Origin of the sequence: Bacteroides sp. 1_1_30 (genome assembly GCF_020982715.1) — a bacterium.
In the GTDB taxonomy this organism is placed as follows: Bacteria; Bacteroidota; Bacteroidia; order Bacteroidales; family Bacteroidaceae; genus Bacteroides; species Bacteroides xylanisolvens.
The window spans coordinates 1-57671 of record NZ_JAJKHN010000012.1; the positions used below are offsets into that span (position 1 = coordinate 1).

Annotated in this window: 55 protein-coding genes and 5 pseudogenes (1 of these 60 running past the window's edge); 53 read left to right on the plus strand and 7 right to left on the minus strand. The window is 48.0% G+C overall.

All coding sequences use genetic code 11. From position 1 onward, the window contains the following. Nucleotides 1–60 precede the first annotated feature (60 nt). The 25 genes and pseudogenes from LPH68_RS04660 to LPH68_RS04780 form a co-directional block, all read left to right on the plus strand. Complete coding sequence (locus tag LPH68_RS04660) at nt 61–591, plus strand: conjugal transfer protein (RefSeq protein ID WP_117722843.1); 531 nt, start codon at nt 61–63, stop codon at nt 589–591. A 220-nt stretch (nt 592–811) separates the two neighbouring features. After that, entirely contained in the window at nt 812–3352 is a 2541-nt protein-coding gene (locus LPH68_RS04665) for a hypothetical protein (protein WP_005816117.1), read from the plus strand. A 14-nt stretch (nt 3353–3366) separates the two neighbouring features. Further along, the gene (locus LPH68_RS04670) at nt 3367–4092 is read left to right on the plus strand and encodes a hypothetical protein (protein WP_005816118.1); all 726 of its coding nucleotides are present in this window, start codon (nt 3367–3369) and stop codon (nt 4090–4092) included. Between the two features lie 27 nt (nt 4093–4119). Then, the gene (locus LPH68_RS04675; protein ID WP_005816119.1) at nt 4120–4884 is read left to right on the plus strand and encodes a DUF5045 domain-containing protein; all 765 of its coding nucleotides are present in this window, start codon (nt 4120–4122) and stop codon (nt 4882–4884) included. 43 nt (nt 4885–4927) lie between these two features. Beyond that, on the plus strand, nt 4928–5758 hold the full coding sequence (locus tag LPH68_RS04680) for a phage antirepressor (protein WP_005816120.1): 831 nt from the start codon (nt 4928–4930) through the stop codon (nt 5756–5758). Nucleotides 5759–5773: 15 nt separating this feature from the next. Further along, nucleotides 5774–6175 carry a hypothetical protein gene (locus tag LPH68_RS04685; RefSeq protein WP_005816121.1) on the plus strand — a complete coding sequence of 134 codons (402 nt, stop codon included), beginning with the start codon at nt 5774–5776 and terminating at the stop codon, nt 6173–6175. Next, entirely contained in the window at nt 6175–7305 is a 1131-nt protein-coding gene (locus LPH68_RS04690) for a hypothetical protein (protein ID WP_005816122.1), read from the plus strand. The genes LPH68_RS04685 and LPH68_RS04690 overlap by 1 nt, the downstream gene beginning before the upstream one ends. Before the next feature lie 65 nt (nt 7306–7370). After that, nucleotides 7371–7772: a hypothetical protein gene (locus tag LPH68_RS04695; protein ID WP_005816123.1), complete on the plus strand. Its 402-nt coding sequence runs from the start codon at nt 7371–7373 to the stop codon at nt 7770–7772. A 3-nt stretch (nt 7773–7775) separates the two neighbouring features. Next, nucleotides 7776–8390: a conjugative transposon protein TraK gene (gene traK / locus LPH68_RS04700; protein ID WP_005816126.1), complete on the plus strand. Its 615-nt coding sequence runs from the start codon at nt 7776–7778 to the stop codon at nt 8388–8390. A 12-nt stretch (nt 8391–8402) separates the two neighbouring features. Then, on the plus strand, nt 8403–8822 hold the full coding sequence (locus LPH68_RS04705) for a hypothetical protein (RefSeq protein ID WP_005816127.1): 420 nt from the start codon (nt 8403–8405) through the stop codon (nt 8820–8822). Then, nucleotides 8806–9948 carry a conjugative transposon protein TraM gene (gene traM, locus LPH68_RS04710; protein ID WP_005816128.1) on the plus strand — a complete coding sequence of 381 codons (1143 nt, stop codon included), beginning with the start codon at nt 8806–8808 and terminating at the stop codon, nt 9946–9948. Before LPH68_RS04705 ends, traM begins: the two co-directional genes overlap by 17 nt. Before the next feature lie 69 nt (nt 9949–10017). Beyond that, nucleotides 10018–10863, plus strand: coding sequence for a conjugative transposon protein TraN (gene traN / locus LPH68_RS04715; protein ID WP_005816133.1), 846 nt, complete (start codon nt 10018–10020; stop codon nt 10861–10863). Then, on the plus strand, nt 10863–11408 hold the full coding sequence (locus LPH68_RS04720) for a hypothetical protein (protein ID WP_005816135.1): 546 nt from the start codon (nt 10863–10865) through the stop codon (nt 11406–11408). Before traN ends, LPH68_RS04720 begins: the two co-directional genes overlap by 1 nt. An 8-nt stretch (nt 11409–11416) precedes the next feature. Beyond that, a complete protein-coding gene (locus LPH68_RS04725; RefSeq protein WP_005816136.1) occupies nt 11417–12070 on the plus strand; it encodes a hypothetical protein in 654 nt (217 codons plus the stop codon). 66 nt (nt 12071–12136) lie between these two features. Beyond that, entirely contained in the window at nt 12137–13045 is a 909-nt protein-coding gene (locus tag LPH68_RS04730; protein ID WP_005816138.1) for a fimbrillin family protein, read from the plus strand. Between the two features lie 80 nt (nt 13046–13125). Further along, on the plus strand, nt 13126–15315 hold the full coding sequence (locus tag LPH68_RS04735; RefSeq protein WP_005816140.1) for a type IV secretory system conjugative DNA transfer family protein: 2190 nt from the start codon (nt 13126–13128) through the stop codon (nt 15313–15315). Nucleotides 15316–15368: 53 nt separating this feature from the next. Then, nucleotides 15369–15866, plus strand: coding sequence for a hypothetical protein (locus tag LPH68_RS04740; protein WP_005816141.1), 498 nt, complete (start codon nt 15369–15371; stop codon nt 15864–15866). A gap of 88 nt (nt 15867–15954) precedes the next feature. Beyond that, nucleotides 15955–17163, plus strand: a complete 1209-nt coding sequence (locus LPH68_RS04745; protein WP_005816149.1) for a putative resistance-associated DNA invertase — start codon at nt 15955–15957, stop codon at nt 17161–17163. Nucleotides 17164–17668: 505 nt separating this feature from the next. Further along, nucleotides 17669–18241, plus strand: a complete 573-nt coding sequence (locus LPH68_RS04750; RefSeq protein ID WP_008021340.1) for a UpxY family transcription antiterminator — start codon at nt 17669–17671, stop codon at nt 18239–18241. Nucleotides 18242–18341: 100 nt separating this feature from the next. Continuing rightward, nucleotides 18342–19544 (plus strand): GNAT family N-acetyltransferase, encoded by a 1203-nt coding sequence (locus LPH68_RS04755; protein ID WP_008021343.1) that lies wholly within the window; start codon nt 18342–18344, stop codon nt 19542–19544. A 43-nt stretch (nt 19545–19587) separates the two neighbouring features. Continuing rightward, a complete protein-coding gene (locus LPH68_RS04760; RefSeq protein ID WP_005809248.1) occupies nt 19588–20709 on the plus strand; it encodes an efflux RND transporter periplasmic adaptor subunit in 1122 nt (373 codons plus the stop codon). Then, a complete protein-coding gene (locus LPH68_RS04765) occupies nt 20706–23819 on the plus strand; it encodes an efflux RND transporter permease subunit (RefSeq protein ID WP_009126928.1) in 3114 nt (1037 codons plus the stop codon). Before LPH68_RS04760 ends, LPH68_RS04765 begins: the two co-directional genes overlap by 4 nt. Then, nucleotides 23820–25178: an efflux transporter outer membrane subunit gene (locus LPH68_RS04770; protein WP_005816221.1), complete on the plus strand. Its 1359-nt coding sequence runs from the start codon at nt 23820–23822 to the stop codon at nt 25176–25178. A gap of 137 nt (nt 25179–25315) precedes the next feature. Continuing rightward, nucleotides 25316–25630, plus strand: a pseudogene (locus LPH68_RS04775) (hypothetical protein); the annotation flags it as partial. After that, nucleotides 25627–25965 (plus strand): annotated as a pseudogene (locus LPH68_RS04780) (SIS domain-containing protein); the annotation flags it as partial. The pseudogenes LPH68_RS04775 and LPH68_RS04780, both read left to right, overlap by 4 nt. 100 nt (nt 25966–26065) lie before the next feature. Here the strand turns inward: LPH68_RS04780 and LPH68_RS04785 are convergent. Next, nucleotides 26066–27296 (minus strand): annotated as a pseudogene (locus LPH68_RS04785) (IS1380-like element IS612 family transposase). Between the two features lie 210 nt (nt 27297–27506). Between LPH68_RS04785 and mef(A) the strand changes: the two are divergent. From mef(A) to LPH68_RS04820, 7 genes and pseudogenes are all read left to right on the plus strand, one after another. Beyond that, the gene (gene mef(A) / locus LPH68_RS04790; protein WP_008665090.1) at nt 27507–28733 is read left to right on the plus strand and encodes a macrolide efflux MFS transporter Mef(A); all 1227 of its coding nucleotides are present in this window, start codon (nt 27507–27509) and stop codon (nt 28731–28733) included. A 113-nt stretch (nt 28734–28846) separates the two neighbouring features. Continuing rightward, the gene (gene msr(D), locus LPH68_RS04795) at nt 28847–30310 is read left to right on the plus strand and encodes an ABC-F type ribosomal protection protein Msr(D) (protein WP_008665088.1); all 1464 of its coding nucleotides are present in this window, start codon (nt 28847–28849) and stop codon (nt 30308–30310) included. Between the two features lie 117 nt (nt 30311–30427). Then, nucleotides 30428–30961: a GrpB family protein gene (locus tag LPH68_RS04800; protein ID WP_008665086.1), complete on the plus strand. Its 534-nt coding sequence runs from the start codon at nt 30428–30430 to the stop codon at nt 30959–30961. A gap of 120 nt (nt 30962–31081) precedes the next feature. Beyond that, a complete protein-coding gene (gene erm(G), locus LPH68_RS04805) occupies nt 31082–31816 on the plus strand; it encodes a 23S rRNA (adenine(2058)-N(6))-methyltransferase Erm(G) (protein WP_008021360.1) in 735 nt (244 codons plus the stop codon). 397 nt (nt 31817–32213) lie between these two features. After that, a pseudogene (locus tag LPH68_RS04810) lies at nt 32214–32428 on the plus strand (nucleotidyltransferase domain-containing protein); the annotation flags it as partial. Beyond that, entirely contained in the window at nt 32409–33149 is a 741-nt protein-coding gene (locus tag LPH68_RS04815; protein ID WP_005816203.1) for a class I SAM-dependent methyltransferase, read from the plus strand. The pseudogene LPH68_RS04810 and the gene LPH68_RS04815, both read left to right, overlap by 20 nt. A 37-nt stretch (nt 33150–33186) precedes the next feature. Then, complete coding sequence (locus LPH68_RS04820; protein ID WP_008021362.1) at nt 33187–33681, plus strand: HD domain-containing protein; 495 nt, start codon at nt 33187–33189, stop codon at nt 33679–33681. A 159-nt stretch (nt 33682–33840) separates the two neighbouring features. On the opposite strand, the gene LPH68_RS04825 is transcribed toward LPH68_RS04820, so the two are convergent. After that, on the minus strand, nt 33841–34293 hold the full coding sequence (locus tag LPH68_RS04825; protein ID WP_007664626.1) for a hypothetical protein: 453 nt from the start codon (nt 34291–34293) through the stop codon (nt 33841–33843). A gap of 40 nt (nt 34294–34333) precedes the next feature. After that, nucleotides 34334–34636: a hypothetical protein gene (locus LPH68_RS04830; protein ID WP_007664625.1), complete on the minus strand. Its 303-nt coding sequence runs from the start codon at nt 34634–34636 to the stop codon at nt 34334–34336. Between the two features lie 665 nt (nt 34637–35301). Here LPH68_RS04830 and LPH68_RS04835 point away from each other — a divergent pair. Next, a complete protein-coding gene (locus LPH68_RS04835) occupies nt 35302–35502 on the plus strand; it encodes a hypothetical protein (protein WP_007837439.1) in 201 nt (66 codons plus the stop codon). A gap of 153 nt (nt 35503–35655) precedes the next feature. Here the strand turns inward: LPH68_RS04835 and LPH68_RS04840 are convergent, their stop codons facing one another. After that, a complete protein-coding gene (locus tag LPH68_RS04840; protein ID WP_007664617.1) occupies nt 35656–36942 on the minus strand; it encodes an IS1380-like element ISBaov1 family transposase in 1287 nt (428 codons plus the stop codon). Between the two features lie 139 nt (nt 36943–37081). Here LPH68_RS04840 and LPH68_RS04845 point away from each other — a divergent pair. From LPH68_RS04845 to LPH68_RS04860, 4 genes and pseudogenes are all read left to right on the plus strand, one after another. Further along, nucleotides 37082–37579 (plus strand): annotated as a pseudogene (locus tag LPH68_RS04845) (SIS domain-containing protein); the annotation flags it as partial. Beyond that, a complete protein-coding gene (locus LPH68_RS04850) occupies nt 37576–37764 on the plus strand; it encodes a hypothetical protein (RefSeq protein ID WP_005816226.1) in 189 nt (62 codons plus the stop codon). The pseudogene LPH68_RS04845 and the gene LPH68_RS04850, both read left to right, overlap by 4 nt. A 234-nt stretch (nt 37765–37998) precedes the next feature. Continuing rightward, complete coding sequence (locus LPH68_RS04855; RefSeq protein WP_007897423.1) at nt 37999–39141, plus strand: ImmA/IrrE family metallo-endopeptidase; 1143 nt, start codon at nt 37999–38001, stop codon at nt 39139–39141. After that, on the plus strand, nt 39132–39689 hold the full coding sequence (locus LPH68_RS04860) for a DUF4411 family protein (RefSeq protein ID WP_005816230.1): 558 nt from the start codon (nt 39132–39134) through the stop codon (nt 39687–39689). Before LPH68_RS04855 ends, LPH68_RS04860 begins: the two co-directional genes overlap by 10 nt. Before the next feature lie 162 nt (nt 39690–39851). On the opposite strand, the gene LPH68_RS26810 is transcribed toward LPH68_RS04860, so the two are convergent. Further along, nucleotides 39852–40481: a M23 family metallopeptidase gene (locus tag LPH68_RS26810; RefSeq protein ID WP_007837448.1), complete on the minus strand. Its 630-nt coding sequence runs from the start codon at nt 40479–40481 to the stop codon at nt 39852–39854. Between the two features lie 220 nt (nt 40482–40701). On the opposite strand from LPH68_RS26810, the gene LPH68_RS04870 reads away from it, so the two are divergent. The 16 genes from LPH68_RS04870 to LPH68_RS04945 all read left to right on the plus strand — a co-directional run bounded on the left by LPH68_RS04870 (nt 40702) and on the right by LPH68_RS04945 (nt 56975). Continuing rightward, entirely contained in the window at nt 40702–41463 is a 762-nt protein-coding gene (locus LPH68_RS04870; protein WP_005816235.1) for a DUF4099 domain-containing protein, read from the plus strand. 23 nt (nt 41464–41486) lie between these two features. Then, entirely contained in the window at nt 41487–41711 is a 225-nt protein-coding gene (locus LPH68_RS04875; protein ID WP_005816237.1) for a hypothetical protein, read from the plus strand. A 37-nt stretch (nt 41712–41748) separates the two neighbouring features. Next, on the plus strand, nt 41749–43344 hold the full coding sequence (locus LPH68_RS04880) for a hypothetical protein (protein WP_005816239.1): 1596 nt from the start codon (nt 41749–41751) through the stop codon (nt 43342–43344). Nucleotides 43345–43374: 30 nt separating this feature from the next. Then, nucleotides 43375–44517, plus strand: a complete 1143-nt coding sequence (locus LPH68_RS04885) for a toprim domain-containing protein (RefSeq protein WP_005816242.1) — start codon at nt 43375–43377, stop codon at nt 44515–44517. Beyond that, nucleotides 44514–44999: a PH domain-containing protein gene (locus LPH68_RS04890; RefSeq protein ID WP_005816244.1), complete on the plus strand. Its 486-nt coding sequence runs from the start codon at nt 44514–44516 to the stop codon at nt 44997–44999. Before LPH68_RS04885 ends, LPH68_RS04890 begins: the two co-directional genes overlap by 4 nt. Continuing rightward, nucleotides 44980–45681 carry a hypothetical protein gene (locus LPH68_RS04895; protein ID WP_005816246.1) on the plus strand — a complete coding sequence of 234 codons (702 nt, stop codon included), beginning with the start codon at nt 44980–44982 and terminating at the stop codon, nt 45679–45681. Before LPH68_RS04890 ends, LPH68_RS04895 begins: the two co-directional genes overlap by 20 nt. A 17-nt stretch (nt 45682–45698) precedes the next feature. Next, entirely contained in the window at nt 45699–46382 is a 684-nt protein-coding gene (locus LPH68_RS04900; protein WP_146265012.1) for a hypothetical protein, read from the plus strand. Nucleotides 46383–46475: 93 nt separating this feature from the next. Beyond that, a complete protein-coding gene (locus tag LPH68_RS04905) occupies nt 46476–47138 on the plus strand; it encodes a hypothetical protein (RefSeq protein ID WP_005816251.1) in 663 nt (220 codons plus the stop codon). A gap of 15 nt (nt 47139–47153) precedes the next feature. Next, entirely contained in the window at nt 47154–47975 is an 822-nt protein-coding gene (locus LPH68_RS04910) for a M23 family metallopeptidase (protein WP_005816253.1), read from the plus strand. 32 nt (nt 47976–48007) lie between these two features. Continuing rightward, on the plus strand, nt 48008–48280 hold the full coding sequence (locus LPH68_RS04915; protein WP_007897422.1) for a hypothetical protein: 273 nt from the start codon (nt 48008–48010) through the stop codon (nt 48278–48280). A 9-nt stretch (nt 48281–48289) separates the two neighbouring features. Further along, nucleotides 48290–50089: a hypothetical protein gene (locus LPH68_RS04920; RefSeq protein WP_005816255.1), complete on the plus strand. Its 1800-nt coding sequence runs from the start codon at nt 48290–48292 to the stop codon at nt 50087–50089. 82 nt (nt 50090–50171) lie between these two features. Continuing rightward, the gene (locus tag LPH68_RS04925) at nt 50172–52628 is read left to right on the plus strand and encodes a zincin-like metallopeptidase domain-containing protein (protein WP_005816257.1); all 2457 of its coding nucleotides are present in this window, start codon (nt 50172–50174) and stop codon (nt 52626–52628) included. A 4-nt stretch (nt 52629–52632) separates the two neighbouring features. Continuing rightward, on the plus strand, nt 52633–54189 hold the full coding sequence (locus LPH68_RS04930; RefSeq protein WP_005816260.1) for a glucosaminidase domain-containing protein: 1557 nt from the start codon (nt 52633–52635) through the stop codon (nt 54187–54189). After that, entirely contained in the window at nt 54186–54368 is a 183-nt protein-coding gene (locus LPH68_RS04935) for a hypothetical protein (RefSeq protein WP_005816263.1), read from the plus strand. Before LPH68_RS04930 ends, LPH68_RS04935 begins: the two co-directional genes overlap by 4 nt. A 72-nt stretch (nt 54369–54440) precedes the next feature. Further along, nucleotides 54441–55046 carry a hypothetical protein gene (locus LPH68_RS04940; RefSeq protein WP_005816265.1) on the plus strand — a complete coding sequence of 202 codons (606 nt, stop codon included), beginning with the start codon at nt 54441–54443 and terminating at the stop codon, nt 55044–55046. A 6-nt stretch (nt 55047–55052) separates the two neighbouring features. After that, on the plus strand, nt 55053–56975 hold the full coding sequence (locus LPH68_RS04945; protein ID WP_005816267.1) for a zincin-like metallopeptidase domain-containing protein: 1923 nt from the start codon (nt 55053–55055) through the stop codon (nt 56973–56975). A 106-nt stretch (nt 56976–57081) separates the two neighbouring features. On the opposite strand, the gene LPH68_RS04950 is transcribed toward LPH68_RS04945, so the two are convergent. Continuing rightward, nucleotides 57082–57447 carry a DUF2958 domain-containing protein gene (locus LPH68_RS04950; RefSeq protein ID WP_005816269.1) on the minus strand — a complete coding sequence of 122 codons (366 nt, stop codon included), beginning with the start codon at nt 57445–57447 and terminating at the stop codon, nt 57082–57084. Nucleotides 57448–57449: 2 nt separating this feature from the next. Further along, on the minus strand, nt 57450–57671 hold the 3' portion of the coding sequence (locus LPH68_RS04955) for a hypothetical protein (protein WP_005816271.1). It continues 72 nt past the right edge of the window; the window shows 222 of its 294 coding nt (coding positions 73–294); the start codon falls outside the window, past its right edge; the stop codon is at nt 57450–57452.

Below are 57671 nucleotides of genomic sequence, written 5' to 3' on the forward strand. Positions count from 1 at the left end.
TAAGTCCGGTTCGGGGGCGAGCATTTGGAAACCTACCATAGAAATATGATAAGGCGCTGGGTGCTTAGCCTACACAAGACAGCCCGAAAGTTCTGGGCGAGCGTGGGCGTAGTGACACAGGAGATACAGGACATCATCGGCAGTCCCATCGTGAAGGAAGCCATCATCAACAACTCCGACGTGGTGATGCTGCTCGACCAAAGCAAATTTCGTGAGCGATTCGACGAGATCAAGGCGATATTAGGATTGACGGATGTGGATTGCAAGAAGATATTCACTGTCAACCGCTTGGATAACAAGGAGGGAAGAAGTTTCTTCCGTGAGGTGTTTATCCGACGTGGATCGACGAGCGGAGTGTATGGTGTGGAGGAGCCGCACGAGTGCTATATGACCTACACCACCGAGCGAGCTGAGAAGGAGGCATTGAAACTCTATAAGCATGAACTGAAGTGCAGACATCAGGAGGCTATCGAGCGGTATTGCAGAGATTGGGATGCCAGTGGCATCGGGAAGTCGTTGGCATTTGCGCAGAAGGTCAATGAGGCGGGGCATGTGCTCAATTTGACGGACGATGGAGCCACTCGCCGCTGACACGGCGAGCACGGGGGCTGATTGATGGAAACGGAAATCCCGGAATAGACGTAAAGCCCAGATGCCCGAAAGCAAAACTTTCGGGAACGGTGGCTGGGTAGTATTTACGATTAGTAGTAAATACGATTAGTAGTGAATACTACCAATAGTAAATACTACAAGTAGTAAAGTAGTGGAATAGTAGAAACTGAAAGTAGTAAAAACGTAAAGTAGTGAAGCAATGAGACGTTTATACCTTATTATAATATATATGTGTCTTACACTTGTCGTGGGAAGGGTTCATGCGCAGTATTACAGCGTGAACTACGACAAGCAGATCGTTGCCGCCATGGCTGCCGCATTCGGTGCTGGAGCTATGGCAGAGAGCTATTATAACGAGCAGGTGGGCGAAATCTTGAAGCACTACAATGCCGCAGAGGTTGCCACTGCCGGCATCTTCGCTGCCAAGTTCTTGGAGCGCAAGGCATTCACCGACCTCGGCATTTGGAGCAGTAGCACGGAGAACTACTATTACCGCCGCATCCACAATATGGTGGCGAACAAGATTATGCCCAAGATATGGACGGTGGCAGGAATGATGCTGAAAAGTCCGCAGACCGCCCTCTACTGGGGCAGTTACCTGATGAAGATATGCGCCGACACAAAGTCGCTGTGTATGCAGTTTGAGAGTGTCGTGACCAACAGTAGCTTGACCTTTGCCGACATTCAGTTCTTGGAAATCAACCAAGAGATAGCCGCCATCCTCAAACTCTCGGAGATAGGCAATGTAGATTGGCAGCAGCTGTTGGATGACATCGCCAGTGTGCCCGGCAACTTCACCGTGGAGAACCTCACCGCCGACATCGAGACGCTTTACAATATGGGAGCATCGTTGGCGACGGCAGGTATCAACGGGGCATCAGGCGCACTCTTGCAGCAGAGTGCCTTCAACGACCTTTTCAATGGCAAGGTGAGTAAAATCATCGACATCTATGACAACTACCATGACCTCTATGAACAGGCAGAGAACGGCATCGGCAGCACACTCCTTAGTCTGGTGGGTGGCGAGGACAACGTGGCAGCCCTCTTCGACCTCTCCAACTACAACATCACCTCGTGGATGACAGACTATCTGAGCGAGACGCAGGGCAACTACTATACACAGCGTTGGTACATTGCCCGACGAGACCAAGGCAGCGTAAGCCTCTGTGACTACTATCCGCCGACCGATGACAACAGTATTCTGAACGGTGACCATTGGTATCGTATCAACACCTCCGACCCCAACTTCTACCCTAACAGCACGCAGCGAGAGCAGATACTGGCCAACTCGGAGAACCATGCCGGATGGAGCCGCAGCCGTGTGCAGCAGCTCAACGCCCAGAGCGACGGCTTCACCTATACGATGAACTATTGGATGTCGTCGTACATCATCAGCCGTGGCGGCAAGCAGACCAAGAAGGCCTACGCCTACGAGATACACGTTACCAAGAGCTGGAACAACGTGGAAGAGGTGTATGAGGATGTCTTCGACTCCTACAGCATGGACTTGAATACCTTCAAGCGTCAGTTGCAGGCACGTCTCTCGGAGTATAACGACAACGAGGAGGGCTATGTCTATTACATCGGCAGTGACGCACGCCGTTACTATCAAGCCACCGATGCCGCCAAACTGAAGGGCGTGGAGAGCGTGACCATCAGCGTCACCTGTTCGGACGGTGTCACCCTCGGACAGGGCAGCACGCAGTACAAGTGCCGTGAGTGCGGCGGTTCGCTCAATGCCCACAGCAAGGAATGCGCCATGAGGACAAGCGTATCAGAAAATAATCTCGACCTATCGGAACTGGACGAGAAGGAACGTGAGGCGAATAGCAAGATAGCCCTGTTGGAGGCGCAGATAAGCCAGTTGGAGACAGAGAACAGGAACCTGCTCACGCAGATAGCCAATGCCTCTGTGGAGGAAGCCCCTGCCTTGCGGCAGCAACATAATGTCAACAAGACGAAGATAGACAACCTGAAGAAGGAATTGGCGACATGGCAGCAGCAGTTGGCAGACATACAGAATGCCAAGAGCGAGGCGGCTAACGACAATGCCACCTCCACCGATGACTACTACCGCATCCCTGCCATCATGCAGGATGTGAAGTCAGCCTACAATCTCACGTGGCAAGGTGCCGGTTCGTGGAACGGCTACACCTACGTCCGAACTGCCACCATGCCCAACATCAACGGCATTATCACCTTCAAGGCGACACTGTCCATTGCAAGGAAGCCCAAGTACTTCCTTGGCATCAAGATACACCGTGCGATACTGCAAATATCGTGGGAGCTGACCTCGGAATACACCGACACACAGGTGGTGGATGTGCTGACCCTTGACCCGAATGCCTCTGACGAGGAGAAGACGAGGCAGGTGAACAGCCGTATCTCGGAGATAGCCCAGGAGTTCCCGTCGTGCAGCATCACCACAGAATATGCCAAGAGCGAGGCAACCCAGACCGCCGACAATGACGATGTAATACACCTGCTCTGGTCGAGCGACCGTCTGGAGATAGCCCGTGAAGTAGATAGCCGTATCACCAAGATTTACGCCGACTTGGTATCATTAGAAAAAATGATGCACTACAAGCGCAGCATCATTGACGTGCTGAAGGACATTCTTCCTTCAATCGACGCAGACCAAGGTCGCAGAAGGACACTCATTGAAGAGTGCTACGAGCGATGGAGAGAGAATGCAGACCCTAACAGAGGGAATGGTGAAGATAACGAGAACGAAAACTGAGGGAGGAACGGAGAATGAGACATACCATCATCATAGCTCTCCTGCTGATTACCCTCTTCCCCAATACAGCCTTGGCGCAATGGGGATTCGATGCGGTATCGGTGGAAGCATACATCAACGACCACAAGAAGCAGCGCAGCCTCTTGCTGGCACGCAGCACTTTGGAGTACAGCAATCAACTGCTGCATGAATACAGCAGTGAAGAGGTGGGCAAATACAAGGAACTGAATGTGGATTTGGACAAATACACCCGGGCCTTCGACATCATCGATGTGATGTACCAGTCGTTGCGCACGGTGCTGAACGTGAAGAGCACCTACCAGACGGTGAGCGACCGCATCAGTGACTACAAGAACCTGTTGGAGGACTTCAATGATAAGGTCATCAAGCGGAAACACATCGAACTGGCTGACACGATGCTCATCAGCATCAACAAGAAAGCCATCGACAACATATACAACGAAGGAAGCCAACTCTACCATAGCGTCAACGACCTCGTGTTGTATGCCACAGGAGCGGCAGCCTGTTCAACTTCCGACCTGCTGATGGTGTTGGACAATATCAACAATTCGTTGGACCTGATAGAAAAACATCTGAACCAAGCCTACTTCCAGACATGGCGGTATGTGCAGCTGCGCATGGGCTATTGGAAGGAGAAGGTGTATCGGACGAGGACGAAGGAAGAGATACTGGAAGATGCCTTCAGCCGATGGAAAGTGGCAGGAAAACTTGACTATTGACGGATTGTAAACAAAAGAAGAACGGACATGAAGAAGACAATGATACTCATCATGGCGGTAGCAACCACCATCAAAGCCACAGCCCAGAGCGTGACCTACAACCACGACTCCTCCAAGCAGAACCAGATAACGGTGATGGAGACAGGTGGCGGTTCTCTCACCCCTGAGTTCTATTATTGGCTGTTACATAACAACTATAAGAAGACAGCGGCAGAGAAGAACAAGTTAGGTTTCCGCACTCTTGCCGGCATCAACCTCTACAACCAAGTAGATGATGCGGAGAAGATAGACTCTGCCCTCACCAAGCGTGCTGAGGTGGAAGCCTTGAACGTAGCCGACCGACAGATAGACCTCGCCTGGCTTGCCGAAAGCAGCAAGATCAACGGTCAGTTGGACAAGATGAAGGCGAACATAGACCATATCATCCCTACAGGAGGCACCATCAACGACAAGCGTCGGTGGGAGGAACTGTACAATATGTACCAGTGTGCCGTGAAAGCCACCAAGGATGCCTATATGCCCAATGCACAGAGAAAGCGGCAGTATCTTAGCATCTATGCCGACCTGACGACACAGAACGAGACACTACTGAAATACCTTGTGCAGCTCAACACCCAAAGCCAGACTACCGCCCTCTTGGCAGCCACCAACGACCGTGTAGTACATAAAGGCAGCATCATCAGCGATGCCAAGAGCCGTTGGCAGGAAAACATGAAGGGCGTGAGGAGCTCGACAGGCACTGACGGCGATGATGCCAACAGCGGTGAGGGTGAAGAAAGTGTGAACAGATAGAAATAAGGGAAGAGAAGAAATAATCACAAAACAGCATAGAGATATGAACGATATTCAGATTTTCAACAACGAGGAATTTGGAGCAGTCCGAACCACAGGAACACCAGAGCAACCCTTGTTCTGTTTGGCTGATGTGGCAAGAGTTCTTGGACTAAAAACCAGCAAGTTGGTACAACGACTTTCGGATGATGTACTTTCAAAGTACCCCATCTCGGATAGTCTTGGAAGAGAACAGGTTACAAACTTTATCAATGAAGACGGACTGTATGATGTCATCCTTGACAGTCGCAAACCCGAAGCCAAACGTTTCCGCAAGTGGGTGACATCGGAGGTGCTCCCCTCTATCCGCAAGCATGGTGCCTATATGACACAGCAGACCATCGAGAAGGCATTGGCAGAGCCAGACTTCCTGATACGGTTAGCAGTCAATCTGAAGGAAGAACGACAAAAGCGTCTGCTTGTCGAACAGGAGTGTGAACACCAAAGGACACGCATCGTTGAGTTGGGATCCAAGGTGGATGACCTGCAACAGGAGGTGACGGAGATGAAGGACAAGGTGAGTTACCTTGACATCATCCTTGCCACGAAGAGCAGTGTCCTGGTCACACAGATAGCACAGGACTATGGCGAGTCGTCCATCCGCTTCAACCGACGTCTGAAGGAGATGAACATCCAGTATCAGCGTGGCAAGCAGTGGATTCTGTATGCCGACTACAAGGACTGCGGTTATGTGACCAGCGAGACCTACCTCATTAAACACAAGGACGGTACGGAGGATGTGCGCATGAACACCAAATGGACACAGAAAGGTCGCCGCTTCCTCTATGAGAAACTGAAGAGCGTGGGAGTCATTCCTGTTATCGAAAGAACATAAAATAAAGAAATAGCTATGGAATCAATATCAAAAATACAGTTACGTCTCTATGCCGCCAAGAGGAAAAACGGCAAGTGGCAGTTGGAGATGTCAAGGATGCCGAAGCGAATCAGCGTTATCGGCAGGACACCCATCGTTGATGAGCATTATATGCCATCTGATTTAGAGGTAGTTTCAATGTCAAAGCTTCACAAATATGTCGGAAGTTACTACGGCAAGATTGTGAAGACCCTCAAAGAGGAAGGCATCATCACCAAGGAATATGGAATGTGGAAACTGCGTGAAGACCTTCAGGACAAGGGCATTGCGGTATATGTCACAGGCAGGATGCGCTGCTTCTACCACTTCTATCTGTCATGGACACCGAAAGGCATAGAGTTTATCAAAGAGATTATCAACAATAGAACCAGGCACTGATGGCAGACAACATACTCAGCGATTTCGGCATCAACATCCTCGAAGAGGAGATTGACGATGTGATATTCCAGACCAACGAGTTCCTGACCGATGCCACCTTCACAGGCTCACAAGGGCCGTTCTGGTGGATCCTCCAAATGTGTATGGCATTGGCGGCACTGTTCTCTATCATCGTGGCGGCAAGCATGGCCTACAAGATGATGGTGAAGAACGAACCGTTGGACGTGATGAAACTGTTCAAGCCCTTGGTGGTGAGCATCATCCTCTGTTGGTGGTACCCACCTGCTGACACAGGCATGACCAACAGCGGCAGCAGCTGGTGCGTATTGGATTTTCTATCCTATATTCCCAATTGCATCGGCAGTTACACCCACGACCTCTATGAGGCAGAGGCGACCCAAATTTCCGACAAGTTTGAGGAGGTGCAGCAGTTGGTATATGTCAGGGACTCGATGTACACTGACCTCCAGGCACAGGCAGACGTGGCGCATAAGGGCACATCAGACCCCAACCTGATAGAGGCGACGATGGAGCAGACGGGCGTGGACGAAGTGACCAACATGGAGAAGGATGCCAGCAAACTGTGGTTCACCTCACTGACGGCAGGGGCCGTGGTGGGCATCGACAAGATAGTGATGCTGATAGCCCTGATCGTGTTCCGCATCGGTTGGTGGGCGACGATATACTGTCAGCAGATATTGCTCGGAATGCTCACTATATTCGGTCCAATACAATGGGCATTTTCGTTGCTGCCCAAGTGGGAAGGAGCGTGGGCGAAGTGGCTAACCCGTTATTTGACAGTTCATTTCTACGGAGCCATGCTCTACTTCGTCGGTTTCTACGTCCTGTTGCTGTTTGATATTGTGCTCTGCATACAGGTAGAGAACCTGACGGCCATCACCGCCAGTGAGCAGACGATGGCAGCCTATCTGCAAAACTCGTTCTTCTCGGCAGGCTATCTGATGGCAGCGAGCATCGTGGCGTTGAAATGCCTGAACCTCGTGCCCGACCTTGCGGCATGGATGATACCAGAGGGCGACACCGCCTTCTCAACCCGAAACTTCGGCGAGGGCGTGGCACAACAAGCCAAGATGACGGCTACGGGAACCATGGCGACCGTGATGAGATAACATGTGAGTGTGCGGTGAGTCACCGCACCTCCTATTGAAACAAATAAAAGTAACCATCAAGAAAAATGAAAGCAAAAAATGAAATTGAGCGTTGGCTCAAAGATGAGAAATTCATGGCGTTTGCCAACAAGCGTGCAAAGGAAGAGTTTTTCAATTCCGAAAACAACTACATCGACCCACAGTATGAGGAGATGGCAGAAGGCTTTGAGGATAACGACGAGTATGTAGTGCCTATGGTAGATTACCTGAGTTATCGCTTGCATCGTGCCAAAATCTACAGAAATCGACGGAGACGTGAACGTGACATCTGGTGGGTGTGGATCCAACTGAAATACGAAGGCATCTACGTAGAGGCTTGCATCAAGTATTACGCCAAACTGGTGGAAGAAGTTGAGAAGGACATATACACCATCCTGCACCGTGAATATGTGAGAATGAAGAGAAATCAGACCTCAAACAAGCAGTAACGTATGGTAATCAAGAACTTAGAAAACAAAATCAAGCTGGTGGGCATCATCTGCTCTGCGTTCCTCATGGGCTGCATCATCATCTCGGTGTCGAGCATCTGGACGGCGCGCTGCATGGTGACGGACGCGCAGCAAAAGGTGTATGTATTGGACGGCAACGTGCCCATACTGGTGAACCGCACCACGATGGAGGAAACGCTGGATGTGGAGGCAAAGAGCCATATCGAGATGTTCCACCATTACTTCTTTACGCTTGCTCCCGATGACAAGTACATCCGCTATTCGATGGAGAAGGCGATGTATTTGGTCGATGAAACTGGTTTGGCGCAGTACAATACGCTGAAGGAAAAGGGCTTTTACAACAATATCATGGGTACGAGTGCCGTGTTCAGCATCTTTTGCGACAGCATCAAGTTCAACAAGGAGAAGATGGAGTTCACCTACTACGGTAGGCAAAGGATAGAGCGAAGGAGCAATATTCTGATGCGTGAATTGGTGACGGCGGGACAGGTGAAGCGCGTGCCGAGGACGGAGAACAATCCTCATGGACTGCTCATCACGAACTGGAGAACCTTGCTCAACAAGGATATTGAGCAGAAGTCGAAGTCAAACTTCTAATATCCTAGCGGTATGAGTGTAAAAGGAATCAGACGGATGCTTGTGGGCGAGGATATGCCCGACAAGAACGACCCCAAGTACAAGAAGCGGTATGAGAAGGAGGTGGCGGCAGGGCGCAAGTTTGCCAAGACCGCGAGGATAGACCGTGCGGCGGCTAAGGTGCAAGGCTTTGCCAATGCCCACAAGACGCTGTTTCTCGTCATCGTCTTCGGCTTTGTCGCCACGTGCTTCGGCATCAACATCTACAGGATGGTGCGGTATTACGGTCATCGGACGGAGGCTGCAAGTGCCATCGAGCGGCAGGAAGGGCGCATGAAGCAGATGATGAATGCAGCCCATTGCATCACTCCTCCCGTGACGCATCGAACCAACGAGGAGAATCGAGACAAGTCAGTAACATCAAAATCAGACAGCGATGAGAATAACAGATAAGATAAACTTCCGTCAGCCGAAGTACATGCTGCCAGCCATCGTGTACATCCCGTTGATTGCCACAGGCTATTTTGTCTTTGACATGTTCAATACGGAGGTGGCGGAAACGCAGGACAAGAACCTGCAGACCACCGAGTTTCTGAACCCCAACCTGCCCGGAGCGCAGATTAAGAATGGTGACGGCATCGGTGGCAAGTATGAGAACATGGCGAAGTCGTATGGTCGCATAGCAGACTATTCGGCTGTTGATAACATTGAGCGTGACAACGAAGAAGAGAAAGAAGCGTATGAATCCAAGTACACAGAAGAAGACCTTGCGGAACTCGTCCGTCAGGCAGAAGAGAAGGACGATGCAGCCGAAGTGGCCGATGCCAAGGCGCGAGAAGCGGAAGCACTCGAAGCACTCAACAAGGCACTCGCCGAAGCGAGGCTGAGAGGACAGGCGGCAGTTGCCCCCGTGGCCCAGGATACCACACAGGCTGGGCCTCCCAAGGAGCAGATTGAGGTGAAAGGTCAGATTGCCGAGGACAGCAAGGCGGTGAAGGCACTGGACGAGGAGGACAAGGCACAGGAGGTGGTGAAGAAGGTGAAGGTGACTTCGGACTATTTCAACACCCTGACGCAGAACGAGCATGAGCCAAAGCTCATCAAGGCCATCATTGACGAGGACGTGAAGGCTACGGACGGGTCGAGGGTGCGGCTGAGACTGTTGGACGATATTGAGATTGGTGAGACCGTGGTGAAGAAAGGGTCGTACCTCTATGCCACCATGAGCGGTTTCGGTTCGCAGCGAGTGAAGGGTAGCATCAACTCCATCCTTGTGGATGACGAGCTGATAAAGGTTTCGCTTTCGCTTTATGACACGGACGGACTGGAGGGACTGTATGTCCCCGGCAGCCAGTTCCGTGAGACCACGAAAGATGTGGCGAGCGGTGCTATGCAGAGCAACATGAACATCGACCAGAGTGGAGCGAACAACAGTTTCTCGCAATGGGGAATGCAAGCCGTGACCAATGCCTACCAGAAGACAAGCAATGCCATCAGCAAGGCTATCAAGAAGAACAAAGTGAAGCTGAAGTATGGGACGTTTGTTTACCTTGTAAATGGGAAAGAGAAAAGGAAATAGACACTGCCCGACAACGGAATTGTCGGGAACGGTGGCTCATAGAGTATAAACATCAAAAAATCAACTAATATGAATTGTTTTCAGAAAATGAATGTCTGTGCATTGCTTTCGCTGAGCGTGCTTTCAGCCAAGGCGCAGACCACCTACATGGAGATGGAGCAGCTGACGGTCAACGACCAAGTGACCACCGTCATCACCGCCTCCGAACCCATCCGCTTTGTCGATATATCCACAGACAAGGTGGTGGGCGACCAACCCATCAACAACACCATCCGCCTGAAGCCGAAGGACAACGTGTATGCCGACGGTGAGGTGTTGGCGATAGTGACAATCGTGACGGAACGCTACCGCACGCAGTATGCACTGCTCTATACCACGAGGATGCAGGAGGCAGTAACCGATAAGGAAATAGAATGCTCGGAGCGCAATGCCTACAACAATCCCGCTGTAAGCCTGTCCACTGCCGACATGACCAAGTATGCACGTCAGATATGGTCATCGTCTGCCAAATACCGCAACGTGGCGACGAAGATGCACCGCATGGTAATGCGCCTGAACAACATCTACAGCGTGGGCGAATATTTCTTCATCGACTTCTCCGTGGAGAACAAGACCAACATCCGCTTCGACATCGACGAGATGCGCATCAAACTATCGGACAAGAAGCAGAGCAAGGCTACCAATGCGCAGATAGTGGAACTGACCCCATCTCTTGTGTTGGACGATGCGAAGACCTTCAAGTATGGCTATCGCAACGTGATTGTGGTGAAGAAGATGACCTTCCCCAACGACAAGGTGCTGACCATCGAGCTGTCGGAAAAACAGATAAGTGGACGCACCATCTCGCTCAGCATCGACTATGAGGATGTGCTGTCTGCCGATTCGTTTAACCATATACTGTTGGAGGAGGAATAATGAGAATTAGGAATGAGGAATTAGGAGTGAGGAATTGGCTTGTGCATACCTTACTCGTTGTCATCTGTTTTATGGCAAGCATGACTCCGGCAATGGCGCAGCAGAATAGCGACCGCATATCCTTGGGGTTCGGATGCCTGTATGAGCGAGGACTGGACGTGACGCTGTCCTACGAGTATGAGACGAAGTACCACAATGCGTGGGAGTATTTTGCAAACGGATATATCAAGTGGAACGAGTGCGCATCGTGCGGTCATGTCTGTCCTGAGAGTTTTTGGAACAACTACCGCAGTTATGGTTTCGGCTTTGCCTATAAGCCCTGTGTGGCAAGAGGACGCAACCACCATGGCAACATGCGCATAGGAGCATCGGCAGGTAGCGATACTGACAGGTTCTTGGGTGGCATCCACCTCGGCTATGAGCAAAACTATACACTCAGACACGGCTGGAAGCTCTTCTGGCAGGTGAAGACCGATGTGATGATCAAGGGTGAAGACCTGTTCAGAACGGGTATTGTCCTGGGTGTGAAACTTCCTGTAAAATGACTATGCGTATGAAGAAACTGTTTTCAATCTTGGCAGTTGCGGCAACGGTGTTGCTGACTGCCTGTGACGAGCATCAGGACTTTCCCGACACAGCCATGAAGGTCACCCATATCTTGACCACTGACGGCAAGGTGATGCCCTACGAAACCTACGAGCAATCGTGCAAGCAAGCCATTGCAGTGGTGTTCAACGTCAATCAGAGGGAAGAAATGGAGGGAAACGGATATGCCGTCTATCTGTGGGACATCGCTCCCGAAGCCTTTGCTGACAGTATCGGTGTGGAACAGGACACATCCTGTGACCTCACCGCCTACGACGGCAACAAGAACACTTTTGCCCTTTATGGCACGACCGATGTGAAGTCGCCTTTGGCTGAGCGTGTCTTCGACATGTGGCGTTACGGGCAAAGTGCCTATATCCCCAGTGTGGCACAGATGCGTCTGCTCTATCATGCCAAGGACATCATCAACCCATACATCCTGAAATGCGGCGGCACACCTATCCCCGATGAGGATGATGACTGTTGGTATTGGACTTCAACGGAGGTAGAAGGACAAGCGACCGCCAAGGCATGGCTTTACTCACTGGGAAGCGGTGCCATACAGGAGACTCCCAAGTGGCAGCCGCATAAGGCGAGACCCATCATCACGATTATGGATTAGCCCATATACAGACATCGAGTATCACCCGTATCATCATCAAAGTACAACAATTAAAAAAGAAAAAGCATGAAAAAGAATTTGTTTCTAATGTTGGGACTTGGAGCCATGCTCCTCACGTCCTGTGACCAAGACATCGTCAATGAGATTTACCTGCCCGGTGGCGGAGGTTCTGTGGTCGTGACCGACAGCACATCAACCAAGCAGCTTCAGGTATTCACCAATCTGGAGATGCTGCAACCTGCCGTTTCCACACGAGCCGTTGACAACCAGTGGGAACTCAATGATATGATTGGCATCTCTTCCACAGGGATGATCAACAATATGAAGTTCACCCGAAGCGGCGGCACGAATCAGTTTGTGTCAGCCAACAAGGTGTTTTTCACGGACACAGACACTCACACCTTCAATGCCTACTATCCCTATACGGCAAATCCTACCAACGACCTCATAGAGTTCCAAGTGCCGGAGGCAGCTGTACAGAGTGAGCAGAAGGTCAATGATTTTCTGTTTGCCAGTGGAGCGGCATCATACGCCAATCCGAGCCTTACATTGAACTTCACCCATCAGATGGTGCGTGTCATCATCAAGGTCTATACCTCACCAGAATACGGTTTCACCACCAATGATTTTGCAGGAAGCCTACTCACGTTCGTCGGTTATTTTGACAGCGGTACTTTCAACATCAAGACCGGAAAGGTAGAATGCAGTGACGAGTCGGTGACGACCTATTATTTCGGCGACCCACAAAGTGACCACATGGAATATACGCTTTATGTTCCTGCACAGGTTATGCCAGACATGACATTGCAACTCAGCAATGGGGAGAACTTCGTATTCCTCACAAACGACACGTGGAAAGCGGGTCATTCCTACAGCTATTCATTGAAGCCTGTACGCAACACCTTGGAGGTCATATCTGCAACTATTTCTCCGTGGACAGTAGAGTCTGAGAAGACCATCAACGGCTACGAATAAAACTCATAAGAGGATTGGAGGGTGTCCACCGTGGCATCCTTCATCTTTTCTCATTATCACCCAACATCATCGTAAAGTAAATGGAAGAAAGCAAAGAGTTACAGGGTTTTTACAAGATATTCAGGGCGGTGATTTATGTCTCCATCCTGATGGAGTTCTTCGCCTACGCACTGGAGCCGGAGCAGTTGGACTTCTTGGGCGGCGTAGTGACGGATATCCACACTCGCATCAAGCGGTGGATGATTTACCATGACGGCAACCTCGTGTATAGCAAGGTGGCTACGTTCCTGCTGATATGTATCACCTGTGTGGGAACGCGCAACAAGAAGCATCTGGAGTTTGACGCTCGCAGGCAGGTGCTCTATCCGCTGCTGTCGGGAGTGCTGCTGATTGTGCAGTCCGTATGGCTGTTCGGTCATTCGATAATGCCCTGTTTCTATACCCTCCGTTTGAACACTTGGCTCTATATGCTCACTTCCATCGTCGGTGTCGTATTGGTGCATATCGCCCTCGACAATATCTCTAAGTTCCTGAAGGAAGGGCTGCTGAAAGACCGCTTCAACTTCGAGAATGAGAGCTTTGAGCAATGCAGGGAGTTGCAGGAGAACAAGTACAGCGTGAACATCCCTATGCGCTATTATTACAAGGGCAAGTTCCGCAAGGGATGGGTGAACATCGTCAATCCGTTCCGTGGCACATGGGTTGTGGGTACTCCTGGTTCTGGTAAGACCTTCTCCATCATCGAGCCGTTTATCAGGCAGCACAGCGAGAAGGGCTTTGCCATGGTGGTGTACGACTATAAGTTTCCCACTCTCGCCACCAAACTCTACTATCATTACTTGAAGAACAAGAATGCCAAGGACAGCAAGATGCCCCATGGCATGAAGTTCAACATCATCAACTTTGTGGATGTGGAGTATTCGCGCCGTGTGAACCCCATCCAGTTGAAGTACATCAACAACCTTGCCGCAGCGAGCGAGACCGCCGAGACCCTGCTTGAATCCCTGCAAAAAGGCAAGAAGGAAGGCGGCGGTGGCAGCGACCAGTTCTTCCAGACCTCTGCCGTCAACTTCCTTGCCGCCTGCATCTATTTCTTCTGCAACTACGGCAAGGAGCCCTACGACAAGGACGGAAAGATGCTGATTGCCGAGCGGCGTGAAGACCCAAAGACGAAAAGGCTGATACCCACAGGACGGGTGTTCGACCATTCGGGCGCGGAGGTGCAGCCCGCTTATTGGTTGGGCAAGTACAGCGACATGCCACATATCCTATCGTTCCTCAATGAGAGTTATCAGACCATCTTCGAGGTACTTCAGACCGACAACGAGGTAGCCCCCTTGCTTGGCCCGTTCCAGACTGCCTTTGCCAACAAAGCCATGGAGCAGTTGGAAGGTATGATTGGCACGCTACGTGTCTATACCTCCCGTCTCGCCACCAAGGAATCTTACTGGATATTCCACAAGGACGGCGATGACTTCGACCTGAAGGTCAGTGACCCGAAGAATCCAAGTTATCTGCTCATTGCCAACGACCCCGAGATGGAGAGCATCATCGGTGCACTGAATGCCTTGATTCTCAACCGCCTTGTAACGAGGGTGAATACAGGACAGGGCAAGAACGTTCCTGTCAGCATCATCGTCGATGAGTTGCCGACCTTGTATTTCCACAAGATAGACCGACTGATAGGCACAGCCCGAAGCAACAAGGTGAGCGTGGCACTTGGCTTTCAGGAACTTCCGCAGTTGGAAGCCGATTATGGCAAGGTGGGTATGCAGAAAATCATCACCACCGTGGGCAATGTGGTGAGCGGTTCGGCAAGAGCCAAGGAAACCCTCGAATGGCTGTCGAGTGACATCTTCGGTAAAGTAGTGCAACTCAAAAAGGGCGTGACCATCGACCGTGACAAGACCTCCATCAACCTCAATGAGAATATGGACAGCCTGGTGCCTGCAAGCAAAATCTCCGATATGCCCACAGGTTGGATATGTGGACAGACCGCCCGTGACTTCGTAGTCACCAAGACCGGGATGAACGGAAGCATGAACATCCAGGAGAGCGAGGAGTTCAAGACATCCAAGTTCTACTGCAAGACCGACTTCGATATGACGGAAATAAAGAAGGAGGAATCGGAGTATGTCCCTCTCCCTAAGTTCTATAAGTTCAAGTCGAAAGAAGAGCGAGAGCGCATCCTCTACAAGAACTTCGTTCAGGTTGGGGAGGACGTGAAAGCCATGATTAAAGAGATTCAGCAGTTCCGCACTATGATGTAGTGATATTGATTAGAGTGCGGTGAGACATCGCACCTCCTATATAAAATAATGTAATGAGAAGATACATCATCGTACTATTGAGCATGTTGGCCATCTGTAGCGTGCCCTGTCAAAGCCAAACCATTGACAGGGCACTGTTTGAACGGATGGTAGCCATTACCAAACACTTCGAGGGTTGGCACGACCCAAAGACCACACCGGGCTATGTGGGCTATGGTCACCAGCTACAGAAGGGAGAGCGTTTCCCGAAAACACTGACACGTCAGCGTGCAGATTTGCTGTTACGGACAGACCTCCTCCGGCACCTGCGCCTATATGCCCGTTATGGCAGGGATGCTTATCTGCTTGCCACCCTCTCGTACCAGATTGGACCAGCCAAGTTGTTAGGCAATGGACGATACCCGAAAGCGTCCCTGCTCACCCGATTGGAACGTGGCGACAGGGACATCCTGCCACTCTATCTGAGCTATTGCAAATGGAGGGGAAAAGCAGTGGCATCCATTAGGAAACGGAGGTGGGTGGAATATCAGCTGTTGTATGCCGAGCGGTGAGGCACCATCCCTCCTATACCTGTTTGTCTGTCACTTATATTATATATAAAGGTAATAATTGCAATTTCAATGTTAAAGTCAGAGCATTATGGCATCCATCAAATTAAAGTTCAGAACATCATCTGTTCAAGAGAAAGAGGGTCGCCTGTATTATCAGGTGATACACAATCGTGTGGCACGTCAGATCCATACAGAGTACAGAATCTATTCCTCAGAGTGGGATGCGGACCATTCAAACATCATTTTGCCAACTTCCGTCACTCCACAACGTCAAGCCTATCTTCTTTCCTTGAAAGATACATTGGATGCTGACAGGAAGAAACTGCTGTTGGTCATTGCACGGTTGGACAAGGAAGGGCAGTCATATACAGCAGACACCGTCGTTGACAACTTCCATGAGGGAAAAGAATTACATGGCATTATCGGCTATACGCTGGAGTTGAACGAAAAACTGAGACGCATCGGCAAGAAGCGGATGGTAGCAAGGTACAAAACCACCCTCAACAGCCTCCAGCGTTACCTGAAAGGAGGCGATGTGCCATTGGAGGAAGTCGATGGGACAACGATACAAGGCTATGAACAGTGGCTGAAAGACAGCGGACTGTGCCGCAACACCACCTCTTTCTACATCCGCAACCTGCGCACCATCTACAATCATGCCGTAGATGACGGACTGGTCATCTCTTCCTCACCGTTCAAGCATGTATATACCGGCATCGACAAGACCGTCAAGCGGGCACTCCCCTTGGAAATCATCAAGCAACTGAAAGAGCTGGACTTGAGTCTGAACCCCCGTTTGGAGCTTGCAAGGGATATGTTCCTGTTCAGTTTCTATACCCGTGGGATGTCGTTCATCGATATGGCACAACTTACACCAAGCAATCTGCATGGCAGTACGCTCATTTACCGCCGTCAGAAGACCTCACAACAGTTGCACATCAAATGGGAACCTGCCATGCAGGAGATAGTGGCGAAGTACAAAACAGATGATTCTCCCTACCTGCTCCCTATAGCAAAAGGAGAGGGAGCCATATTCTGGAGACAGTACAAGAATGCCTATAGCCGTATCACCAAGCAGTTGAAGAAAATCGGAGAAATGATAGGCCTGTCCGTACCCCTGACCACCTACGTAGCCCGCCACTCCTGGGCAAGCATAGCCAAGAGCAAGAACGTGCCCGTATCTACTATCAGCGAGGCATTGGGGCATGACTCCGAGAAAACCACACAGATATACCTCTCCTCATTGGACACCTCTGTCGTTGACAACGCCAACAATCTCATCATCAATTCTCTTTAGGAGGTGCAGCGTCTCACTGCACCTTTATTTCAATATTTATAACTATTGTATTGCGGTGTGATACCGCAACTATAATAAAAAAGTCGGGGATTGTTGAGCAAAAAGGTGTTTCTCTCTTTAAGAGAAACTCTTCGGGATGCAAAAATATGAAAATAACTCCAATTCACCAAATTATATAGCGACTTTTTTACAAAAATGCTAAAATTTGTTGATTTCCGTCAAGCAATTGTTGAGCAAATATGTCTTTTACGATAAAATGATACCTCAATATCAACTGTTTAGCAAAACGATATTTCTCTTAAAGAGAGAAACATCTTTTGCATACCTTTTCCGACCGAATTTTTATGTCGTAAAGAGGGGCTTTGCAGGGGGTGGACTCAGAAAGATGAGAATAGATGACTATTGTAGTTGAAACACATAGAAAGTTGCTGATATACAGACCGATACGCATATCGGGATGAACCATGAGTACGTTCTTTTCTCAAAAAACACATGTCAAAACAGTATGGTGAATGTATTGGACAAGGATAAGATACTGTGGTATGTCATGCGGGCCTACAAGAACGAGAATACTGCCGAAGATCGGCTCTCTAATGAAACGTATGGCTTAGAGTATTTCATACCCAAGCAGAAAGTCCTTCGCACTGTCAAGGGCAAGAAAGTCTTTTTCATGGTACCCGTCATCCATAGTCTGGTGTTTGTGCATGCAAGTCATCAGAAGATTGTTGATTTCAAACACAATTATTATTACGACCTACAGTTTGTCACATGGAAAAGTGGCGGAGAACTTGTCTATCTGACTGTACCTGATGAAGACATGACCAACTTCATCAAGGTGTGCAAGCAGGCAGATGAAGAGGTACACTTCTACAAAATCAGCGAAATCAACAAGGAAAAAGATAAAATCAACATTGAAAAAGGTAAAAGAGTAAGGGTACATGGCGGACCGTTCGACCAGGTGGAGGGCTACTTCATAAAAGTGGCAAAAAAGAGAGGTCGGCAGCTTGTCGTCATTATTCCCGACCTACTGGCGGTTTCAGCTGAGGTGAAGCCGGAATATATTCAAATCATAGACTGAGATTATGGAAACACGAATTACCCCCCCCCCGAATTGATTGATACAGAGGGATTAGTACAGGACAGACCGACACAAACGGCCTATTAAAGTTAGATAGAGAATGAGTTTAATTTGGATTGTCAACATCCTGTCGGTATTCTTCCTGTGCGTGTTTTTCGCAGGAATCGTGATACCGCAGATTCTGCTCATCGCCTTCCGCAGGCGACTGTTCGACGAGCCGGACGAGCGGAAGATACATCAGTGTGTAGTGCCTCGCCTTGGCGGTATGGCCTTCAAGCCCGTAGTGTTCTTCTCCTTTGTCCTGCTTTTGGCGGTCAATGTCTCAACCGGACATGATGAGCTGCTTAAGGAAATAGGCGCAGAAGCGTTGCCATTGGCATACGCCTTCTGCGCCATCATCATGTTGTACCTTGTCGGCATTGCCGATGACCTTATCGGTGTGCGCTACCGTGCCAAGTTCTTTATCCAGATAGTCTGCGGCATCATGCTGGTGGCTGGCGGAGTGGAACTGTCCGACCTTCACGGAATGCTGTTCATCCATTCCATGCCGTCGTGGATTAGCATCCCTCTCACCGTTTTCGTTACGGTTTTCATCATCAATGCCATCAACCTCATCGACGGCATCGACGGACTGGCCTCTGGGCTGTGCAGCATTGCCTTCCTGTTCTACGGGATGACCTTCATCTGGTTCCACCAGTATCTCTATGCCATGCTTGCCTTCGCTACTTTGGGCGTACTCATACCATTTTATTATTACAAGGAAATATATATCGAAACCGAACGAATTATCATTCGAAATTTCAAACAGAAGGATGCCGAAGGGTTGTTGGAGTATCTTTCCCATCCGCGTGTGAATTGCTTTGCCGGAGACCGCCTTTGTTCCAGAGAGGCGGCATGGGCATATATGCAGTATTCCCCGAAAGACATGCTGCGCTATGCGGTGAGTCTGAAAAAAGATGACTTTATTATCGGTGACGTGTTCGCTTTGCGTGAGAATGAAGACACTTATAATGTGGGGTGGCATTTCAACAAACGTTTTGAAGGCAAAGGATTCGCTTGTGAAGCGGCAGCCGGATTGTTGGATTATCTTTTCCGAGAGGCGGGCGCACGGCGTATCTATGGATTTGTGGAAGATGACAATATCCGCTCCAAACGCTTATGCGAACGTCTTGGTATGCGCCGCGAAGGATGTTTCAAAGAGTTTGTGACATTCGTAAACAATCCTGACGGCTCCCCAAAATATGAAGATACCTGTGTTTATGCCATTCTCGAAAAAGAGTGGAATACCATCCGTCAGTGGTGACACACCAAACCTATTATGAATTAATACAAAACAAGAAGAAAATATGAACAAGCAATTCATTATCACGAATTTCGCCGCATTTGCTCTCATGCTGTTCCTGCCGACCGGATGCAGGCAGGCGGACGGCAAGCAGGATGCGGTGCAGAGTTATCGGGTCATAAAGGTCGCGGCAAGTCCGGTGGAAATCTCCGAGTCCTATTCCGCCGCCATACGCGGACGGCAGGATGTGGACATCCTGCCGCAAATATCCGGGCGCATTATCCGTCTGAAAGTGAAAGAGGGTGAACGGGTGAAGACCGGTCAAGTATTGGCTGTAATTGACCAAGTGCCCTATCGGGCGGCATTACGCACGGCGCAGGCCAATGTCAGCGCGGCACAGGCAAAAGTGGAAACGGCAAGAATCGAGCTGCGGGGCAAGCAGGCATTGTTTGACGAGAAGGTCATATCCGACTACGAGCTTTCTCTCGCCCGGAACCAACTGGCAGTGGCGTGTGCTGAACTCGAACAGGCAAAGGCACAAGAATCGGATGCACGCAACAATCTCTCCTATACGGAAATCAAAAGCCCGAGCAACGGAGTAGTAGGCACATTGCCCTATCGCATCGGTGCGCTTGTCGGTCCCAATATGGCACAGCCTTTCACGGTCGTGTCCGACAATGCGGAGATGTATGCCTATTTCTCCATTTCGGAGAATATGCTACGGCGATATTCGGCTCGCTATGGCTCGATTGACAGCATGATAGCCGGGACGCCGGAAGTGGGCCTGCAACTCAACGACGGCAGCCTGTACAAGGCGAAAGGACGTATTGAAACCGTAAGCGGCGTGGTGGATCCTGTTACCGGAACGGTACAAATCAAAGCCCTGTTCCCCAATCCCGACCGCGAACTGTTGAGTGGCAGCATCGGCAATGTCATCCTTCAAAACCCGAAAACGGAGGCCGTAACCATTCCCATGACCGCCACCGTGGAACTGCAGGACAAGATTATCGCTTACCGTCTGAAAAACGGACAGGCGGAAGCCGCCTATCTCACGGTGGACCGCCTGAACGACGGCAACCGGTTTATCGTAAAAGAAGGTCTTTCGGTCGGTGACACCATTGTCGCCGAAGGCGTGGGACTGGTGAGAGAAGGCATGAGCATAACCCCTAAAAACGAAACGAAATGAACCTGCGATTTTTTATAGACCGCCCGGTGTTTTCGGGCGTTATCTCGGTGGTGATTGTACTGTTGGGCATGATTTCCATGTTTTCCTTGCCGGTGGAACAATACCCCGACATCGCACCTCCGACCATCAACGTATTCGCAACTTATCCTGGAGCAAACGCTGAAACTGTGCAGAAGGCAGTGATAACCCCTCTGGAAGAAGCCATCAACGGCGTGGAAGACATGACCTATATGACTTCCACGGCATCGAATACGGGCGATGCTTCCATCAACATCTATTTCAAGCAGGGAACCAACGCGGACATGGCGGCGGTAAACGTGCAGAACCGCGTGAACGGCGCGCTGAGCCAGCTTCCGGCGGAAGCCACCAAGACCGGTGTCACCACTGAAAAGCAGCAGAATGCCGAACTGATGACTTTCGCGCTCTATTCGCCCGATGACCGCTTCGACCAGACCTTCCTGAACAATTACTTGAAAATCAATGTCGAGCCGAGGCTGAAACGTATCAGCGGCGTGGGAAAGGCACAGTTGTTCGGTTCCAACTACAGCATGCGACTTTGGCTGCGTCCCGACAAGATGGCGCAATACGGGCTTATCCCCGATGACATATCCACCGTACTCGCACGACAGAACATCGAGGCCGCCACCGGCTCCTTCGGTGCCAATCATCCTACCGCCAATGAATACACGATGAAATACCGCGGACGCTTGTCCGGCGCGGAAGAGTTCGGTGAGTTGGTCATCAAGTCACTGCCGGGCGGCAATGTGCTTCGGCTGAAGGAGGTTGCCGATGTGGAACTGGGCGATGAATACTACAACTATTCCTCCGAAGTGAACGGGCATCCGGCAGCCATGATGCTCATCAACCAGAAAGCCGGGTCCAATGCTTCAAGCACCATCAAGGAGATTCACGAAGTGCTTGACGACCTCAGCCGGGACTTGCCCGAAGGGACGGAATTCGTGGTGCTTACCGATACCAACAAGTTCCTGTATGCTTCCATCAATTCTGTTATCCGGACACTTATTGAAGCGATACTTCTGGTTATCGTGGTGGTATATGTATTTTTGCAAGATATTAAGTCCACGCTTATTCCTACGATATCCATTTTCGTCTCCATTATCGGTACGTTCGCCGTGATGTCCATGATCGGCTTCTCCGTCAACCTGCTCACCCTGTTCGCGCTTGTGCTTGCCATCGGAACTGTGGTCGATGATGCCATTGTGGTGGTGGAAGCGGTGCAGGCGAAGTTCGACGAGGGCTATCAGTCTGCGGTTCTCGCGGCTGATGATGCCATGAAAGGCGTTTCGTCGGCTATCCTGACCTCTACCATCATCTTTATGGCAGTGTTTTTCCCCGTTGCCATGATGGGCGGGACTTCGGGAGCGTTCTACACGCAGTTCGGTATCACGATGGCTGTTGCCGTGGGAATCTCGGCAGTCAATGCCTTCACACTCTCACCGGCACTTTGCGCGCTGCTGCTGAAACCCTATATCGATGAGCAGGGCAACACCAAGAACAATTTTGCAGCCCGTTTCCGTAAAGCGTTCAATGCCGTCTTCGACCGTCTGAGCCGACGCTATGTACGTGGAGTGATGTTCATTATCCATCGCCGATGGCTGTTGTGGAGCATCATAGGCATTTCTTTCGGGTTGCTGGTGCTGCTGGTCAATGTCACAAAGACGGGACTTATTCCCGAAGAGGACACCGGGACGGTCATGGTGAGCATGAACACGAAGCCCGGCACATCCATGGCTCAGACAAGTAAGGTGATGGAGCGTATCAACAGCCGTCTCGACAGCATCGGCGAGATTGAATACAGCGGTGCGGTCGCCGGTTTCTCTTTCAGCGGTTCCGGTCCCTCGCAGGCGATGTATTTCGTGACACTCAAAGACTGGGAGCAGCGTAAGGGAGAGGGGCAGTCGGTCAATGATGTCATCGGAAAGATTTATGCCGCCACTTCGGATATTCCCGATGCCACGGTGTTCGCCATGTCGCCTCCGATGATTGCCGGGTACGGCATGGGAAACGGTTTCGAGCTTTATTTGCAGGACAAGGCGGGCGGAAACATCGCCGCCTTCAAGGAAGAGGCAGACAAGTTTGTCGAAGCCTTGTCGCAGCGACCCGAAATCGGCGAAGTCTATTCCTCCTTTGCCACGGATTATCCGCAATACTGGGTGGATATCGATGCCGCCAAATGCGAACAGTCGGGTGTGTCGCCCGCAGATGTGCTTTCCACATTGTCGGGCTATTATACCGGACAATATGTTTCCGACTTCAACCGGTTCTCCAAGCTCTACCATGTGACCATGCAGGCTCCGGCGGAATATCGTGTGAATGCGGAATCCCTGCACCACATGTATGTGCGTGCCACCGATGGCGGCATGTCGCCTTTGAGCCGGTTCGTGCGCCTGACCAAGACCAACGGCCCGTCAGACCTCACCCGTTTCAACCTGTTCAACGCCATCTCGATTAGCGGGTCTCCGGCTCAGGGCTACAGTTCGGGGCAGGTGCTCGAAGCCATCGGCGAGACGGCACGTGAAGTGCTTCCGTCAAATTACACATACGAGTTTGGCGGCATTTCGCGTGAGGAAAGCAAGACGACCAACAATGCCACGCTTATATTCCTGCTCTGCATGGTTCTGGTCTATCTGATTCTGTGCGCCTTGTATGAGAGCGTGTTCATACCCTTCGCGGTTCTGTTGTCGGTGCCTTGCGGACTGATGGGCAGTTTCCTGTTTGCGTGGCTCTTCGGTCTGGAGAACAACATCTACATGCAGACCGGACTTATCATGATTATAGGCCTGCTTGCCAAGACAGCGATCCTGCTTACCGAATACGCCGGTAAACGGCGGTCGGAAGGCATGACGCTGGCACAGGCGGCATACAGTGCGGCAAAAGTCCGCCTGCGCCCCATATTGATGACTGTGTTGTCCATGGTGTTCGGTCTTGTCCCGCTGATGATGGCGCACGGAGTGGGTGCCAACGGCAGCCGTTCGCTTGCCACAGGTGTAATCGGTGGAATGATTGTAGGTACTTTGGCTCTGTTGTTCCTTGTGCCGTCATTGTTTATTGTATTCCAATATATCCAAGAACGTGTTAAGCATAATTAAATGAAGAAGACAGTAATATATATCATATTGTCGGGATGGATGCTTGCCGGCTGTGGCACATACAGCCGGTATCATCGCCCTGACCTCTCAACGGAGAATCTGTATCGGGACATGCCGGCGGACATTGATACAATGACCATCGCGTCCCTGTCGTGGCGGGAAATGTTTACCGACCCGAAACTCCAGTCCTTGATTGAAACCGGACTTGAACGGAACGCAGACCTCAATGTGGCACGGTTACGCGTGGAAGCGGCAGAAGCCGTCCTGATGACTGCCAGACTATCATATCTTCCATCACTGGGACTGACTGCCGAAGGTAATGCCAATAAACATGACGGAGCAACGGCAAAGACATATAATGTGGGAGCGTCGGCAAGCTGGGAACTGGACATCTTCGGCAAACTTACGGCGGCAAAGCGTGGCGCAGCCGCCGCATTACAAGGAAGCCGTGCCTACCGGCAGGCCGTACAGACACAGCTTGTCGCCACTATTGCAGACAGTTACTACACCCTTGCCATGCTTGACGCACAAATGACAATAAGTAACCGGACTTTGGAGAACTGGCGGACTACCGTACGCACTCTTGAAGCGTTGAAAAAAGTGGGGAAATCAAACGAGGCTGGCGTATTGCAGGCAAAGGCGAACGTGATGCGACTCGAAGCATCCCTGTTATCCATACGCAAGAGTATTTCCGAAACAGAAAACGCCCTGTCTGCGATACTTGCCATGCCGTCACACTCGATTGGACGAAGTGATCTGGCCGAGGCTGCTTTCCCCGATACTGTCTCGATCGGAGTCCCTTTGCAACTGCTTTCCAACCGTCCCGACGTGCGTCAGGCTGAAATGGAACTGGCGCAAGCATTCTACGCCACCAATGCGGCCCGTGCCGCCTTCTATCCCAATATTACCCTCTCGGGAATTCTTGGATGGACTAATAACGGCGGTGGCGTAATCGTAAATCCCGGACAATGGTTACTTAATGCCATCGGTTCCCTGACACAGCCGTTATTCAACCGGGGCGTAAACATCGCCAACTTGAAGATAGCCAAAAGCCGTCAGGAAGAAGCCAAACTGTTGTTCCGGCAATCATTACTGAACGCAGGAAAGGAAGTGAACGATGCTCTGACCGCATGGCAGACGGCAAAATCGCAAATTGAAATCAATGCTCGGCAGGTTGAAACATTATGCGACGCTGTGCGAAAGACAGAATCGCTGATGCGTCATTCCAATACCACCTATCTGGAAGTGCTGACCGCCAAACAGTCTCTTCTCGAAGCGGAAGTGCAACAGTTACAAACTCGTTTTGAACGCATACAAAGTATAATTAAACTTTACCATGCGTTGGGAGGAGGAATGTAACTTTACAAGAATTATAACCTAATACTGAACCATGTTGTGTAATTTTTATATTTCAGTCGTCATAAACTTATAAATAAGTAATTTAGTATGCAAAAACAAATTAAAAAGTCTTCTCTTTTTTTGAAGAGAAGCAACACCTGACCCACTTCGCTACCGAACAGGATGTAGCAGAAGAATTGTTTGAGTTACTCTTAGAAGCGAGAGAACTCTATCTTCAGGATGTGATTTTGAATGGCAAGCGGTATGACCGCTATGTGGATGACTTCATCAACAGTCATCGGTATATCAACTGCAACAGTGCAATTTGCCGAAACTGCCACGAGATGAACATCCACATCGTCAAGGGACTGCTGAACGAATGCGCCCACCTTATCCAGCCTCTTTTTGAGGCATCCGACTTCTCCTTTGAGAAGTGTATGGAGTTACAAAGGAAGTATGACCGCTCGGAACCGTTGCCGCCATACAGTTGGCACGGAGCAAGGGGGCTTTTGTGTATGGCATCTGCAACGTCGTGGGTGCCTCTATCCCAAGAAATACGGATTCCGGGACATACATCCATGTAGGACCTGAGATAGGTGTGGCTTCTACCAAGGCTTTTACAGGACAGGTAACGGTGCTGATGCTGCTTGCCCTCTGCGTGGGACAGATGCGTGGTACTGTGGATGATGCAACCGTAGAGAGGATTGTCCGGGAGTTGAAGAACATGCCCCTATATATCCTAAAATCCGCAAGCAATCTCAATGGCAATCTCAATTGCAGTAAAGAGCTTGAACACTATGCATCATGATAGTATGAGCGTGAATTTTGTCCGATTTGTGCATACCTTCCCCTTACCCCACAATGCGACTTGAGGCAATACGCATATTCTAACCGGAAAGAAAGGATTCTTATCCGAATTCTGTTTTGAAGGGTTTTGCATAAGCGCGGTTCTCTGTGTAGATATTCAGCACGTATTGCCTTGCAGTCATGATCCACTTGGCAGGTACGGAGATGAATCTGAAGACAAAAGCCTTTATGCGACTCGTTTTCTTGAGCCCAAAAGCCTTGGTGTCAAGCCTGCTCATGATGGTTTTGTAGAAATTGTGTATCAATGCAGTAAGCAGAAGAAAGACAGTATTCTCCGCCATGAATGACTTGGGGAGCCTGCTCCAACCGAATCCGTTGTTCATGTCGTCAAAGATACGTTCCTTGCCGCCACGCAGATTGTAGAATTCAACAATGTCCCTTGTCGATGACTTGTAATCGTTGGTCAGAATACAACGGTAAGTGTATTCGCCTTCCCACAGGTCAAGGTCGCCGCTGTTGCGTCTTTGTCTCTGGATGACAAGACGATAGCACTTGCCTTCCCATTTCTCAACGAGAATGGAATTGAGTTCGAACTGGATGCCGTTAATCTCCTCCGTCTTCCATCCTCTCAGAGCAAAGATGTCATTGTAGAGCGAACTGCATCGGTTGGCACGGATGTAGAAAAGTTTGCAATGCTTCTCTATCTCACTGACGATTTCCTTCGAGCAGGAACCGCAGTCTTGCCCTGAAGCGATTTACACGGATGTTCTGGGATTCCAGAAGAGCGAAGAATCTCTTATGGGTGTCTGCCTGATGAAAACGCACATTCGTGTTGCCATCGCTGTTCTCGATATAGACTATCTTGTCACCGATAACATATACGCCAGGCCTGTAGCCGAGGAACTTTTTGTAGGTCGGTTTTGCATCATACTTCTCCGTTTCAAGAAACTGATGGTCAAAGTCAACATCGTATTCCTCAATTTCCTTCAACTCGCCTGTAGAAACCAAAGCGTTTATAAGCAATGTGTTGAGTTTGTCTGCAGTATTGAAATCATAGGTCTTGCCTTGGTCGGAAGTATAGGAGATGTTTTCCTGTGTCAGTTCCTTGATGGCTCTGAGGATGGTATCAGAGCTGCATGTACGAAGGGTAGGATGATACGAGAGATGGCGCATCAGTTGTGACGTTACATCTTCCACGCATGAGCCGCCACAGAAATAAACGCTCATCAGCGAACGGACTATCTCGCTGAACTGATATCCGATGATACTGCGGCATCTCTGACCCAGTGTTGAGTCGATAACGGGTGAAAGCATGGAGTCAAATTTCTCCATGATTGAAAAAATTCCTCCAAAAGGTGTGAGTTTTTCGAATTTTATTTGTACCTATGCAGCGCCTTGTTACGATTTTCGCTTGTTTTCTAATTGCAACACTAAGATAAGTGAAAAATCTGACATGGCAAAATCCTGAGCAACTTTTTGTTGCTCAGGAACTTATAAATAAAGTTAAATCAAAGTGTTGCGGAATTAAGGGAGATAATATAAATGGAAAAATACAACAATTGGAAACTTAAGTTTTATACAATATGGGCAGGGCAGGCAGTATCATTAATCACTAGTGCCATCCTGCAAATGGCGATTATTTTTTACCTTACAGAAAAAACAGGATCTGCGATGGTCTTGTCTATGGCTTCACTTGTAGGTTTTTTACCCTATGCGGTCTTTGGACCAGCCATTGGTGTATTAGTGGATCGTCATGATAGGAAGAAGATAATGATTGGTGCTGATTTAATTATCGCAGCAGCTGGGGCCGTGCTAGCTATTGTTGCATTCTATATGGAGCTACCTGTCTGGATGGTTATGATAGTATTGTTTATCCGTAGCATTGGAACAGCTTTTCATACCCCAGCACTCAATTCGGTTACACCACTTTTAGTACCAGAAGAGCAGCTAACGAAATGCGCAGGCTATAGTCAGTCTTTGCAGTCTATAAGCTATATTGTTAGTCCGGCAGTTGCAGCACTCTTATACTCCGTTTGGGATTTAAATGCTATTATTGCCATCGACGTATTGGGTGCTGTGATTGCATCTATTACGGTAGCAATTGTACGTATACCTAAGCTGGGTGATCGAGTGCAAAGTTTGGAACCAAATTTCATAAGAGAAATGAAAGAAGGAATGGCTGTACTACGGCAAAATAAAGGATTATTTGCTTTATTACTCGTTGGAACATTATATATGTTTGTTTATATGCCCATAAATGCTTTATATCCTTTAATCACTATGGAATGTTTTAATGGTACACCGATGCATATTTCTATTACGGAGATTGCTTATGCCTCTGGTATGTTGATAGGGGGTCTATTATTAGGGTTATTTGGGAATTACCAAAAGCGAATCTTATTAATAACGGCATCCATTTTTATGATGGGGATAAGCTTAACCATTTCAGGATTACTTCCCCAAAGTGGATTTTTCATATTTGTAGTCTGCTGTGCAATAATGGGGCTTTCGGTTCCGTTTTACAGCGGTGTGCAAACAGCTCTTTTTCAGGAGAAAATTAAGCCTGAATATTTAGGACGTGTATTTTCTTTGACCGGAAGTATCATGTCACTTGCTATGCCAATTGGGTTAATTCTATCTGGGTTCTTTGCTGATAGAATCGGTGTAAATCATTGGTTTTTACTATCAGGTGTTTTAATTATTGGCATTGCCATAGCTTGCCCCATGATAACTGAGGTTAGAAAATTAGATTTAAAACAAAATTCATAGGAGGGACCATATTTATGTATTTAATTTTCATGTAATTCTTCCTGCTAAAATCGCAGGGTTTTCCCTGCGTACAAGCAAAAGAAAACATGCGATTATAGACAGGAGGAAATGTTATGGAATTGATATTAAAAGCAAAAGATATTCGTGTGGAATTCAAAGGACGCGATGTTTTAGATATAAATGAATTAGAAGTATATGATTATGACCGTATTGGTTTAGTAGGAGCAAATGGTGCTGGAAAAAGCACTTTACTCAGGGTACTTTTAGGAGAATTAACTCCCCCAGGATGTAAAATGAATCGTCTGGGTGAACTTGCCTATATTCCCCAGTTGGACGAAGTAACTTTGCAGGTGGAAAAAGATTTTGCACTTGTAGGCAAGCTCGGTGTTGAGCAATTAGATATACAGACCATGAGCGGTGGTGAAGAAACAAGGCTTAAAATAGCACAGGCCTTATCGGCACAGGTTCATGGTATTTTAGCGGATGAACCTACGAGCCATTTAGACCGTGAAGGAATTGATTTTCTAATTGGACAGCTAAAATATTTTACAGGTGCACTGTTAGTTATTAGCCATGACCGCTATTTTCTTGATGAAATAGTAGATAAAATATGGGAACTGAAAGATGGCAAAATCACTGAGTATTGGGGAAACTATTCTGATTATCTTCGTCAGAAAGAGGAAGAACGCAAGAGCCAAGCTGCAGAATACGAACAATTTATTGCGGAACGTGCCCGATTGGAAAGGGCTGCGGAGGAAAAGCGAAAACAGGCTCGTAAAATAGAACAGAAGGCGAAAGGTGCTTCAAAGAAAAAAAGTACTGAAGGCGGAGGGCGTTTAGCTCATCAAAAATCAATAGGAAGTAAGGAAAAAAAGATGCATAATGCCGCTAAATCCCTAGAGCACAGGATTGCAGCCTTAGGAAATGTAGAAGCTCCGGAAGACATTCGCAGAATTCGTTTCAGGCAAAGTAAAGCATTGGAGCTCCATAATCCATACCCTATAGTCGGTACGGAAATTAATAAAATATTTGGGGATAAGGCACTGTTTGAAAATGCATCTTTTCAAATTCCTCTAGGAGCAAAAGTGGCGTTAACTGGTGGTAATGGAACCGGAAAAACAACTTTAATCCAAATGATCTTAAACCATGAAGAAGGAATTTCTATTTCACCTAAGGCAAAAATAGGTTACTTTGCACAGAATGGTTACAAGTACAACAGTAATCAGAATGTCATGGAGTTTATGCAGGAGGATTGTGATTACAATATATCAGAAATTCGTTCAGTGCTAGCATCTATGGGGTTCAAACAGAACGATATTGGAAAAAGCTTATCTGTTTTAAGCGGTGGAGAAATTATAAAATTGTTGCTAGCTAAAATGCTCATGGGTAGATATAACATCCTACTAATGGATGAACCCAGTAACTTCCTTGACATACCAAGTTTAGAGGCTTTGGAAATACTAATGAAGGAGTATGCCGGAACTATCGTGTTTATCACCCACGATAAACGCTTACTCGAAAATGTAGCTGATGTAGTTTATGAAATTAGAGATAAGAAAATAAATCTGAAACATTAAATTTAAGGTAGTCGCTGATCAGTATAGTCTGTTCTGGCTGGCGGCTCCATTGTTAAAAAGTATAAAGACTTTTTTCTAAAAATATTATTCGTTGAGAATGAGATTGGAGGGTTTATATTGTTTATACGAGTAGTTCCGTACGACCCCTTTTGGGAAGTAGAGTATGAAAATGAATCACAGAAGATAAAGAATATATTGAAGGATATATTGGTGGAGGTTTACCATATTGGCAGTACAGCAGTCAAAGGGTTAGCCGCTAAATCAATCATTGATATAATGCCCGTAGTGACAAATATTAGTTTGGTTGATAAGCATAACAAAGAATTTGTAGCGATTGGTTATGAGTGTATGGGTGAGTTTGGTATTGAAGGACGTAGATATTTCCGCAAAGGCGGCGATAACAGGACACACCAGATTCATATTTTTGAGCAAAGCAATCACAAAGATATTAATAGGCATATAGCAGTAAGGGACTTTCTGCGTACACATCCAGACATCGCTTTAGAGTATGGTGAATTAAAGATGGAGCTGGCTTATCGATTCTCGGAGGATATTGAAGGCTACTGCACTGGTAAGGATGCATTTGTAAAGCAACTAGAAAAGGATGCTTTGCTATGGTATCAAAATAATGAATCATATAAAACACGATAGAAAATATATAAAAGTATGAAAGAGAGGTGTATCCTATGATAGGACCAGATAAGAAAAAACTATATCCAAATGAAAACATAAAAACTGTTTGTTAATGAAATAAATTAAGGAGGGGTTATAATGAACAAAGTAAATATAAAAGATAGTCAAAATTTTATTACTTCAAAATATCACATAGAAAAAATAATGAATTGCATAAGTTTAGATGAAAAAGATAACATCTTTGAAATAGGTGCAGGGAAAGGTCATTTTACTGCTGAATTGGTAAAGAGATGTAATTTTGTTACGGCGATAGAAATTGATTCTAAATTATGTGAGGTAACTCGTAATAAGCTCTTAAATTATCCTAACTATCAAATAGTAAATGATGATATACTAAAATTTACATTTCCTAGCCACAATCCATATAAAATATTTGGCAGCATACCTTACAACATAAGCACAAATATAATTCGAAAAATTGTTTTTGAAAGTTCAGCCACAATAAGTTATTTAATAGTAGAATATGGTTTTGCTAAAATGTTATTAGATACAAACAGATCACTAGCATTGCTGTTAATGGCAGAGGTAGATATTTCTATATTAGCAAAAATTCCCAGGTATTATTTCCATCCAAAACCTAAAGTGGATAGCGCATTAATTGTATTAAAAAGAAAGCCAGCAAAAATGGCATTTAAAGAGAGAAAAAAATATGAAACTTTTGTAATGAAATGGGTTAACAAAGAGTATGAAAAACTGTTTACAAAAAATCAATTTAATAAAGCTTTAAAATATGCGAGAATATATGATATAAACAATATTAGTTTCGAACAATTTGTATCGCTATTTAATAGTTATAAAATATTTAACGGCTAAAAACAATAGGCCACATGCAACTGTAAATGTTTAGTTATAGGTAGGGTAGCATTAGTTAAAATGCTATTCTGCCTTTTAAAAGTATGGTATACATTCCTGAGAGAGATTGGATATGTTCCCGTATACCGATAGTGCCAAAAGCGAAGTGGATATGTTTCCGAGAACGGACGTACTCAAATGACATTCATTCTGTCCTCTCCAGCCACGTGGAAAGTTTAGTTTGTCTGACGAAGCAGACAAACTAAAGCGATATAAATCCTCACGGATTTGCGATATACGCTACATTTCATTCGCGTGCGATATGCCTCTGGCGCGATATGTGCCTTCGGCACGTGAGCGCACTGCGTGCGCATAGGGGCGCGGGAATTTATGTTCGCGTACTTTCCACCACGTTCGAATAGGCGAAAAGAAAGCTATAAAACTGCTTGAAACTTTTTAATATAAACCTGAAAAATACGCCAAAGGGTTAATCATATTTTTGAATTACTCGGTCTTTCACTTTTTGAATGCTATGATATGACCGGGAAGCCTTATAAAGAAGTGAAGAAAATTGCAACGGAGATAAATAACTTTTTAAACAAGGGGAATTCAGATGAAAGAAAACAAATATGATGATAATATATTTTTTCAAAAATACAGTCAAATGAGTCGCTCACAGCAGGGACTAGCCGGTGCAGGAGAATGGGAAACATTGAGAAAGCTGCTGCCGGATTTTAAAGATAAGCGTGTGCTTGATTTAGGATGCGGCTATGGATGGCACTGTATTTATGCGATGGAACACGGTGCTTCTTCTGTTGTAGGTGTTGATATTTCTCATAAAATGCTCGAGGTAGCCAAAGAAAAAACACATTTTCCACAGGTTGAATATAAATGCTGTGCTATAGAAGATGTGGAATTCCCAGAGGAGAGTTTTGATGTAATATTAAGTTCACTTGCGTTTCACTATGTAGCAGATTATGAGATTTTAGTAAAAAAGATATATAGAATACTGAAGTCTGGTGGTAAGCTAGTTTTTACGGTTGAACATCCTGTTTTTACTGCCTATGGAACACAAGACTGGCATTATAACGAAAAAGGAGAAATACTGCATTTTCCAGTGGATAATTATTATTATGAGGGCAAACGGACAGCTGTATTTTTGGGAGAAAAGGTTACAAAATATCATAGAACACTGACCACATATCTAAATACGCTGCTTTCAAATGGTTTTATAATAAATCAGATTGTGGAGCCACAGCCGCCGGAAAACATGATGGATATTCCGGGGATGCAGGATGAAATGCGCCGTCCCATGATGCTGATTGTATCGGCCAATAAAAAAATGGATAGATAGAACTAAAACACCTATAAGGTATAAATGGAGGCAATTTATGTTTAAAGAAAAAATTATTATAGAGATGAAAGAAGTATTCAAAGAAATACCTTTTGGCATAGAGCATACTCTTAAAGTTTTGAAAAATGCAGAAGATATAATGAACGGAGAAAATATCGGAGAGGAAGAAAAAGAATTCATCAGTATTACTGCTATACTACATGATATTGGTGCGGTTGAAGCACAAAAAAAATACGGTTCTATTGATGGTGTCTATCAAGAAAAGGAAGGACCAGCAGTAGCGAAAGAAATATTAAAAAAGGTAGGCTATAACAAAAATATTGATAGAATATGCTTTATAATAGGCAACCACCATACTCCATCTAAAATTAATGGACTTGATTTTCAAATACAATGGGAAGCTGATTTGCTTGAAAATTTAATGGTTATGGATAAAGAAAAAGAACAGGAAAAGATAAAAAAGTGTATAGGTGAAAACTTTAAAACAAACACAGGGAAAAGGATAGCTTATAATCGCTTTATTTTAGATTAGTAGTAGATTATTACAGTTATGTATTTTACTCAAGTTTCGGATTTAGGTTTTATGCAGTCTGAGCGATCAGTTGCATGGCCTTGAACCTGCGGTTATCCCGTATAATTTGCTCCATCAATTCGTTCTCGTCAATGGTAAAAATCTCAGCCACGATTGCTATTACATCAATAATGATTGACCAGATCTTTTCCACGACGGTGAGCTCGTGTACGCCTTCATATATATCGGCGAACAATCCTCCAATGGTCTCTTCACCATGCTCTTCAGGCGCTCAAGCTTGGATACGAAATACTCTTCCTTGCGTTTTTCGGTCTGGCAGTCTCTGTCACGCTTGCGGTTGTAGCGCCTCTCGCGCTGCCGGGCCGTAAGACCTTGTTCCTTGCCATCGACCTTCCCTCTCTCGCCGTGAATCGAGAAGTCCACGACAAATTGAGAGCGGCCGTCGCTCCAGCACAGGGCCAGCAGCTTGTAGCCGAGAATGCACCGCTGAAACACGTGCGAGAATATCTTGCCAATACACTCCATCCTCAATCCGGTCTTCGGCAGGTCGGAATCATCCACAATAAGCACTGCCGGAAGATGGCTCTTTTGATAGTCTTTCCTTATGGTCACGGCCTTGATGAGATGACAGGCGATGTGCCAGATGATGTTGCTAGTCTATATTGTCCTTGGCCATAAACGAATAGAGTAGGTCCTTCTTACCCCCGAACAGTTTCGAGATTGACGATCCGGCATAATGAGAAAAACCCGGGACGGCCATAAACGGCAGAATCAATATGATCTGGAAAAGTTGAAGGTTGGTAAGCTGACAGTTCTCACGTTTTTTCCCTCCGAGATCTTTGTCTGAAATCCTCATCCCCTCAAGGAGGGTCATAAACTTGGAAAATGCGGGATTGATTCGTTTTCCCGTGAAAAAGTTGCGGATCTCCGATGGAATTTTTGTAATTTTGCTCATGGCTTTGAGTGATTGTAATTAGTTGTTTGGGCACCTCTAAATTACTAAATTTCCGTGACATACGGAAATCCTCAAAGCCTTTTTTATGCCCAAATCTATCCTCTCAACCTAAATCCGAAACTTGAGTAAATTATAATTATGAGATGCTACGTGCTTTTGTTCAATATACCCTAAACGTCGATTTAAATGCGCCTGTGATAAAGGATTTAGTTGAAAAGTATAAGGATATAGAACAATTTAATAGGAGCATAACAGATAAATACGTTGCAATATGTAAACGCTTTTAATATTTGAATTTAGCCGTTTATGTAGAATGAAGGTGTGCAAACAAACAGACCCTGAAAAGGGTCTCACCCCCGTTAACCGCAATGTCAAAGACTTGCGGATGGCCAGATGACTCCTATACATCCGACCCCAACGGGGTCGAACCATATAATCTGTAGAAAGGTTCGACCTCCGTTGGGGTCGTGGATTGGGAAGGCACTTCGACCCGCACATTGTATCATGTGCGGTTACTTGAAGTTCGACTCCCGTTGGGGTCGATGGCTCGTCGTTATTCTGAATCTTAGCAAATCCTCTCTTTTTTAATGAACTGTGTGCTTGATCACTGAAAATAATCCTTATTTTTGCCACGAGAGTTTTACGAAAGATAAATAGATAAAGTATTGGAAAAGAAACATAACTGTCAGCAGTGCCCACTGAGGCGGCGATACGACCGTTCACCCAAGTCATTGTTGGGTCGTTTTTGGCGATGGCACATCAATTTCTGTCCGGGATGGAAAGCCTATTTCCTGTCGCTGAGCGAAGAGGAACGGCATGTATTGAGAAAGCAATACGCTTTTCATAAGCCTCAAATCCGCAACTAAGTCCTTCATCGTCCTATTTACGTGTACACGTTCTCTCATTACTGAATTATTAGATAAATTGAGGCTGAAATACCCACTTCTGCCTACAATACCCCCTTACCCCACAATGCGACTTGAGACAATACGCAGTATCATACCCATAAGTTGTAGTCGTCATCCAAAATCAGTCTGGAATACATCTGCGTAAGCATTATTACAGGTATAGATATTCAGCACATACCACCTTGATGTTCTGATCCATTTGGCTGGTACAGAGACAAATCTGAAGACAAACGCTTTTATGCGACTTGTTTTATTGGGTCCGAACCTCTTTACGTCAAGTCTTTGGATAATGACCTTGTAGAAGTTACGGATAAGTGCTGTAAGAAGAAGGAACACTGTGTTCTCTGCCATGAAGGATTTGGGCAATCTGGACCATCCGAAACCATTGTTCATGTCATCGAAGATGCGCTCCTTTCCTCCGCGGAGGTTATAGAACTCGACAATCTCTCTTACGGAAGGCTCGTAGTCGTTGGTCAGGATGCAGCGGTATGTGTATTCTCCTTCCCAGAGGTCAAGCTCACCGTCCATCCGTTTCCGCCTTTGAATCACAAGCCGGTATGTCTTGCCTTTCCACTTCTCTACAAGAATGGAATTCAGCTCAAACTCAATGCCGTTGATTTCTCCCCTCTTCCAGCCTCTGAGAGCGAAGAGGTCATTGTAGAGCGAACTACAGCGGTTGGCACGGATATAGAAGGTCTTGCAGTGGGTGGCAACCTCTTCCACGATCTCTTCAGAGCACGAGCCGCAATCAGCTCTGAAACGATTGATAACAAGATTGTTCTGTTCAAACCTTTCGAAGAATCTCTTCAGCGTGTCCTTCTGATGGAAACGGACGTTTGTGTTGCCGTCGCTGTTCTCAATGCCGACAATCAAATCTCCAATAACCGCCACACCTGGTCGATAACCAAGGAACTTCTTGTATGTATGCTTTGCATCATATTTCTCTGTTTCTATGAACTGGTGGTCGAAATCAACATCATACATCTCACCCTCTTTCAGCTGACCAGCTGCACACATACAATTGAGCAGTAAGGTATTGAGGGTGTCAGCCGTATTGAAATCGTAGTTCTTACCCGTATCTGACGTGTATGAAATGTTCTCCTGCGTCAGTTCCTTTATCGCTCTGAGGATAGTGTCAGAGCTGCAGGTACGAAGTGTCGGATGAAGCGAGAGATGGGGCATCAAATGAGTTGTGACATCCTCAATACATGAGCCGCCACAGAAGTAGATGCTCATGAGAGAACGGATGATTTCGCTGTATTGATAACCATACAGCCTGCATCTTAGACCGAGGGTTGTGTCAATTACATATGACAATGTGGAGTCAAATTGCTCCATCATTGCAAATATTCCTCCAAAAGGAGTGAGTTTCTCAGATTTTATTGCTTTCTTTGCCATGTCTGTCGGGTTTGATACATATTTTGATTTGCAACACTAAGATAGGTGAAAAATCTGACATGACAAAATCCTGAGCAACTTTTTGTTGCTCAGGTACTTAAAAAGTTATATTTATAATAGTGTTGCGGAATTAAGGTATATAAAAGATGTGTTGGGACTTGCTGACAAAATCAAGAACTTGTCGAAGATATACACCTATGCCCGCAACTTCCTTTATCTCGGTCGTGGGTACAACTACCCCACCGCCCTTGAAGGTGCGTTGAAGCTGAAAGAAATATCCTATATCCATGCGGAGGGTTATCCTGCTGCGGAAATGAAGCATGGACCGATTGCACTTGTAGATAGCGAGATGCCCACGGTGGTCATTGCTCCAACGGACTCGCTGTATGACAAGATAATCAGTAATGTAAGGCAGGTGAAGGCGCGTGGCGGTACGGTTGTCGCCATCATTACCAAGGGCAATGACGCAATGAAGGACATCGCCGACCATTGCCTTGAAGTGCCCGACGTACCCGAATGCCTTACACCTCTCGTTGTTTCCGTCCCATTGCAGTTGCTGGCCTATTACATCGCCATCAACAAGGATAGGAATGTTGACCAGCCAAGAAACCTTGCTAAATCAGTTACCGTAGAATGAATAGAATATTATCACTTATTGTTACCATCCTCTTTGCGTTGTGCATTGAGGCTGGCATCTTTATGCTTATTGCCCACTGGTGGGGCATGACTGCGGCCATTACCGTGATAGCCATTGAATGTGTGTTAGCCTTATGGACAGTTTACGAAATGAGACATGCGAGTGATGAACCAGTTGATGAATAACATTGCAGGCTGTGGTTAGAACGAAAAAGGCTAAAAACAAAAGGACGGGTCGATGATTCGTCCTATTTTTGTGTCTTTTTGGTGGCGAAATGTAGCGATTTAGCAAAATAAACATAAATTCCAGTGATATTCAGCATGAAAATTCGCCCATTTAAGTGAAAATGTGTAATTTTGCAACGCAAAATTGTGCCTAAGCATTTGCATCAAAACAACAATAGTTCAATCGAGGCTGATATGAAAGTAGAGATTAACAAGAAACGTTTAGAATACCTGCTGGCATTATACAAGATGTCGGTGGATGACTTGTTGTCTCTTCTGAACAAAGGCAGGAAACGGATAACAGGAGCCGCAGACATCAGTGGAGATTCTATTGATTTGGGGGTGTTGAAGCGTATAGGTGAGATATTCGACAAAGAAGTCAGTTTCTTTCAAGACTATTCTAAGTTGTCAACCAATGCAAGCAGCAGTATCTTCTTCCGCAAGACCTCATTCGGAACAGAGCTGAACTTGGAGTCGATCCGTACTGTAAACCGATTCGAGAGTCTGAAAAACGCTTTGGATGCATACAACAAACTGTCGCAACTGGATGTGAAGTTTGACATAGAACACTACACCCTACAAGATGACCCTAAGACAGTAGCCGTACGTGCAAGAGATTTTTTTTATCCCGGGGAAACTGTCAATCATAGGCAGTTTCTTGTGAAGATGATAGAAAAAATCGCCGATCATGGCATTTTTGTCTTTGAATACATAGAGACATGGAACAAGAAAGAGAAAACCAACATTGACGGTTTTTACCTTAAGCCCAATGTGATAGTGCTTAAGCATCATAAGCATTACAAGCGAGAAATATTCACTCTGGCGCATGAATTGGGGCATTGTCTATTGGGGATTGAAGAAGTGGAGTCGGTGGACATGATGGACATCTCGGCACAGACTTCATACAGTGATGTCGAAAGATGGTGCAATGATTTTGCATATCAGTTCATTATGGGACAAGAAGCAGAAACACTTGCTAACATAGCATGTGTAGATTCCCGTAACGACTACTGCATTGACCTCTTCAAGGCTATCAGTGCACGGACGCACATTAGCCGTCTTGCCTTATATACAAGGATGTATATCGACAGGAAAATCAGCTATTCGAGCTACAGCAATGTCAAGAGTGAATTGGCAGAGGAATACAGAAGAAGAGAGGAACAGGAAAAGTTGAAAAACTCTGAGAAGAGAGGCGGGCGAACACCAAAGCCCATCATTTCTCCGCTATTCTTGAAAACCATGCAATATGCCTATTTCAATGGAGTGGTCAACGAGACCACTTTCTGTTCGAGACTCAATGTCAAACCAGCAAATTTTGAGAGGGAGTTATGGCGATAGTTGTTGATACATGCTCATTGGTGATGATTGCCAAGAATTATCTTCCCTTGGATAAGGACGGACAGTTGTACTCATTCCTGGAAGAGGCGTTCTCCCGCAAGGATTTGATGCTACTTGATGTGATTCTGGATGAATCAAAACGCACCTCCAAAGGAATTGCAGTTGAAAAGATGCCTTTCCTCAAAGACAAGAAATTGGTCATTCCGACAAAGGATCTATTTCCATGTGCCCCAGAGAGATTCAGCAACATGATAGACAACAATTTCTGTGTAAGACTGAAGAAGCAGGAACTGACTGAAGAAGAATACATAGAGCAAAAGGAAGAATACCTTAAAACAGGTGATGCTAAGATTATCATTTATGCACTGAATGTACGACACTCGGACGCTATCCATCTGGAAGAGATGCAAGTAATGACGGAGGAAACAAGGCAGCAGAATGACGGTAAGTTGTTCAAGAAACTTCCTTTGTTGTGTGAGCAGATAGGGATTGGAACACTAACCGTTTCAGAATATCTGCATAGAAACGGGTTCTTTATTGACAAATAGCATAGATATTAGTATCATCTTATGACATCTTTCACGAAATCATATTATATTCGTGAATAAAACACTTGTTTTTCAAGAATAGAAATTGTTGAGGATTAGATATTTAAGACATTATTGCAATGCGGAAGGGGTGATGTGAACGACAAAAGACAAGGCGTTCTATTAGAGTGGATGCTTGATAAGATTGAGAAGAATGGACGGGTCGATGGCTCGTCCTTTTTTTGTGTCTTTGAGTGTGAGGTGCAGGTGGGGACCAGTACTGCGACCACTGTTGCCTGTCAGCGCGATGATGATGCCGGGACGGACGTGGGTGCCTTTGGTGACGAGAGTTTGGGAGAGGTGGCAATAGCTGACGGTGAAGTCGCCGTGACGGAGGGTGACATAGAGGCCTGAACGTTTGTCCTTGCCTACCTTGATGACCTCGCCGTGCATCATGGCGTATGTGGGTTCGTAATTTGCCTTCAAATCAAGCCCGTTGTGTAGGGCTTTTCTTTTTGTAAATGGGTCTCTGCGGTAGCCGAAAGGGCTGGTGACAGAGATATGACGGAGTGGACTGACAAGTGCCGTGTGGCGGTCGGTCTGCTCCGTTTGGGTTTGTAATGGGGCAAAGGCAAGAGAGTCTCGCCGCTGATGCGGCGAGCACGGAGGCAGTTGTTCGGATGTTGCGGACTGCGTCGTTTTTGGCACAGCCTTGCGGTGTACCTTAGTCTGTGTGACGGTATTGAACTGAGCGCATACTGTTGCTGATGAACAGAATATTGCTGCTATTGTGATGAGTAGAAATCGTTTCATGGTGCAAAAGTAACAAGCAATTCTTTGACTGGCATAAAGAACAAAGGGAAGACAAGAAGATTGTAACATAATATAGCAATCGAGTTTGATTTTTGAGCAGAAATCAAACTCAAATAATAATAATCGTCAAAAATAACACGCATTATCTTATGCAATTCTGCTTGTCTCTGAATAGGTATATAACTTTGCATGAGTTTAATTTCAAATTCAAAGTTAAAGTATGAAGCAAGTACGATTTGAAGAGAGCGAGGTGCCTTATCAGACACTGGCTCGTTTTGGTCTCACACAAGAGAAGATTGAAGACCTGCCCATGTGGGCGTTGGAAGATATTGGTCAGGGACGACGTTCACCGTTGCTGCCCATTCAGGTGAATAATGATGAGGGCGAGACATTGAAGAGCCGCACCCGATTTGCGTTGGTCCGTATGGAGGACGGCAAGGTGGATGTGGTCTTCTATCCGCAGTTGGAGAAATCACCATTGGAGGCTTTTACTCAGGAACAGCAGGAGGACTTGCTGGCTGGAAAGGCTATCCTTGCCGATGTTAAGGATGCTGATGGCAGGAGCAGCAAGGCTTTCGTGCAGATTGACACGGAGACCAATCAGGTGATGTCGGTACCTACGCCTGTCATCGGGCGCAACTTGGAGGTGCTGAAGGATGAACTGAAACTGAGTTCGGCAGAACTGACCGTGATGCAGAAGGGTGAGCCGCTCACGCTCATCATGGAGGACGAACAGGTGACGGTGGGTATTGACCTGAACGATAAGACCGGCATAAGGATTAATCAAGGCGACAGTCAGAAGTGGAAGGAGAACACCAAGCGAGAGTGGGACAAATACACCTTCGGGTGCTATGGCTGTTGGGTAATGGGCGATGACGGTAATCTTGACTATGTGCCTGAAGAGGAATACACGGAAGAACTTTGGAATGAGCAGAAGAAGAATGGAGAGCGCAACCGCGCCTCTTTTTCCATGCACAAATAATCTACACATAATATAATAAGTATATGGCATCAAATAAATATTATCCAGAGGATGTGCTCGTCGAGAAGATACAGAGCGGCGAGTACGGTTGGTTGGAGTATGTCAACCATCATTCTGCTGAATGGCAGGAAGAATATGAGAGCTATTGTCTGAACAACGGACTCTGCATTTGTGAAGAGAGTGCGGAGCAGTTTGTCCATCACAAAGATGAGGAACTGGAGAAGGCAATAGAGAACGGTGAAGCATGATAAATGAAGAGTGAAGAATGAAGAGTGAAGAATAAGTATGGCGATAAGAAAGAATACGAATCCCCAACAGATGGACCTGCAACCAGAGATGCGTGACTTGCTCATGCGCAATGGTATGCAGGCTCATGTGGTGAGTAATGGCAGCGGCTATCAGCTTGTGGTGCAAGGGCATGACAGTCCGCTGCTTACCTATAACATCACCGAGAAGCAGATGTTGGCTCTGACCGACTGGGGTACGAATCATGCCAACAAGTTAGCCTACAATACCTTTACGGGCATTGTGGGCAACGACTTCTATATGCCCAAGAACTTCGTTCATGCACGCAATGCCAACGGTCGTGTAGCTATGGGGCTGCACGGCTATCGTGTTGGTATCGGCGAGTATGGACGGATGGGGCGCATCGATATGCCACCACCCTTTTTAGGTTGGACACCACGCAGTCAGGAGGGATTCCATCTTCGCAGAGTTGGAGGACGATTGTTCTTCCCCGAAGCCCCGATTGTGCCTGAACGTTGGGACGGCAGAATGAAGCCTGGCGAATTGCAGAGCGGCGGTTATGGGTTCTATTATAAGGGACAGCAACAGAGTTATAGCCCTCAGCAACAGGATGTGCTGAAAGATTTGGAGGGAATCATAATGCCTTCCATCAGCCGCACGAGAAGCACGGAGCCAGCCAAGCCTTATAAGGAACTGATTACCTCGCCTGTCTATTTCACCAATGAGAAGTGGCAGGAGTGTCTGGCATCGCATGGCATCATCATTGATGAGAATGCGAAGACGCTGACCATTCAGTCGAACAGCGTCAATGCCGACATGGTGTATGACCTGACAGATGAGGAACTGAAGAAACTCACCTCCAACTCCATCAAGGAAGTGCCCGTCGTTCAACGCTTGGAACTGCTGAATGGCATCATCAAGGACGACTTTGCTGACAAAATCCTGATGGACACACTGAATAGCAAGGAGCGCATCGACCTGCATCTGCATCCCGAACTTGAACAGGAGTTGCAGCAGCGTCAGCAACAAGACGAGGAACGGTTGCTTCCGTTGGAAGAGGACGAGACTGTCAGACGTGACGTGTTGCAAGGCGATGCCATGGTGAGAGGTGAAGACCTTGCCTTGATTAATGAGAACAAGGGTTGGTATCGTGAGGGAGCGCATGGGCGTGAAGTGAAAGTCGGTGACATCATGGTGGAGAAAGTGCCTCCGATGGAGGGAGATAAGAAAGGCGAAGATAAGTATCGCATGACCGCCATTATCAATGGAGAAGCCATCACGCACGAAATCAAGCAGAAGGACTACGACAAGTTCTTGGCGGTGGATGACTACCATCGCATGAAACTCTTCTCCAAGGTTTTCAGTGAAGTGGATATGAAGACACGCCCCGAAACCAACGCCGGACTGGGCACGAAGATATTGGCGGCTCTGACGGCAGGAGCAGTCGTTACAGCAGAGGTGGCGCATGACATAAGCCACCATCATCACCATCCAGCCCCGGAGTTCTATGCAGAGCATCATGGCGGTCCACGTCCTTACTTCAAACCGGGAGTGGATTCGCCACAGGAGATTGCGGCAAGGTACTTTGAGGCAGAAGCAAATCATGTTGCCACGGAGATAAGGAGAGGATATTAACAATGTATAATTTACAATTTATAATTTATAATGAGTAGTGAACTGACATACGATGACTTTCTGGACAGGTTGAGCATACAGGAAGTACTGGTGGACGCAGGGTATCATCTGAACAAGAGAGATGGCTTGCGTTATCCGTCGTATGTGCGTACTGACAGTGAGGGCAGACGGGTGCGTGGTGATAAGTTCATTGTCACGCAGAATGGGAAATGTTGCTTCCAACCACCGCAGCAGAAGGTGTATAATGTCATTTCGTTCATCAAGGAGCATCCAGAAATGTTTTCAGAGAACAAGGTGGGAATGTCTCCTGACCGACTCGTCAACCTCGTCTGCAACCGACTGCTCAACCAACCCATAGAGGACAGACCATCGAAGATTACAGAACCAAGAAAGGACGGAAAGCCATTCAACCTGAATGACTACGACATCCACAAGTTCAATCCGCAGGACAGGGAAACGCAGAAAAGGTTTTATCCCTATTTTAAGTTCCGAGGCATCGACCTCTATACGCAGTATGCTTTTCATCGGCATTTCTGTCTGGCTACTAAGCATCGGACGGATGGACTTACCTTTGCCAACCTTGCCTTTCCGCTTGTACTGCCCAAGACACCCGACAAGACTGTGGGCTTTGAGGAACGAGGACGACCGAAGATGGACGGTAGCGGCGGTTACAAGGGCAAGGCAGAAGGAAGCAACAGCAGTGAAGGACTGTGGATTGCCAACCTCACGGGCGAGCCGTTGGATAAAGCAAGCGAAATTGTATGGTTTGAGAGTGCCTACGATGCCATGGCAGAGTATCAGATAAATCCTGTAAAGATGGTGTATGTATCTACGGGCGGCACACCCACCGAGGGACAGATGCGAGGACTTCTGTCCGTTACTCCCAACGCACGGCACTATTTGGGTTTTGACAAGGACGATGCAGGGCGGCAGTTTGTTGCAAACTTCAGGAAGGTGGCAGCAGAGATGGGCTTCCGTCACGAGCATGTGCAAGCCTATCATCCATTGGGTTGCTACAAGGACTGGAACGATGCGCTGCTCAACAAGAAATCAGCAGAACTGATTGCCAAGGGCGAACCAGATACCTTCGACTATGCCGAGTTTATCGCAGCCGGCAAGGCAGAGAAACAAAGGGAAAAAGAAGAAAAGAACACATATCATAGAAGCGTATGAGACAAGAAGATAATAGCATCATCACCTTGTGCCCCAGCATCGGACAGTTTTTCATCAACGAACTGCCTCTGTTGCTGTTGTGCGTGGCAATGCTCCTAATCGGAGGATTGCCCGGTTGTGCATATAGTACCCTGTTGCTTGTCTTCAGCCTCCTGTTCTCCCTCTGTTTACTCTACCGATTCATCTATCTGAGGAGTATCCGCTACCATATCGGGAGCGAGCAACTCATCTGTGAGCACGGAGTGTTTCAGCGGAGCGTGAACTACATGGAGTTGTACCGAGTGGTGGACTTTGCCGAGCATCAGACATTGATACAACAGTTATGCGGACTGAAAAGCGTGACCGTGTTGTCGATGGATAGAACGACACCGAAACTGGAAATGACCGGCATCAGCAACAGCTATGACGTGGTGAGTGTGATACGAACAAGAGTAGAAACGAACAAACGAAGAAAGGGCGTATATGAGATTACGAATAGATAAGATTTGGTTCATTGTCGTGGCATTGGTACTGAGCGTGCCGTCAGCCCATGCACAGATTGTGACTGCCAACCCTTTGGAATGGATGGCATTAGCAGAGGGCAACGAAGCCATCAACGGTGAGATAGAGAAGGAAATCAAAGGTCAGACCAAGACTGCCCTGTTGCAGAATACCATCGCCGCAGAGTTCACCAAGATACACGAATGGGAGAAGAAGTACAACAGTTATCTGAAAACCGCCAGTGGTTATGCCTCTTCCCTCAAAGCCTGTACCTATCTGTACGACGATGGAGTGAAGATATTCATCACCTTGTGTAAGATGCGCAAGGCCATCAACAATAATCCGCAAGGCATCGTTGCCACCCTCTCGATGAACAACCTGTATATGGAGACCGCCACGGAATTGGTGTCCGTCTTCACACTGCTGAAAGATGCAGTCGCCAAAGGAGGCAAAGAGAACATGCTGACTGGTGCGGAAAGGAGCAAGACGCTGTGGGCACTGAACGACAAGCTGAGTGCCTTCAGCAAGAAGCTGCATCGTCTTTATCTGTCTATACGATATTACACCATGACCGATGTGTGGAACGGCGTGACGGCAGGGATGATAGACCGAAGCAATGGAGAGATAGCCACCCAAGCCCTTAGCAGATGGCGCAGAGCAGGACGTATGACCATCAGTGATTAACGATAAAGGAATCAGTCATGAAGTATTTCATATCAATTGCCATTTTTATGTTTGTATCATCTTTTGCAGGAGTGCGGGCGCAGAACGACCCGACTCTTGCGGGGATGATTCTGATGTACACCAACAAGGCGGAGAAAGAACTGAAGAATCAGGAGAAAGTGATGCTGCTACAATCCACCGGCCATATCTGGACCAAGGAGGAAGTGGAAGCCACTACCGACCTGCAGCGGGAGTTCAACAACTATCTGGACTCCTTCCGTTCCATCGTCAGCTATGCCGCACAGATATATGGTTTCTATCACGAGATAGGTCAGTTGGTGGACAATATGGGTGGATTGGTGGCGCAGTTGGATGCCCATCCTGCCAACGGACTTGCCGTAGCCCTGTCAGCCAAGCGCAACAAGATATACCGCGAGCTGATTATGAACAGCATCGAGATAGTTAATGACATACGCACGGTATGCCTGTCGGGCAACAAGATGACCGAGAAGGAGCGTGTGGAGATAGTCTTCGGCATCCGACCCAAACTGAAGAAGATGAACAAGCAGTTGAAGCGACTGACGAGGGCGGTGAAATACACCACCATGGGCGATGTTTGGATGGAGATAGACGAAGGGGCAAGACCCACCAAAGCGAACAAAGCCGAGATAGCAGCGGCTGCCAAGAGGCGGTGGAAGCAGGTGGGCAAGAACGTAAACTGATGGAGCAGCGAGAGCAGAGCCGAACTTGTTCGAGCTATGCCGAGTCGTGACAGAAGAAGACGAAGTCAAACCGTGATTAAAAAACGATAAGATATGGGATTTTGGAGTTCATTATTGAAATATGGTGGCAAGGCGGCACGAGGTACTGGCCATGTCATCGGAGTAACTGGAAAGACCTTAGGCAGTGCGGCACTCCACCCGCAACGCACCCTTATGGGAGCCGGCAAGGCTATGCAGACGGCCGCAGTGGGTAGTGCCGCAGGCTATGTGACATGGGAGAAGCTGACCACAGACAAGAGCGTGGCACGCATCGTAGGTGATGCTGTCATCGGCGAGAATGCCACGGAAGCGGTGGCACAAACCGCCAACGATGTGCAACGTCTGACGGGCAAGGCTGGTGAAGCCGTTGATGCGGTGAACACTGTAGCCGGAAAGATGGACACCCAGTTCAGCGGCATCAGTGATTTCTTTAGGAATATGTTCGGAGGCGTAGGATGCGACATGATAGGCAATCTCTTTGGCAATATCGGCAAGGGCAACGTGTCGGGTATGAGCATCGTCGGACTGGTGGCTGCCGCCTTCATGGTATTCGGACGCTTTGGTTGGATGAGCAAGATTGCGGGTGCCCTGCTTGGAGCGATGATCATCGGGAACAATTCTAAGGTGGCGCAAACTCTGCCTAACAGAGGCGGTACGTCTTCACATGGGCAGAACATGAAAGAAGCAGAGACCCAAAGCAGAGGGATGAAACGATAACCAATATACAGTGATATGAGATATACAGAAGAAATGATACTGCGCTCATCGAGCGGCTACTGTATGCCGTTTGAGGAGCCTATAAAGCAGGACGTGCAGATGTCCTTGGGTTACGGAGAGCAGAAAAATCCCGTGACGGGAGAAACATTCTTCCATCACGGCATAGACTTCTCAGTGAACCATTACCTGCTGTCGGCGGTGGCAACGGGAACCGTCTCTGCCATTGGGTCGGACGCGGAGCATGGCATCTACCAGACCATCCGCTACGGCAAATACGAAGTGACTTACAGGCATCTCTCCAATGTCTTCGCCAACTTCTCCCAAAGCGTCAAGGCCGGTCAGACCATCGCCATCAGTGGCGACCTGCTGCACATGGAGGTGAGGTTTGACGGAGAGGAAATCAATCCGTTGGAGTTCCTCACCATGCTCTACGGCAATATCAAGGCATTGGAGCACAATTCCCAAATGGGCATCAATGAACTGGACATGAACATCCCTTCACCCTACGACACCGACCGTCAGGAGATAGAGGCATTGATGCTCCGCTTCCTTCCCTCCTACTTCGAGGACCTTCAACAAGGAGCATACTCTCTGCCCGAACATACGGAGCAGTCGTTGAGAAACATCTTCTCGTTGGGAGCGAGCAAGCATTATTTCTACGAGACCATGCCGAGCATGGCTAATCCCTTGGGCATCGGCAACCGCTGTATGCCTTTGGCGACTAAGGTGCAGAACCTGCTCATTGCCGACTTTCTCAACTATCTTGCCATGCGACATCAGGTATATCTCTCCACGATGGACGAGGTGTTAAAAAAAAACTCCAAGAGCAAGCCCTGACGCATGACGGCATCATCGACCCTCTTGCCGACTTGGACGTGGATATCCAGAGCTTCGACATTCCGAGGATAGTGAGCGTCTATCCCGACCGGGCTGGCGTGAGATGGTGGACAAAGGCATGGTTCAATGGTAAGGAAGAGGGGGAACCCTCCGTGGAGATTGAGGAACGTATGGCCGTGCAGTTCATCCACTGCCAAGTGGACAAGGACGCATGGTTGGAGGAACACTATCCTAAGCAGATGGAGATATATCACAATGCCATCGAGCAGACAAAGGAACAGATATTACAGCAGTATAATATATAAACAAGGTATATGGCAGTTAAGAACAGTCAGCGATTCGCAGAGATAGAGCGTCTGATGGGCGACTACTTCGGGTGTCACCTTGCCCCCGTGATGGGCAGGGTGCAACGGGACTTGTCCAACAGACAGGCAGACGAGATGCGAGCCTACTCCAACAGTACGGCTGGCATCCTACGCTCATTGGCCACTGCCAATATGCCTGGTGATGACCCATACGCCACGCTGAAGATTACAGGCAAGTGGAACAGCAAGACCACCGAAGACTATCTGGCGATGTGCAAGGAGGCTATTGTCGGCAACAAGGATATGCAGCGTGACCTTGCCGTGATGGCTGAGGAATGGCGCAAGGCGGTGGTGACGGAGATAGGACGAGAGCGGTACGATGCACTCTCTAAACAACTCGGTTGTGATTTGGCATACGCCTATATCGATCACCGCATGGAGCAGCTGATGATAGAAAAAATGGTGAAAGACCGTATGCCAACATCTTCTGCCGACTATATCATCCGCAAGGCGGCACAAAGCAGTCTGTTCGGTCTGCCCTACGAACTGAACAAGTCACCCCTTGCCGCAGAGATAGAAGCCAAAGGAGAGGCAGCCTATAAGCCCTCTCGAACAGAGAAGGCAGCGGGATGGGCAGCCGGAGCGGGTGCCGATGTCGTGGCCATGGGAGGGATTGGCTCATGGGCAACCTTCGCCAAGTTTGTCGGTATCGATATGGTGATGAATGTCGGCATGGAGCACCTAAGCAAGAAAGGTAGCAGCCAAGAGGTCTGTGTCGAGGAGTGTATCAGCAAGGGAGTTTTCGGTACGGGCACCAACGTCTTCGCCTCATTCCGCAAACAGGCAAAAGTCATCAAGAACCACGAGAACAGCTATATCAAGGCTACCAACAGCCATTTCAAGAACAAGATTCCCACGAGCAATATCACTTTTATGGATTGGACGAAACAAACCGAGCAGACCTCTTTTCCTTGGAACAAAGGTACGTTCCTTGACCCTCAGAGAAACGAAGCAACCAAACGTACAGGCAAGTACAAGGATGTGCCCTTGATAGTTGCGCCTGGACAGGAAGACGAGTATCTGGAGGTTAAGGCGAGACTGGATGCAGAGGCTGAGAAGGAGAAGAAGGCAGAACCGAAAGAAACTCCTGATTCATCGACTGAAGAGGCAACACCATCTGTAGTCCAGCAGGAGGAAACAGCCTTACAAACAAACGAAAATGGATGGGACGGGCTGTTGCAGAGTTTTGGACTGAACGGCTTTTCAGACATCGGCAAGAACCTTGGTTATGTGTTGGCGATGCTGCCCGATGTACTGGTGGGACTGTTCACTGGCAAGACAAAATCGCTGAATATGGACAATAGCCTCCTTCCTTTGGCCTCTATCGTGGCTGGAATGTTCGTGAAGAATCCTATACTGAAGATGCTGTTGATGGGTATGGGAGGTGCCAATCTGCTCAACAAAGCGGGACATGAGGTGCTGGGCAGGAAACAGCAGGAAGGCATTGCACCTACAGTTAGTCCTGCTGCATCTCGCATTCAGTACCGCCAATATCCTGATGAACCACTCAATCCTCGTATCAGCAACCCGATGCTGCAAGGGCGGTGTCTCGTTGCCAACATTGACCATGTGCCTTGTACCATTCAACTGCCTGACAGTGTGATTGGGGCGCATCAGTCGGGGGCATTGCCGCTGAATACATTGGCTAACGCCATACTTGCCAAGAACGACCAGATGCGACAGATGGCAGCAATGCAGTACGAAGAGCAGGCACGGGAGAGCGTGGTGCGACCGAGGGGAATACAGTGAAGCCCGACAACAAAATTGTCGGGAACGGTGGCTTGGTAAGCCAATTATAGAATGTGATTGAGATAAACAAAAAGATAAAAGCATGAAAGAGAAATCAGAATTTGAGAAGCGGACGGCGGAGAAGCAGGTGTCGCTGCTCACTGAGGCACTGACGAGTGCGGTGGATGCCAAGGGACATTGGTTGAATGCAAGCGGCAAACTCTATCCGAAGCTCTATCCCAAGGGCTTTTCGGTCAGTCCGTTCAATGCCCTTGTCCTTGCCCTTGACTCCGATGCCAAGGGTTGCAAGAGCAATCTGTTTACGCAGTTCTCCGAAGCGAAGGCACGGGGTGAGAGCGTGAGGGAGCATGAGAAAGGTGTGCCGTTCCTGTATTACAATTGGAATAAGTACGTCAACCGCAACAATCCCGACGATGTCATCACCAAGGAGGCATACGCAGAACTGTCGGAACAGGACAAACAGCAGTACAAGGGAGTGAAAAACCGTGAGATCCGTGTGCTGTTCAATATCGACCAGACGCTACTGCCTATGGCTAACGAAACAGCCTACACTACGGCATTGAAGAAGGATGGCACGGTGGAGGATAGAGGTTATGGCGACAAGGAGGACAAGCAGCTGCATGGGTGCGTCAACGGATTCCTTCAGAAGATGAAGGACAACCTCGTGAATGTACGTCAGGACGGCACGGGTGTGGCGCACTACGACACCGAGAAGGATGTCATCTACCTGCCACGGCAGCGTGACTTCGAGCACTACAATGACTATGTACAGGAGATGATGCGTCAGTTGGTGTCTGCCACCGGTCATCAGCAGCGGTTGGCACGTGAGGGCATGGTCATGAAGAACGGCAAAGCCCCGTCGGAGGATGCCGTGAAGAAGGAACGACTCATCACTGAGATAGCTTCGGGCGTGAAGATGCTCGAACTGGGACTGCCTGCCCGTCTGTCAAAGGACAGCCTTAGCATGGTGGACTATTGGACGAGGGAACTGAAGGAAGACCCTTGTCTGATTGATGCCATCGAGAGTGAGGTGAACGGTGCGCTGAAGGTGTTGAAGAAAGCCGAACTGGGTGAAAAGGTGGAGTATGCCACCGACCAGCATCAGCGAGAGACGGCGCAGATACAGGTGCAGTTGCCCAACCACTACTTCGTAGCAGACGAAATCAAGCAGCATCCCAACGAGGAGCAGCGTACTGTGGTCATCGTGCGTGATGATGCCAGCAAGACCGCCGATGTGGTGCTGCCACAGGGTGCATCGTTGGAGGTGAACAACGAGATCAAGGGCATGAACAAGCAACGCTTCACCAATGCCTTGCAGAAAGAGGGTTATGACAACGTGCGTTTCTACAATCCCGACGGAGCCTTGGGCTTCCGTCCCGACGACAGTTATTTCGCCGACAAGAAAATCACGGTATCAAGACTGCGCAACTGGTCTATCGAAGACCTATCCTCGTTGGATGCTTCTGAGGCCGTAACCCACAGCCGTGACATCGGTTTCGACAATGTGCAGTTGGTAAAGGATGACAAGGAGCGGTGGGCATTGTACATCAAGCCCGAAGGTAAGGAGGGCTTTGCCGTCTATCCCGACAAAGGAGACCTCAATCATTTCTTCACCACCTTGAAGCAGTCGATGGACAACATCGAGCGTGTGCGTGAGGAACTGGCACAGAAGTATTATGCTATGGCAGAGGCGAAACCCGACCTGAAGGTGGACATCTTCGGAGGTAATGAGCAGGAGGTTGATTTGAACCGCATCCAGCGTGTGGCAGTATTCCGTGCCAAATCGGGCGAATGCCTGTGTGCAGCCACTATTGACGGCAAGAAGTTGCAGCCGAGAAGTGTCAGTCCGTCACAATGGCAACGATTGTGGGTGGCTCCTGACAGGGATTCCTACAAGCAGAACCTTGCCGCCTCGCTGTTTGCTGATGTATTGCAGAAAGACAACAATGTCGAGCAAAGTACACAAGAGAAGCAGGAAGAAGCGACGGAGGTGAAGCAAGCGGAGACGGCAATTGTCGATAAGCATGATGAACAGAAGGAAGTGGTACTTAAGGAAGATAAAAGCTCTGAACAAAGGGAAGAGAAGAAACAAGAGGAAAAGAAAGAAGAAAAGAAGGATGAAAAGGCTGTCAAGGCTGCTGTCTCTCCCCTTGTCCAACAATATCTTGACTTGAAGAAGAAGCATCCTGATGCCATTCTTTTGTTTCGCTGCGGTGACTTCTATGAGACCTACAAGGATGATGCGGTGAAGGCATCCAAAATATTGGGTATTACGCTGACAAAGAGCAATGGGCGCAAGGATGATGAAGGCAAGCCGTTGGCAATGGCAGGATTCCCATATCATGCCCTCGACACCTATCTGCCGAAGCTCATTCGTGCTGGTGAACGGGTGGCCATCTGTGACCAGTTGGAAATGCCGAAGCAGACAACATCATCGAAGCGTGGAATTACGGAGATGGTGTCACCTGGAAAAGAGACAGGAAAGCAGATGGCACAGGAAAGTCAAGAAACAGAACAACACACCAGTCTAAGGAGATAGGCTTATGGGAAAGAACGCAGCGTATGCCGCACAATATGCGGAGGAAGCCAAAGAACAGATGCGGATGTATGGGATTCCTGCCTCCGTCATCTTGGCGCAAGCCATACTGGAGAGCAGCAACGGACAGAGCCAACTGTCGCGCGAATGCAACAACCACTTTGGCATCAAGGCTACGGCATCGTGGTTGAAGAATGGCGGAGAGTATGGAGTCTATACGGATGATAGGCCCAACGAGAAATTCTGTAAGTACAAAAGCGTGGGTGACAGTTATGAGCATCACTCGCAGTTCCTGAAGCAGAACAAGCGTTATGCGCAGTGCTTCACGCTGTCGCCTGACGACTACAAGGGATGGACGAAGGGCATTGAGCGTGCCGGCTATGCCACGGGCGGCGGTTATGCTGCAAGTCTGCAGCGCATCATTGAAGCCAACGGACTGGACAAGTATGACAGTGAGGTGATGGCTGAGATGCGGGCAGAAGGTCGGTCGTTCGGGGTGGAGAATAATCCTCGTAGAGAAATGCCTGCTGCCCATGTACCGCAGTCTGCCGGGTATTCCTTTCCTGTGGAGCGAGAGGAGTTTCTCTTCATCACCTCGCCTTTCGGCAATCGCCAGGATCCGATGGATGCCACCAAGCAGCAGATGCACAAGGGCATTGACATCAAGACGAACCATGAGGCGGTGTTGGCCACGGAGAACGGCGGCAAGGTGGTGGCGGTGAACCATAATGCGAACACGGCAGGAGGGAAATCCGTCACCGTGGAATACAGCCGTGAGGATGGCAGCAAGGTGCAATGCTCCTACCTGCATCTGTCTGACATAGCAGTAAAGGTAGGTGACGTGGTTAATGCCAGTCAGAAGTTGGGGGTGTCGGGAAATACCGGCACCAGAACCACTGGCGAGCATCTGCATTTCGGAGTGAAGAGTGTATCGGCTGACGGCTCAAAAAGGGATATGGATCCAGCCGCTTATCTGGCAGAAATCGGACAGAAAGGCAACATCAAGCTACAGGCCCTGCATAACGGCAATGACCTGTTGGCAAAATACAAGAGCAATGCGCCACAGGAGCAGAAGGTTTCGTCGGAGGACTGGATGAAGAAAATCCTTTCCTCGGAGGACAGCGGCGTGGGCATTTCGGGAACGAATGACCCTATACTCGACATGGCGATGACCACCTTCATGTCGCTGATGATGTTGGCAGCGCAGATTGACAGCAATGATGAGGAACGACAAAAAGGACTTATCTCTGCCATGGCAGCCAACCGGCTCGTAGATTTGACCTCGCTTGTTCCAGGCATGAGGCAATGCACCATTACTGTGGGTGAGAACGGCAAGACTGTGCTTCATGCAGAGAGCGGTACGGTGAAGATTGACCGTGAACTGACCTCCTCGGAGATGAACCGCCTGTCGCTCATTTTGGGCAATGCCAATCTGTCGGAAGAAAGCAAACGGACGAAGATTGCGGGAATGGTGACAGGCATCGTGGCGACACAGCAGGCTTCGCAGAACTTCGAGCAAGGGATGGAGGCTGAGAGTCAACAACAAAATCTGCAAAGGAAATGAAAAGGATAGCAAGTCATCTGTGTACATTGCTGGTGGGTATGGTAGCTGTGGCAGGACACTTCATGCTTACCCAATGGCTTTTCGGTCAGACCGTGGCCATCATCTATCTCGGCTTCCAACTTATCATAGCAGCGTGGATAGTCTATGAACTGATACGTGCGCTAGTATATGATGATTGAAAAGAGATTATTGTCATTGCTAAGACATTTCACTTGGACGATGGATATGTATAATTCAAATAGTATCGAGCAATGATCAAATGTAATGTAACAGTGTGCGGAACGGTCAGCAAGGCTGCGACCTGCCGCACGAACAAGGAGGGCAAGGCATTCGTGAGCTTTGCCATGAACGTAGTCATTCCAGCGAAGAGCGGGATTAACAAGACCATCGAGGTGTCGGTCATCAAAGATGGGACACTGACGGAGGTGGGCAGCTGCAACATCGGCGAACGCATTGAGGTAGCCGGTGTATTGGTACCAAGAAAATGGGGCGATGTCCTTTATTTCAACCTGTCGGCAAGCAGCATCAGCCACCAGCCTGACGAGGCAGAGGACTGCATCAAGGGCGTGATGGAGTTCCGCGGCAAGGTGGGCAAGAGCATTGAGGACAAGACGGACAAGAATGGTGTGCCGTACTGCCAGTTCTCCGCTTTCAGCGCAGAGAAAGTACAGGACGGATTTGAATACATCTGGGTAAGTTTCTTCCTATTCGATGGCAAATGCGAGGCATGGCTGCAACCAGGCGTGAAAGCGAACATCAAAGGGGCATTGTCTGTCAGTGTCTTCAATGACAAACTGGACTTCTCCTGCCGAGTGTCTGAAATGAGCGAATATGTTCCGCAGCCCTATAATGGTTAATTGACTATGGGAAAGCCTTATGCTAAGGAAGGTCCGAGTGCCGAAGACAAGGCACTCGACCTGTTTGCCGATATGATGATTGAGCGTATTCAGTCGCTGTCGGGCAAAGACGGATGGAAAAAGCCCTGGTTTACTGAAGGTGCGTTGCAATGGCCGAAAAACCTGAACGGACGAGAATATAATGGCATGAACGCTATGATGTTGCTCCTGCATTGCGAGAAGGAGGGTTACAAGATTCCTCGCTTCTGTACCTTCGACCGCATACAGCAGTTTAACAAAACTGGCAAGAAAGACGAGGAACAGAAGCCCCGTGTGTCAGTACTGAAAGGTGAGCATTCTTTCCCCGTGATGCTCACCACGTTTACGGTGGTCAATAAGGAAACAAAGGAACACATCAAGTGGGAGGACTACAAACTGCTCTCTCAGGAAGAGCGCGAAAAGTACAATGTATATCCAAAGCTTCAGACTTACCATGTCTTCAATGTGGCGCAGACCAACCTGAAGGAGGTCAGACCAGAGTTTTGGGAGAAACTGGAACAGGAATACTCGATGCCCAAGGTAGAGAAGGACGAGCAGTTTGCCTTTGAACCCGTGGATAGGATGATAGCGGACAACCGTTGGATATGTCCCATCAAACCGATGTTCGGTGATTCCGCCTATTTCTCCATCAGCAAGAATGAGATTGTGATGCCTGAGAAAAGGCAGTTCAAGGATGGGGAGTCTTTCTACTCGAACCTTTTCCACGAGATGGGACACTCCACGGGTGCGGAGGGACAGTTAGACCGCATCAAGCCCGCTACCTTCGGCTCGGCAGAGTATGCACGCGAGGAACTGGTGGCAGAACTGACGGCTGCGCTGACCGCTCAGCGGTATGGCATGACAAAGCATCTGAAAGGAGATTCGGCTGCCTATTTGAAGTCTTGGCTGGATTCGCTGAAGGAGTCGCCGCAGTTCATCAAGACCACGCTACTCGATGTGAAAAAAGCTACCTCAATGCTCACGCAGCATATCGACAAGATTGCTATGGAGATAGACCAGGAGAAAAAGGCTGAGCAGGAAAACGGGCAAGGGAAAAGTTATCTATCCATAGATGACGGCGACCATGCAGTCTTGGCATATAATGGTTCTGCTGTATATATCCAGCATCATGAGAAGGAGGACTCTGTAAAGATTGCTGTGCCGACGAGTAACGGTCTGGAAGTGAAACTCTCTGTTCCTTACGACCACGGCAAAGACCTTGACACCAATTATCAGGAGGCTTTTGCCCAGTACAAAAGCCTGACAGAGCCTTCACAATCGAAAGAAAACGTCTATTATGCCTCCATCGCCTATCTCCAATCAACGGATGACACATCGGAACTGGATAAGCTAAAGGAGAAAGGTGACTATCAAGGACTGCTGACGCTTGCCAAGGAATACTATGACGGGAACGGCATGGACGAGGAGCAGACCTACAGGAAGCCGTGCCAGAACAGAGGCGATGACCTGCTAATAGAGGACAAGGACTTTGCAGTGGTCTATAACGGGAGTGTCGGCGGTACGTATGAGGTGTTCCTGAAGCATACGGAGCAAGAAGTGCGTGACCATATCACTCGCTATGGCATAGGACGTGCCAGTGAGGACGTGAAGGCTGTGGCGAGGGAGATGACCGCCGAAGAGTTTTCGGAATTGGCGCAGCGAAAAATGCCGATATTCCAAATGCCGAATGGTGGTTTGCTGAACCTGCAATATAACAAGGATAAGGATAGCCTGGATGTGGGGACTGTGACCAATGCAGGACTCTCTGTGAAGCATACCTTCCCTTTCAGCCACAACCATTCTATGGACGCAAACATCAGCTCTGCGTATGAGCAACTGCTTGACATGGAGGAGTACCAGAAGGAAGAGGTACAAGAGGAGCACGTTGCCAAGTCCGCTTTCCGAAGATGAGAGTAGTATCGTAGTATATACTAATCGTAGGCTTTACTACTCATAGTAGGTACTAACAATAGTCAGCCGCAAGGAGTAATGTCCCTGCGGCTGATTTAATTTGGGGTCATTCCATATTATGAAGGAATGCTTGTAAATCCTCGTCTGGAATGCTCTTCAGTTTCACCGGCTTGAAGCCGTCCAACTGCTCCACTTGAAATATCTCGTCCACTCCATATTTGGAGCCATCCACCTTTACGCTCTCCATTTCATTGACGGAGGTATAGCCATACTCCGTTTCATGCAGACCGCATACGATGGTGAACAACGTGGTGTCGTTACCTTCCGGCTGTCCTTCAAGTACGAACCAACGGACGTGTCCGATGAAGAATATTGCCACACAAACGGCATCCTTGCCTTTGCCGTCCTGTGAATACAGAGGATAGGATTTCAGTATCTCCTCCAATACGGGTGTAATCAATCTGCTTGCCATAGTCAATCGTTGTTAAGTGTTCTGTAATACATTCTGTTCTCTACAAGGTGTTCGATGGCCTCTGCTGCCAATCGGCACACCCACTCGTCACGCTGGTCATAACGACCTTTTTGATAGTCGTTGGCAAGGCGTTCCAAGAAGGCAAACACCACCTTGCCCTTTTCGTTGATAAGATAGCGATGGTCATCTGCAAGGGCATTGCCTACCTTGGCGGCTGACCCCAT

Bases quoted from the DNA above. Each gene is read 5' to 3' on its own strand.
- LPH68_RS04665 (WP_005816117.1), top strand. From the start codon at position 812: ATGAGACGTTTATACCTTATTATAATATATATGTGTCTTACACTTGTC.
- LPH68_RS04670 (WP_005816118.1), top strand. From the start codon at position 3,367: ATGAGACATACCATCATCATAGCTCTCCTGCTGATTACCCTCTTCCCC.
- LPH68_RS04675 (WP_005816119.1), top strand. From the start codon at position 4,120: ATGAAGAAGACAATGATACTCATCATGGCGGTAGCAACCACCATCAAA.
- LPH68_RS04680 (WP_005816120.1), top strand. From the start codon at position 4,928: ATGAACGATATTCAGATTTTCAACAACGAGGAATTTGGAGCAGTCCGA.
- LPH68_RS04685 (WP_005816121.1), top strand. From the start codon at position 5,774: ATGGAATCAATATCAAAAATACAGTTACGTCTCTATGCCGCCAAGAGG.
- LPH68_RS04690 (WP_005816122.1), top strand. From the start codon at position 6,175: ATGGCAGACAACATACTCAGCGATTTCGGCATCAACATCCTCGAAGAG.
- LPH68_RS04695 (WP_005816123.1), top strand. From the start codon at position 7,371: ATGAAAGCAAAAAATGAAATTGAGCGTTGGCTCAAAGATGAGAAATTC.
- traK (WP_005816126.1), top strand. From the start codon at position 7,776: ATGGTAATCAAGAACTTAGAAAACAAAATCAAGCTGGTGGGCATCATC.
- LPH68_RS04705 (WP_005816127.1), top strand. From the start codon at position 8,403: ATGAGTGTAAAAGGAATCAGACGGATGCTTGTGGGCGAGGATATGCCC.
- traM (WP_005816128.1), top strand. From the start codon at position 8,806: ATGAGAATAACAGATAAGATAAACTTCCGTCAGCCGAAGTACATGCTG.
- traN (WP_005816133.1), top strand. From the start codon at position 10,018: ATGAATTGTTTTCAGAAAATGAATGTCTGTGCATTGCTTTCGCTGAGC.
- LPH68_RS04720 (WP_005816135.1), top strand. From the start codon at position 10,863: ATGAGAATTAGGAATGAGGAATTAGGAGTGAGGAATTGGCTTGTGCAT.
- LPH68_RS04725 (WP_005816136.1), top strand. From the start codon at position 11,417: ATGAAGAAACTGTTTTCAATCTTGGCAGTTGCGGCAACGGTGTTGCTG.
- LPH68_RS04730 (WP_005816138.1), top strand. From the start codon at position 12,137: ATGAAAAAGAATTTGTTTCTAATGTTGGGACTTGGAGCCATGCTCCTC.
- LPH68_RS04735 (WP_005816140.1), top strand. From the start codon at position 13,126: ATGGAAGAAAGCAAAGAGTTACAGGGTTTTTACAAGATATTCAGGGCG.
- LPH68_RS04740 (WP_005816141.1), top strand. From the start codon at position 15,369: ATGAGAAGATACATCATCGTACTATTGAGCATGTTGGCCATCTGTAGC.
- LPH68_RS04745 (WP_005816149.1), top strand. From the start codon at position 15,955: ATGGCATCCATCAAATTAAAGTTCAGAACATCATCTGTTCAAGAGAAA.
- LPH68_RS04750 (WP_008021340.1), top strand. From the start codon at position 17,669: ATGGTGAATGTATTGGACAAGGATAAGATACTGTGGTATGTCATGCGG.
- LPH68_RS04755 (WP_008021343.1), top strand. From the start codon at position 18,342: ATGAGTTTAATTTGGATTGTCAACATCCTGTCGGTATTCTTCCTGTGC.
- LPH68_RS04760 (WP_005809248.1), top strand. From the start codon at position 19,588: ATGAACAAGCAATTCATTATCACGAATTTCGCCGCATTTGCTCTCATG.
- LPH68_RS04765 (WP_009126928.1), top strand. From the start codon at position 20,706: ATGAACCTGCGATTTTTTATAGACCGCCCGGTGTTTTCGGGCGTTATC.
- LPH68_RS04770 (WP_005816221.1), top strand. From the start codon at position 23,820: ATGAAGAAGACAGTAATATATATCATATTGTCGGGATGGATGCTTGCC.
- LPH68_RS04815 (WP_005816203.1), top strand. From the start codon at position 32,409: ATGAAAGAAAACAAATATGATGATAATATATTTTTTCAAAAATACAGT.
- LPH68_RS04820 (WP_008021362.1), top strand. From the start codon at position 33,187: ATGTTTAAAGAAAAAATTATTATAGAGATGAAAGAAGTATTCAAAGAA.
- LPH68_RS04830 (WP_007664625.1), bottom strand. From the start codon at position 34,636: ATGAGCAAAATTACAAAAATTCCATCGGAGATCCGCAACTTTTTCACG.
- LPH68_RS04840 (WP_007664617.1), bottom strand. From the start codon at position 36,942: ATGGCAAAGAAAGCAATAAAATCTGAGAAACTCACTCCTTTTGGAGGA.
- LPH68_RS04850 (WP_005816226.1), top strand. From the start codon at position 37,576: ATGAATAGAATATTATCACTTATTGTTACCATCCTCTTTGCGTTGTGC.
- LPH68_RS04855 (WP_007897423.1), top strand. From the start codon at position 37,999: ATGAAAGTAGAGATTAACAAGAAACGTTTAGAATACCTGCTGGCATTA.
- LPH68_RS04860 (WP_005816230.1), top strand. From the start codon at position 39,132: ATGGCGATAGTTGTTGATACATGCTCATTGGTGATGATTGCCAAGAAT.
- LPH68_RS26810 (WP_007837448.1), bottom strand. From the start codon at position 40,481: ATGAAACGATTTCTACTCATCACAATAGCAGCAATATTCTGTTCATCA.
- LPH68_RS04870 (WP_005816235.1), top strand. From the start codon at position 40,702: ATGAAGCAAGTACGATTTGAAGAGAGCGAGGTGCCTTATCAGACACTG.
- LPH68_RS04875 (WP_005816237.1), top strand. From the start codon at position 41,487: ATGGCATCAAATAAATATTATCCAGAGGATGTGCTCGTCGAGAAGATA.
- LPH68_RS04880 (WP_005816239.1), top strand. From the start codon at position 41,749: ATGGCGATAAGAAAGAATACGAATCCCCAACAGATGGACCTGCAACCA.
- LPH68_RS04885 (WP_005816242.1), top strand. From the start codon at position 43,375: ATGAGTAGTGAACTGACATACGATGACTTTCTGGACAGGTTGAGCATA.
- LPH68_RS04890 (WP_005816244.1), top strand. From the start codon at position 44,514: ATGAGACAAGAAGATAATAGCATCATCACCTTGTGCCCCAGCATCGGA.
- LPH68_RS04895 (WP_005816246.1), top strand. From the start codon at position 44,980: ATGAGATTACGAATAGATAAGATTTGGTTCATTGTCGTGGCATTGGTA.
- LPH68_RS04900 (WP_146265012.1), top strand. From the start codon at position 45,699: ATGAAGTATTTCATATCAATTGCCATTTTTATGTTTGTATCATCTTTT.
- LPH68_RS04905 (WP_005816251.1), top strand. From the start codon at position 46,476: ATGGGATTTTGGAGTTCATTATTGAAATATGGTGGCAAGGCGGCACGA.
- LPH68_RS04910 (WP_005816253.1), top strand. From the start codon at position 47,154: ATGAGATATACAGAAGAAATGATACTGCGCTCATCGAGCGGCTACTGT.
- LPH68_RS04920 (WP_005816255.1), top strand. From the start codon at position 48,290: ATGGCAGTTAAGAACAGTCAGCGATTCGCAGAGATAGAGCGTCTGATG.
- LPH68_RS04925 (WP_005816257.1), top strand. From the start codon at position 50,172: ATGAAAGAGAAATCAGAATTTGAGAAGCGGACGGCGGAGAAGCAGGTG.
- LPH68_RS04930 (WP_005816260.1), top strand. From the start codon at position 52,633: ATGGGAAAGAACGCAGCGTATGCCGCACAATATGCGGAGGAAGCCAAA.
- LPH68_RS04935 (WP_005816263.1), top strand. From the start codon at position 54,186: ATGAAAAGGATAGCAAGTCATCTGTGTACATTGCTGGTGGGTATGGTA.
- LPH68_RS04940 (WP_005816265.1), top strand. From the start codon at position 54,441: ATGATCAAATGTAATGTAACAGTGTGCGGAACGGTCAGCAAGGCTGCG.
- LPH68_RS04945 (WP_005816267.1), top strand. From the start codon at position 55,053: ATGGGAAAGCCTTATGCTAAGGAAGGTCCGAGTGCCGAAGACAAGGCA.
- LPH68_RS04950 (WP_005816269.1), bottom strand. From the start codon at position 57,447: ATGGCAAGCAGATTGATTACACCCGTATTGGAGGAGATACTGAAATCC.